Source organism: Variovorax sp. J22R115, assembly GCF_030317005.1.
Classification (GTDB): Bacteria; Pseudomonadota; Gammaproteobacteria; order Burkholderiales; family Burkholderiaceae_C; genus Variovorax.
Map to the genome: position 1 here is coordinate 1 of NZ_JASZYM010000016.1, position 57,671 is coordinate 57,671.

Consider the following 57,671-nt stretch of genomic DNA (forward strand, 5'->3'; position numbering starts at 1 on the left):
CGCCTTCAACCTGATCTCCAGCCCGGGCGTGGACATCAACGGCGTCACCTTCGGCCAGACCACCTTCTCGCCCAACAAGACCCGCTTCATCCTCACTCTGACCAAGACGCTGTAGGTGGCACTGGCCATCTGACTTCGGCGGCCTTCATCAGCATTCGTAACAGCTGAGGCGATTGGCTGCCCCGCCTTGCGCGATGGGCGCGCGGGTGCAATATTCCGTGCCATGAAGAAGCTGATCTCGGCAATCCTCCTCGCGGTCGCAGGGCTGATGTCCGCCGGGTCCGCCTCTGCCCAGTGGCACAACAGCCCCCAATTCGATCGCGACCTCCGGGCTTGCGACCGGCGAGGCGTGAACTTCGAGCGCTGCATGTGGGAAAGGGGTTGGCAGCGTGGCCCCGGTCGCCGGTGGAATCACAACCAGAACTGGCACCGTCCCCCTCATCAACAGCACTGGCACGGCCCTCCACCGCGTCACTGGAATCAGGCACCTCCTCCGCGGCGCAATCAGCCCCGACTGAGCGACATGCAGCAACGCGCCCTCGCCAACTGCCGCCTGCTGCATCCTTCCGAGCAGGCCAGGTGTCGCGCGACCGTGATGTCGACGGTGGGTCGATAGCTAGCAGGTCGGCATCATCGCTTCGTCGGCACCGAATAGGTGAGCTCGGCAAAGCCAGGACCGACTCGCCTTGCATCCTTGAGTTGCAGGGACGGCGACACGATACGGCGGGGAAGCAAGGGCCTGCCCGAGCTCAGAGTCACGGATCCGACCTGAACAATGATCTCGTCAAGCAACCCGACGTCATAGAACTGCCCGACCAGATCGCCGCCGCCGACGATCCATACGTTCTTGCCCCCTGCGGCCAGCGCCATTGCCTCGTGCACGGGCCTGACGTCACCTCGGACGAAGTGAATGACCGCCGAGGGCACGTCTGGAAGTTCGCGATTGCTGAACACCCATGCCGGTTGCTCGTAGGGCCAAGCCTTCTGATCCTTCGTACCTGGCTTCACGACGTGACGCAGCATCCATTCGTAGGTGGATGAACCCATCGCGAGTGCGCCAACGCCCTGGATGAATCTTGGATAGCTGGTGTCGTTGATATCGCCGAGTGGGAATAGCCATTCCAACGAATGATCGTCCGTCGCGATGAAGCCGTCCAGGCTGCAAGCGGTGTAGTACTGGGTCTTCATGGCTCGCGTTCTCCGTGAGTCTGGGTGTCGCCATCAGGCGCACCGCAGAACTGCAAGGCGCGCCTTCCTTGATCGATCTCCCGTCATCCTACTGTCAATTCATTCACCCTCTTCAAGGGACTAAGATGCAGTCCCCGACCCGCATGAAGGCACGCACATGGGAAGAATCGCGCTCCGCTCCGCCGCATGGATCGTCGCGGCCGTTTCGGGCTTTGCTTCGGCTCAAGGTAACGGTGGCAGCCAGACCCCTTGCGAGCTTCGATACAGCACGTGCAAGCAGACGGCCAAGGCCGACTACCAGTTCTGCAAGAACGCCAAAGAGAAGAGTTGCCGCCCTCGCCTCAATGACGCCATGAAAGGCTGCTCGACCGCCCGGAACAGCTGCCAGCTTGCCGCGGGCGCACGAGGCTGAACAGCGAGCGCACCAGATGAAAAAGCAGTTCCTTGCTTCGATCCTCCTTGCCGCCACATCGACCGGCCTGTTGGCGAACGATGACTTCGAAGGGACCTACGCGAACGGCAGCACCAAGATCGAGTGGCGCGTCGGCGGCCGCCTGGGCAACGAGTTCGTGTCCAGCCTTTGTCCCGACAAGAAGTTCCGCCCTCGCACGCGCGCGAGCCATTCGCATGCGGGCAAGGACTACGCGATCAAATCCGACTTCCAGTTCACCGAGCTCAAGGTCACCGGCTCCAGCAAGTGCCTGCCCAAGGGCACGTACAAGCGCATGCCGTGATTCCGGCCATCGCCGAGGCGACGCGCCTCCGGAGCCCCAAGTGCATCACGTTTTCGTCTTCGGCACCCTCAAGGAGGGATTCCCCAACAGCGCGGTCAACACTGGCGTTCGTGTCCCCGGCCGCTTTGTCACCGAGAACCGCTATCCCTTCTATCTCGTCGGCGAGCGCCGTTCGCCGTGGGTGCTGAACAGTCCGGGACATGGACTCCACGTCGAGGGGCAACTGTTTGAAGTGACTGACGCGGGACTCGAACAGATGGATTCGCTGGAGCGCATTGGCGAGCCCGACGGCTACGAACGCGTCCGCGTCCCGGTGCGAGAGGCCGATGCGCCGTCGGCCGACACCGTTGAGACATTCATCTATCTGAAGAATCCAGCTTTGCTTCGACCAGAAGATGTTCGCGCCGGGCCCCTTGGCAGCTACACGGAAGAACACGCCTCGCTGTACCGACGGAGGGAATGAGTGCAGCGGCGATCACGGCTGGCCAAGGAAGCGCCGCCACGCAGGCTACTTCAGCCAGATGTTCAGCGGCATCGCCTGTCGATCCGGGCAGGTCATCGACCCCGAATACCGATCCGACAGGCGACCACTGAACGTGCACTCGACACCATCGATCCATATCGTCGCCTTCATCTCAGACGGCAGCTTCGACAGTTGAAACCGGATCTGGCCCGTCTTTGTCTCGGGGCCCTCCTGAGTGCAGACGCCGACGTGTTGCAGCGTCAAAGGTCCGGAGAATTCTTTCGTTCGGCCGGTGATCTTTTCCGTCACGCTCGCGCTCCATTCCCACTCGCCGAGGCTGCCGGAGTATCCGACCACCTGCAACGGGCCAGCCCATGCCTGAGCAGCCGTTGCGGCCGTGAAGATCAGGAGCAGGCGGACACGCATTGCTCTCATGGTTTCTTCGCGAGGTACACGCGGGCGTCGTTCACGTCGATGCGGCTCTTGTCGGCGCCATCGGCAATGGCGACGACCTGACTGAAGTATTTGCGGGCCGCCACTGAATCACCGCTCTTTTCAGCGGCCTTCGCCGCGCCTGCGGTGGCGCCCAATCTGTTGGGCTCCTTCTTCAGCGTCGCCTCGAAGGCAACGAGCGCTTCGCTGGAGTTGCCTTGCTCCAGCAGCATGACACCGTAGAGTTCGCGCGCAGGCTTCAGCACGCCCGGCGTGACGGGGTGCTTCTCCGTCGCGTCCTCGGCGTCGGCCGCGGCGGCCATGGCTTTTAGTGCATCGTCGTACTTGCCGTTGGCGTAGAGCACCCAGGCGGATGCCACCTGGCGCTGGATTTCGACTTGTTGCGACCAGTAGACATCCTTGGCCTCGCGCAACTTGTCTCTCATTTCGGTGATCTTCGCGATGTCGACTTCGGCGGCCGCCGTGTCGCCCGAGCGTGCGGCGCCCAGGGCACGCGCAAAGTACGTGATCGCCTGCACGTGGGGCAAGGGGCTGGGCCGAACCGCAAGCGTGGCCGCGGCCTTCCAGTCGCCGCGCTCCACCGCGTAGCGCGCCGGCGAGGCGGCCAGCGCGTAGGGTCCGGGAATGAAGGTCTCCGTGAAGCCGGTGACCTTGCCCATCTCATCGATGATCGCGCTGGCGCTGCCATCCCGTCCCAGCTGCAAGTTCGCATAGACGAGGTAGTCCATGGCGTGCAGCTGGTCGTTGCTTTCCTTGCCCAGCGCCGCCACGCGTGACGATTCCGTGTTGGAGGCGATCGACTCCTTCCAATACCCGACGCGGGTGAAGACATGCGAGGGCATGTGCTGCGCATGGGCCGCAGCGGGGGCGATGCTCGAATACCGCCGGGCGGCTGCCAGGCCCTTGTCCGCGAGGGCCGGCGAGTCGTAGAGATGAATCAGGTAATGGGCGACGCCTGGATGCTGCGGCTGGCGCTTGGCGATCTGCTCCAGGATGTCCGCACCCTTGAGTTGGCTCGCGTAGGTCTTGTCCGTGGGAGGGGCCGAGATGTTCAGCGCGAGTGCGTAGTAGATCTGCGCCTCGTCGTCATCGGGGTAGCGCAGCGCGAGTTGCTCCATCGCCTTGGCATAGGCCTGAACGCGCGTGCGATGGTCGACCTTGTCGTAGTCGGCGTACATGACACCGAGCGCATCGAGGTAGTCGCGTTCGCGTTGGGTCTTGGCGCCGACGATCTTTCCCTTGGCCAGCGCGACGGTGCCCTCTGCGAGATTCTTCTCGGGCGGCGGGGTATGGGGATTCCAGAGCAGGCTCAGCGCGATGCCCCAGTAAGCCATGCCGCACGCAGAGTCGGCCTTCGCGACGTCCTCGAAGGCGGTCTTCGAGGCGCGGTACCAGAACGAATGCTGATAGAGCATCGCGCGATCGAAAAGCGCTTGGGCCGACGGCGTGCAGGACACATCGAAATGCACCTTGCCGAGCTTTTCGTCGGCGGCCTGTCCCCAGGCCTGCCCGACAAACGAAGCGCCGCCCGCAAACACCGTAGCGGCAAGCAGCACTCCGCCGAGGCGGGTCCCTGGGCTGCGCAGTATCTCGAGTTGGGTCATTTGGCGACTCCGTGACTGGATGACCGCCACGGTCATCCCCAGCACAACAGATGAGAGCGGGCCAATGCGCCACGCGAAATCAGGTGCCCGCACGAGCCTGAAGGTTGCGAGCATGCGCGCCGATCGCACCCCTGTCCACCACTCTCTTGAGGACGGCGACGACGGGGCGCCGGTTAGTCGATGCGCGCCCGCGGATCTCTCTTGTAAAGTGACCGCTTCAAGCGCCGCAAGCCGGCCGTCAACTGGCCGGCGACCTATGAGCAAGTCCGATCTTTCGTCCCCCATCCCGGAGCCGGGCCGAATTGCACGGCGGGCGAAAGCCGCCGACCTGACGGGCTGGGCCCGGTGGCTTCCGGGCCTCCACACGCTGCGCGCGTACCAGATGGCCTGGCTGCGGCACGACATCGTGGCCGGACTGGTGCTGACGACGATGCTGGTGCCCGTCGGGATCGCCTACGCGGTGGCATCGGGCGTGCCCGGCATCTACGGGCTCTACGCGACCATCGTTCCGCTGATCGCCTATGCGCTGTTCGGCCCCAGCCGGATCCTGGTGCTGGGCCCCGACTCCTCACTGGCCGCCGTCATCCTCGCCGTCGTGCTGCCGCTGTCCGGCGGCGACCCGCAGCGCGCGATCGCCCTGGCGGCCATGATGGCGATCGTGTCGGGCGCGGTGTGCGTCCTCGCGGGCATCGCGCGCCTGGGCTTCGTCACCGAGCTTCTCTCCAAGCCGATCCGCTACGGCTACATGAACGGCATCGCGTTGACGGTGTTGATCAGCCAGCTGCCAAAGCTCTTCGGCTTCTCGATCGAAGGCGACGGGCCGTTGCGGAACCTGCAGGCCATCGGCATGGCCGTGATGGATGGAAAGATCAACTGGGTCGCCTTCGCGGTCGGTGCGGGCACCCTCACGCTCATCCTGCTGCTCAAGGGCCACAAGCGCTTGCCGGGCATCCTGATTGCCGTGGTGGCGGCAACCATCGCCGTGGGCGTGCTGGACCTTGCCGCGAGCGCCGATGTGTCGGTCCTCGGTGCCCTGCCCCAGGGCCTGCCGTCGTTCACCATCCCGTGGATCACCCGCGCCGACATCGCCCCTGTGCTGATCGGCGGGTGCGCCGTCGCCCTCGTCTCTTTTGCAGACACCAGCGTGCTCTCGCGCGTCTATGCCGCGCGGACCCAAACCTACGTGGACCCGAATCAGGAGATGGTGGCGCTCGGCGCCGCCAACCTGGCCGCGGGCTTCTTCCAGGGTTTTCCGGTCAGCAGCAGTTCGTCGCGGACGCCCGTGGCCGAGGCCGCGGGCGCGAAGACCCAACTGACCGGCGTCGTCGGTGCGCTGGCCGTTGCCCTGCTGCTGGTCGTGGCGCCGGACCTGCTGAAGAACTTGCCCTCCAGCGCACTCGCCGCGGTGGTGATCGCATCGGCCATCGGCCTCATCGAGATCACCGATCTGCGACGGATCTATCGCATCCAGCGCTGGGAGTTCTGGCTATCGATCGTCTGCACGGTCGGAGTGGCCGTGCTGGGCGCTATCGAGGGCATCGGCCTGGCCATCGTGATGGCGATCATCGAATTCCTGTGGGATGCATGGCGCCCGTACTCAGCGGTCCTGGGGCGCGCAGACCGGGTCAAGGGTTATCACGACATCACGCGCTATCCCGATGCGCGCCTCATTCCGGGGCTGGTTCTGTTTCGCTGGGATGCTCCCTTGTTCTTCGCCAACGCCGAACTGTTCCAGGACCGGGTGCTCAACGCGGTGGCCGCATCGCCGACGCCGGTGCGCTGGCTCGTGGTTGCGGCGGAACCGGTCACGAGCGTGGACGTCACTTCCGCCGACATGCTGGCCGAGCTGGACGAGACCTTGCACGCGGCTGGCATCCAGCTGTGCATCGCCGAGATGAAGGACCCCGTCAAGGACAAGCTGAAGCGCTTCGGGCTGTTCGCGAGGATGGGAGAAGCGGTGTTCTTCCCGACCATCGGTGCCGCCGTGGGCAGCTATCTCGATACCCATCCGGTGAATTGGGTGGACTGGGAGGACCAGCCGCGCGTCGGGTAGCGGGAGCGCGACGATGAACTATGAGCTGATGAGGGCGCTCGACATCCGATCTACGCGAATGCCAGCCGATCCCGCAACTCGCAGGGCTCCATCGCGTCTGCGAGCGTGGCACGCAGATCCCAAGGGTCCAGACTGAGCAGCTCGCGAACGCACTCGGCTTGGGCGCGCGTGAACAGCGAGGGGGTGCATTCCCGCAGGCGACGCCCGGCCCGGGACTGATCTCGTGCAGCGATCACTTCGAGATCGAGCACCGCATCCGCCTGCTCTTCCGAAAAGGTCGCCGGAATATCGCGGAGCAACCTAGCGGAAATCGGCTCGGCGGGTGTCACGGAGAACCAGCCAATCAACTTCGACAGGGTGGGAGGAAGTGCGCCAGTGTTCATGGGGTGAAGGTTCGCTCAATTGCGTGCGGAAGTCTGCAACCATTCGAACAGCCAAGTTCTCTTATGCAACAAATGTATAGCGCCGCATGACATTGGACTATCTGGATTTCGACTACAGCGAAGACACCGAGGGCATCGGTGTGTTCGACGCCATGGCCACCACCGGGCCTCAGCACGTCGCGGCAGTGCATGCCGAGATCGCGCAGGTGCTGGAATGGGCAAACGCCGCCTTTCCCGGACGCAGGGGCCCGGTGGGCGAAGGCGGCGACTGGGACTACGACCTGCAGGGCATGCAGGAAATCACCGTGCCCGAGACGATCGAGTTCGACGAGGACACGCTTCGGGTCTGCGTGCACGCAGGGCCGCCGACAACGCCCCGGCACACGGTGACGATGTCGATCAGCGGCACGCCGGAGTTCTGCGTGGCCTTTACCGCCCAGTTCGATCTGGCCTGACGCGGCCTCGCGCCGCAACGCCATGACCAGCCGGTTAGGCTCGGGCGGCTGCCCGACGACCATCCGGACCTCTCGGGCTTCTCGGGCCTCTCGGGCCTCGGGTTAGGCTCGCACATAATGCGGCGACCGGCGCATGGTAGCGCCGACATTCTGAAGCCGTGACCCAAGATTCTCCTCCCCGTCCGACGCGCCGCAGCAGCGGCGGCATCACCCTCGACGACGTGTCCAAGCTCGCGGGCGTGTCGGCCATCACCGTGTCACGGGCGCTCAATTCGCCGGAGCTCGTGTCGCCGAAGACTCGCGAGAAAGTGAGGCTGGCCGTCGAGCGCACGGGCTATGTGCCCAATCTGCTCGCCGGCGGGCTGGCTTCCAACCGCAGCCGGTTGGTGGCCGCGCTGGTGCCGACCATCGCGGGGCCGGTGTTCCTGGAGACCATCCAGGCGCTCACCGAGGCGCTGGCCGAGTCCGGGTATCAGCTGATGCTCGGCCAGGCCGGCTATCACAACTCGCGGGAGGACGCGCTGATCGACGCCATCGTCGGACGGCGCCCAGACGGGATCGTGCTGACGGGGATCATGCGGTCGGCCGAGGGGCGGCGGCGGCTGCTGGCGTCGGGCATTCCGGTGGTCGAAACCTGGGACCTGACGCCGACACCGGTGGACATGCTCGTGGGCTTCTCTCACGAGAAAGTGGGCACTGACATTGCGAAATTCCTTCATGGCAAGGGCTACCGCCGGCCTGTGGTGATCACCGGGGATGACCAGCGTGCGAACCTGCGCCGCGACGGCTTCGAGCAGGCCTGGCAGGCGCTCGGCGGCCGGCAGCCCGAAATTTGCAGCGTCGCGGCGCCGACGACGCTGGGCAGCGGCAGAACGGCATTCGCCAGCTTGCTCGACGAGGCTCCGGATATCGACGTCGTGGTCTGCAGTTCGGACGCGCTCGCGCACGGCGTCATCACCGAGGCTCAGGCGCGCGGAATGCGGGTTCCGCAGGACATCGCGGCGATGGGCTTCGGCGACCTCGGCTTCGCGCGCCACGCGCACCCCGCCATCTCCACCGTGCGCATCGATGGCACCGCCATCGGCCGGCAGGCTGCGCGTTTCATCATCGACCGCGCCGAAGGGCGGCCCGTCGAACAGAAGGTCATCGACCTCGGCTTCTCGCTGATCGAACGCGCCAGCGCCTGACGGCCGCGCGCCGGGCCAGCCGCAAATACCCTGTTGACCGCATGCCGGCTCCGGTCTTATGATGAAATGACAGCGCTAACATTTCATACGGCATCCCGGCCGGACGGCGCGGAGAGACAAACCATGACCGACCCGCTTTCGCCGACATCGCCCCCTGCCTCGCCCTCGCCCGCTGCCCAGCGCAAGAAGTCCGAAGATCTCCGCTCCCACCGCTGGTACGGCGCGAAGGATCTGCGCAGCTTCGGCCACCGGTCGCGCACGGCGCAGATGGGGCTCTCGCGCGACGATTACCTGGGCAAACCGGTCATCGCCATCCTCAACACCTGGAGCGACATGAACTCCTGCCACACGCACTTTCGCCAGCGTGCGGAGGAAGTGAAGCGCGGTGTGTGGCAGGCGGGCGGCTTTCCGGTGGAGATCCCGGCGATGAGCCTGGGCGAGGCTTTTCAGAAGCCGACCACGATGCTCTACCGCAACCTGCTCGCGATGGAGGCCGAGGAGCTGCTGCGCTCCTACCCCGCCGACGGCTGCGTGCTGATGGGCGGCTGCGACAAGACCACGCCGGGCCTCGTGATGGGCGCGCTGGCGATGAACCTGCCGACCATCTTCGTGCCCGCCGGGCCGATGCTGCGCGGCGATTACAAGGGCCAGTTCCTGGGCTCCGGCTCCGACACCTGGAAGTACTGGGCCGAGCTTCGCGCCGGCAATATCACCGAGCGGGACTGGCAGGACGTCGAGGACGGCATCGCCCGCTCGCCAGGCACCTGCATGACCATGGGCACGGCCAGCACCATGACCAGCGCGGCCGAAGTGCTGGGCCTGACGTTGCCTGGCGCGTCGTCGATCCCCGCCGCGGATTCGCGCCACGCGATGATGGCCACGCACACCGGCCGCCGCATCGTCGACATGGTGTGGGAAGACCTGAAGCCGCTCGACTTCCTGACGCCGGCGTCCTTCGACAACGCGGTCACCGCCGTGCTGGGCCTGGGCGGCTCGACCAACGCCATCGTTCACCTGATCGCGATGGCGCGACGTGCCGGCGTGGCGCTCGACCTGGCGCGCTTCGACGAACTCGCGCGCAGCACCCCGGTCATCGCCAACCTGCGCCCCGGCGGCAAATACCTGATGGAGGATTTCTTCTACGCCGGCGGCCTCCGCGCCTTCCTGCGCGAGATGGGCGACCTGATCGACGGCAGCCAGCGCACCTGCAACGGCCGGACGCTGGCCGAGAACATCGAGGACGCCCGCACCTACAACGCCGACGTGATCCGCCCGCGCGCCGAAGCGCTGCTCGAAAGCGGTGGACTCGCCGTGCTGCACGGCAACCTCGCGCCCGACGGCGCGGTGATCAAGCCCGCCGCGATGGAAGCGCACCTGCGCCGCCACACCGGCCCAGCCGTCGTCTTCAGGAACTACGACGACCTCGCCGCACGCATCGACGATCCCGCGCTGCCCGTGACGAAGGACAGCGTGATCGTGCTGCAGAGCGCCGGCCCGCAGGGCGCGCCCGGCATGCCCGAATGGGGCCAGTTGCCGATCCCGCAGAAGCTGCTGAAGGAAGGCGTGCGCGACATGGTCCGCATCAGCGACGCCCGCATGAGCGGCACCAGCTACGGCGCCTGCGTGCTGCACGTCACGCCCGAATCGCACGTCGGTGGTCCGCTGGCGCTGGTGCGTGACGGAGATCTCGTCACGCTCGACGTCGACGCGCGACGCATCGACATGCAGGTGAGCGACGAAGAGATCGCGTGCCGCCGGGCTGAATGGCAGAAGCCGATCCCGAAGTTCAGCCGGGGCTACGGCGTGATGTTCCTCAAGCACGTGCAGCAGGCCGACACGGGTTGCGACTTCGACTTCCTGGCACCGGACTACCGCGAGAACGCAGGAGAAGCCCCGACAGAGGGCGAGCCCGAAATCCACTGACGGCGCAGCGCCGCATCTCTCAACACTGGAGCGAGACAAACATGAGCCATACCCTGCGACGCGTTGGCGTCCTCTCTCTGCTGCTGGCATGCGCCGCGGCGACCCACGCGCAAACGCCGCCTTCACCACCAGCAACTGACGCGTTTCCGAACCGCACGGTCACCATCGTCGTGCCTTTCCCCGCAGGCGGCGGCACCGATCTCGGCGCACGCCTGCTGGCGCAGAAGCTCGCGCAGAAATGGGGCCAGGGCGTGGTCGTCGACAACCGCGCCGGCGCGGCGGGACTGGTCGGTGCCGAGATGGTCGCCAAGGCCAAGCCCGACGGCTACACGCTGCTGATCGGCAATGTCGGCACGCAGTCCATCAATCCCTCGCTCTACAAGAAGATGCCCTACGACACGGACCGCGCGTTCGCGCCCGTGTCGCTGGTGGCCGAGTTGCCTTTCGTGATGATGGTCGGCCCCAGCGTGCAGGCGAAGAGCGTGAAGGAGTTCGTCGCGCTCGCCAAGGCCTCGCCGGACAAGCTGATGTTCGCCAGCTCCGGCAGCGGCGGCTCGCCTCACCTGACGGGCGAGATCTTCGCGGCGGCGGCCGCGGTGCGCATGACGCACGTGCCCTACAAGGGCGGCACGCCCGCGATGACCGACCTCATGGGCGGCCACGTCGATGTGCTCTTCGCATCCATCCTCGAATCCGCGAGCTACATCAAGGCGGGCAAGCTGCGCGGCCTGGCGGTGACGGGCAGCGCCCGCTCGCCTACCCTGCCTGACTTGCCGACGCTCGCCGAAGCCGGCGTGCCCAACGCCGAATCGGGTTCGTGGATCGGGCTGCTCGCGCCCGCAGGCACGCCGCAGCCGATCGTGGACAAGCTGGCCGCCGATGTGAAAAGCGTGCTCTCGGTGCCCGAGACACGACAGACCCTGGTCGAACAGGGCGCGGTCCCGCGCGGCACCGGCCCGGCGGAACTCAAGGCACTGATAGACACCGACCGCGCGCGCTACGGCCGCGTGATTCGCGACAAGAACATCGGCGTCGATTGAGTGCCGCATCCCACCGGAGAGACAAGCCCATGACCCAGCCCTTCAGCAGCCGCCGCGCGGCACTCAAGACCCTCGGCGGCCTCGGCGTCGCCGCAGCGATTCCCGGCATCGCCATGGCCCAGGCCGACGCGTGGCCGAGCCGGCCGATCACCTACGTCGTTCCCTTCACGCCCGGCGGCTCGACCGACGTGATCGGCCGCGTGATCGCGCAGAAGCTCGGCGAAGTCCTCGGCCAGCCAGTGGTGGTCGACAACAAGCCGGGTGCAGCCGGTGCGGTCGGCGCGAGCTATGTCGCGAAGGCGAAGCCCGATGGCTACACGCTCTTCGGCGGCACGATCAGCACGCACGCCATCAACGCGAGCCTCTACAAGAACCTGCCCTACGACCCGGTGAAGGACTTCGAGCCGATCTCGCTCGTGGCCTTTCTGCCCAACGTGCTGATCGTCGATCCGAACCTTGGCGTGAACTCGGTGCCGGAACTGATCGCGCTGCTGAAGAAGGATTCTTCGAAGCGCACCTTCGCCTCCTCGGGCGCGGGTACCTCCACGCATCTCGCGGGGGAGATGCTGGGCGACATGATCGGGGTGAAGCTCACGCACATCCCCTACAAGGGCACGCCCCCCGCGATGCTCGATGTGTCGTCCGGCCAGGTCACTTTCATGTTCGACCAGATCACTGCCGCGCTGCCGCTGGTGCAGGCCGGCAAGCTGAAGCTGCTGGCCGTCACCACCGCCAAGCGAATGGCGCTGGCGCCGCAGTTGCCGACGATGGCCGAGGCCGGCGTTCCCGGATTCGAGATGGCTTCGTGGCAAGCGGTCTATGCACCGAAGGACCTGCCCAAGCCGATCGCACAGCGGCTCTCGACCGAGATCGCCAAGATCCTGCAGATGCCCGACGTCAAGGACAAGCTCACGAACCAGCTGGGCATGGAGGTCGTGGCCGGCTCTCCCGCGCAGCTCGCAGCGCTCATGCAGAAGGAAATCCCTCGCTGGGGTGAACTCGTTCGCAAGTCCGGAGCGACGGCCAACTGAGTTCCAACATCTCTCATCACCTCGAACAACCATGACCGAAGCCACCACATCCACTCCCCTCTCCGATGCATCCCGCGAACTGCTGCGCCACGTGAGCGTCGCCACGCTGTGCACGCAGCTCTTCAAGCGCGGGTTCCGCAACGTTTACCTGCAAGGCGTCGGCCGCCTGACGAAGCCCTCGGGCGGCAATCTCGTCGGCCCGGCCTTCACGATGCGCAACATCCCGGCGCGCGAGGATCTCGACCAGATCAGCGCCTTCGACGATCCGAACCATCCGCAACGCAAGGGCATCGAGAGCGTGCCGCCCGGCCACGTGCTGGTCATCGATTGCCGCGGCGAGACACGCGTGGCCTCCGGTGGCCAGATCCTCACCACGCGGCTCAAGGTGCGCGGCGCGGCAGGGCTGGTGTCCGACGGGCCGGTGCGCGACAGCGGTCCGATCTCGCAGATGGACTTCCCTGTGTTCTGCGCCGGCGGGAGCGCACCGCTGAACCTGATCCACCACCACGCGATCGACCTCGACGTGCCGATCGGCTGCGGTGGCGTGGCCGTGTATCCGGGCGACGTGGTCGTCGGCGATGAAGAAGGCGTGGTCGTGATCCCGCAGCATCTCGCCGAAGAAGTGGCGCGCGACGCGACGGAGCAGGAAAAGATGGAGGCCTTCATCCTCGCGCGCATCGAAGGCGGCGCGAAGCTCGCGGGCACCTATCCGCCCAACGCGGAGACGCGTGCCGCCTACGAGGCCACGCGCAAGGGCAACGCGGACTAAGCCGGCGAGTCGAACACGGAGTCATTGATGCAACGCAGAACACTCGCCGCCGCAACGCTTCTTTCCATCGCGTGCGCCCTGCCCGCGATGGCACAGACCTTCCCGAGCAAGCCCATCACCATCGTCGTGCCCGCCTCGCCGGGCGGCGCCATCGACCTGACGGCGCGCCTCATCGGACAGAAGCTCACCGAGGCGTGGGGCCAGTCGGTGGTGATCGACAACCGCGCCGGCGCCACCGGCATCATCGGCACCGATCTCGTGGCCAAGAGCCCGCCGGACGGCCACATGCTGGCCCTGGTGGCGAGCAGCCATGCGATCAATCCCAGCATGGTGAAGAAGCTGCCCTTCGACACGGTCAAGGGTTTCGAGCCGGTGGTGCTGACGCACGTCGTGCCGCTCGTGCTGGTGGTGTCGCCGACGCTGCCGGTGAATTCTCTCAAGGAGTTGATCGCCTACGGCAAGTCCAACCCGGGCAAGCTGAGCTTCGCCTCCAGCGGCAGCGGCGGCGCGCCGCACTTTTCGGGCGAGCTGTTCAAGAGCATGACCGGGATCGACATGACGCACATCCCCTACAAGGGCAGCACGCTGGCGCACCCCGACCTCATCAGCGGGCGCACCTCGCTCATGTTCGACACCGTCGCGGCGGTCAATGTGCAGGTCAAGGCCAACCGGCTGAAGCCGCTGGCCGTGACGACGCTCAAGCGCTCGTCGATCCTGCCGGATGTGCTCACGATGCAGGAGGCGGGACTGGCCGGCTACGAGACCAGCACCTGGGGCGGTCTGCTTGCGCCGGCCGGCACGCCGAAGGCCACGGTCGCCAGGCTCAACGCCGAGGTCAACAAGATCCTCGCGATGCCGGACGTGCGCAAGACCCTGCTGGACAACGGCATCGAACCCGGCGGCGGCTCACCGCAGCAGTTCACCGACTTCATCGGCACCGAGACGGTCAAGTGGGCCAAGGTCGCCAAGGACGCCGGCATCCAGCCCGAATGACCTCGATGGAACGCGCGTGCCTCAGCGTGCGCCACCCGGCCGCACGTGCAGGCGGCGACCGGCGCCCCAGCCGCTCCAGGCCATGCCGGCGGCGATGACGACCATCAGCACGGCGGAGGACTGGAAGCCCCCGGTCCAGCCGCGCAGCAATCCCGCGATGAGCGGGCCGGTCGCCGCCAGCACATAGCCCCAGCCCTGCGCCATGGCCGACAGCTGCGCGGTCACGGTCGCGTCGGGCGAGCGCATCACGATCAGGCTCAGGGCGAGCGCGAACGATCCGCCTTGCCCGCAGCCCAGCAGCACGGACCAGAACCACACGCCGCTCAGCGGCGCGAAGAGAAAGGCCAGCATCGACAGCAGGATGATGACCGTGAGGCCCAGCGCCAGCCCACGCTGGTTGCGGCAGCGCGCGGCGATCGAAGGCGTCACGAGGCAGGTCGCGAGCTGCACGAGGATCGACACGCCCAGCACGAAGCCGGCGGTCGCGCTGTCCAGGCCGCGCTCGCGCAGCATCGGCGCGAGCCATCCCATGACGATGTAGGCCAGCGCGGATTGCAGCCCCATGAAACAGGTCACCTGCCACGCGAGCGGGTCACGCCACAGGGTCCCCGTGTGGGCGCTGGCGTGGGCCTGCCGCGGGCGTGCGGCCAGCGCCTGCGGCGCCCACAGCAGCACGACGATGCCGGCCGGCAGCGCCCAGAAGGCCAATGCGGCCGTCCAGGAGCCTCCGAAGGAATGCTCCAGCGGAACGGTGAACGCCGCGGAGCTCGACGCGCCCGCGCACACGGCCAGCGTGTAGAAGCCCGTCATCATCGCGGCGTGGCTGCTGAAGTCGCGCTTGACCAGCCCCGGCAGCAGGACGTTGGAGACCGCGATGCCCGCTCCGGCCAGCGCCGACGAGAAGAACAGCATCGGCAGGCTGCCCGTTCCGCGCAGCAGCGTGCCGATGCAGATCAGAAGCAGCGCGCCCAGCAGCGTGCGCTCGGGGCCGAAGCGCCGGGCCAGCGCTGGTGCGGGCGCCGCGAACAGGCCGAGGCAAAGCAGCGGCAGCGTCGTGAGCAGGCTCGCGCCCGATGGCGAGAGGCCGGTGTCCTTCATGACCTCGGGCAGCAGGACGGAGAGGCTGCCGAACACCGGCCGCAGATTGAACGCAATCAGGATCAGGCTGAGGCCCAGCAACACCTGGCGTGCGCGCGTCGGGGTCGAGGTGGTGGCGGATGTGAGGGCGAGCGTGGGAGCCGCGAGTGAGCCGGGGGCTCGGGCTGAAGAAGGCATGGACTTGTCTTTGTTCTCGGGGATTCGGAAGCGGGCGCGAGCCGCCGGGGACTGTAGCCGCATCCTTTCGCCCGTGCCGGCCACCACGGAGTAGCCGCGCGAACATCGCGGGGAAACACCCCGCTGTTCGGCCAATTCAACTCAGGCAGTGCGCTCGAAAATCGAGCGCCATAGCGGTACGGGCGCCTGCGCGCGGTGCCGATGACTCAAACGGATGAGGGAAGCGCGGGCAACACATGAGCATCACAGCACTGCGGTTCACAGGGCCCGATTCGGCCCCCTGCGGGCTGGGCGCGCCCATCTTCGCCTACTACGGCGAGATCCACGTCGGCACGCTGGACCCGGTGCCCGTGAGCCGCGGCGGTACGGAAGTTCGCATCCAGCACTACACGCCATCGTCCGAAGCGTGTAGCCACGCCCTGCAGAAACTGCGCATCGGCCGGGTGCTGCTCCTGGAGCTGGTGGCCTTCATGGCGACACACTTTTCCAGCGTGTCGGTGATCAGCTTCGTCCTGAACCGGGACATCGAGGGCTACGGCAACGGCATCCGCCTGGCCGGTTCTCGATCGGCGTTGCTGCAGAGCATCGGCGCGGAGCACATCGTGATCACGCCCAAGCCCAAGGGCGAACGCGCGGGGCATTTCGCGGTGGCCGCGTTCTGGCAATACAACGTCGCAAATCTGTCGGCACTCAACGCAGCCACTCAGGCCGAATGGGCAGCCTTCAGGGAGCGCGAAACTGCCGCGTTGCCCGGCAAGGCACCGCGTGCCAACGCCTGGCTGCGCCGGTTCCTCTCGCATCGGGCGCGCAACGGCAGCGCACGCAGGCCGGGGCACTGAAGCTCAGGCAGTTTCCAGCTCGCGGAAGCAATTCAGCATGGCCGTCACGCCCTGGGCCTTGATCGGGCCGTGCCGCCAATCGGGCGCCTCGTGGTCCATCTGCTCGCAGAGATCGTCCCAGGCTTCGGCGATGGCCGCCCACTCCGCAATGCCGGGCTCCGCCACGCGCTGCGCCAGCACCGGCAAGGCGCGCCGCAGCGCCGGCACCTGTTCGATCAGCAGGCGGCAACGACGGAAGGCGTTCGCCTCGCGCGGGACGTCTTCCGTCGTCCTCCCCCTACCGGGGTCTCACACCTGTCAACAGCACGAACAGGGCCAGGCTGGCGGGGCCCTGCTCGCCAGCCGCGAGCCAGCGCAGCGAATACAGATCGAGAAGCAGCGCGGCGCGGCCCAGTTGCACGCGCACGCGCTCGACGGCAGCAGGAGTTTCCTGCCGCCGAATCCGCGCCAGCGCCTCGAGCGGCCCGACGACCGCCGTCGCACCCAGCATGCGTGCCAGGCCGGGATGCAGCACCTCGCTGTCATGCGCCCGACTCAGGAGATTCAGGAACTCCGCCAGCGGCATGGGCCCATAGACGAGCCTGCACCCTTCGCGCATCAGGATTCGGTAGCCGGGCTCGCCGTGTCGGGTCGGGGTCACTTCGTTCTATCGGCAGGAGGACGGCCGCTGAACAGGGGTGGTGCAAGTTATTTCTGCATGCCGGCGCAGAATCCCGACCCATGACCGCGTCCTCCACACCCCACCGCCCGCTCGTCCTCCAACATGCCGACGTGCTGGTCACCATGGACGCGGCGCGGCGCGAGATAGCGGACGGGGCGGTCGTCACGGAAGGCCCCGCCGTCGCATGGGTGGGCCCCACTGCCGAGCTGCCGGCCGTCTACGCCGATGCGCTTCTGGCCGGACGCGCCGAGTCGATCGACATGCGCGGCCACGTGATGATGCCGGGGCTGGTCAACACGCACCATCACATGTACCAGAGCCTCACGCGCGCGGTGCCCGAGGCGCAGGACGCCGAGCTCTTCGGCTGGCTCACCCATCTGTACCTGCTGTGGGCGCGCATCACGCCCGAGATGATCCGCGTGTCGACGCAAACCGCGATGGCCGAACTGATGCTCTCAGGCTGCACCACCACCAGCGATCACCTCTATCTTTTTCCGAACGGCGCGCGGCTCGACGACTCGATCGAGGCGGCCGACACCATGGGCATGCGCTTCCATGCCTCGCGCGGCAGCATGAGCGTGGGCCGGAGCCTGGGCGGCCTGCCGCCCGACGAAGTTGTCGAGACCGAGGATGCGATCCTGCGAGACAGCGAGCGGCTCATCGGCCACTGGCACGATGCCTCGCGCCACGCGATGCGCCGCATCGTGCTCGCGCCCTGCTCGCCCTTCTCGGTCTCGCGCGACTTGATGCGGCTGTCTGCGGAACTGGCGCGCGAGCGCGGCGTTTCGCTGCACACGCACCTGGCGGAGAACGACAACGACATCGCCTATTCGCGCGAGAAGTTCGGCATGACGCCGGCCGAATATGCGGAGGATCTCGGCTGGGTCGGCCGTGACGTATGGCACGCGCACTGCGTCAAGCTCGACGAGGCCGGCATCGCCCTCTTCGGCCGCACCGGCACCGGCGTGGCGCACTGCCCGTGCTCCAACATGCGGCTGGCCTCGGGCATCGCGCCCATCGGTGCAATGCGCCGAGCGGGCGTACCGGTGGGGCTCGGAGTGGACGGCAGCGCGTCGAACGATGGCGCCCACATGCTCGGCGAAGCACGCCAGGCCATGCTGTTGCAGCGCGTGGGCTTCGGCCCCGCGGCGATGACGGCGCGCGAGGCGCTGGAGATCGCGACGCTCGGCGGCGCCCAGGTCCTCGGCCGCGACGACATCGGTTCGCTCGCGCCGGGCATGTCGGCCGACATCGTGGCTTTCGACCTGCGCGGCGTGGCGCATGCCGGCGCGGGGCACGACCCGGTGGCCGCGCTGGTGTTCTGCCAGCCGGGCGCAGTGGCCCTGAACGTGATCAACGGCCGCGTGCGGATTCGCGACGGGCGCTTCACCGATCTGGAGCTCGACCCCCTCCTCGCCCGCCACCGCGACCTCGCGCGCACGCTGTATGAAAAGGCCCGCCACCCTCATGTGAATTGAGGGGTATCCCGTCAGCCCGCGGCGGTATGCTGTCAGGTTGCCATGGACCACCCAGACGCCAGCCTCGAAATCTCCCTGAACCTGCCGGAAGGCTGGACCTTCGACCTCCAACTCACACGGGGCGAAGACCAGATGCACGGCGGCGTGGCCGAACTGCGCGAAGCCGGCGTCCTGCGTTGCCGCATGCTTGTGTCGAACCTGGACCGCGACAGGAAGCTCGCCCTGGACCGGGTCGCCACGCGCGTCGAGTTCTGGCTGGCCGAGTGGCAATCGAGGGACCACTCCGGCAGCACGGGCTTCGCCGATCTCTAGGTGCCACTCACGGTTTTCCGTGATGGCCGCCCCGTTTCAGGCCACGCCTTCATTTGTTGGGTTGCGGCGTCAGTCGCAAGTAGGGACGGATGGCCCTGTAGCCCTTGGGGAAGCGCTCGGCGATTTCGGCCGGATCCTGCAGGCTGGGGATGATGACAACGTCATCGCCGTCCCGCCAGTTCACAGGCGTCGCGACCTTGTGGCTGTCCGTGAGCTGCAGTGAATCGATCACGCGCAGGATCTCGTCGAAGTTGCGCCCGGTGCTCGCCGGGTAGGTGATGATCGTGCGGATCACCTTCTTCGGATCGATGATGAAGACGCTGCGCACTGTCGCCGTGGTGGAGGCGTTCGGATGGATCAGGTCATAGAGATTGGCCACCTTGCGATCGGCGTCCGCCAGGATGGGGAAATCCACCGTCGTGTTCTGCGTGTCGTTGATGTCGCCGATCCATTCCCTGTGCTTGTCGACCGGATCGACGCTGATCGCGATCGGCTTGACGCCACGCCGGGCGAACTCACCCGACAGTGCCGCCGTCTTGCCCAGCTCGGTGGTGCAGACCGGCGTGAAATCGGCGGGATGCGAAAAGAGCACCACCCACGAATCGCCGGCCCACGCGTGAAAGTCGATCGGGCCATCGCTGGACTCCTGAGAAAAGTTGGGGGCGGTGTCGCCGAGTCGCAGGGTCGTCATGAAGACTCCAGAAGATCGGAAGGAAGGGAGCGCGATTGTCGAAAATCCCGTGGTCCGTCCCAACGAATGTCTTGTACTTTCTACATCGCAATTTCGCATATGCCTCGGCCGGACCCGAGGGCCCGGCCTCGAAGGAGAATCCAATGAAAAAGACGCAGGTACTGGTCATCGGCCTGGAGCCGAACCTGGTCGACTTCAGCACGATGCCGGACATGAACGCCGACAAGGTCCGGGCCGGACTGGCCGCGGACCAGGCCAAGCTCGCCGCTCTGGGGTACGAAGCAGAACTCTGCCTGACGGATCTCGGGGAAACGGCTGCCGACATGACTGCTCGGAAGCTCGCTGAGAAACCGTTCGACTGCGTGGTCATCGGTGCCGGCATCCGGACCATCCCCGCTTACTTTCTTCTCTTCGAGCGGCTGATCAACGTGGTGCATCGGGCGGCCCCTGGCGCCAGGATCTGCTTCAACACCAAGCCGAGCGACACCGCCGAAGCCGTCCAGCGGTGGGCGCACGCGAGCTTGTGACGTTGGCCCTTGTCTGCCGACTCGCGGCCCGGCTCAGTCGATCTCGCGCTGCCAGGCCGCGAACACGCCGCAGACCAGCGCGATCACTGCCATCACCTGAAAACCGTCGAGCGAGGCCATGAAAGTCGCCTGCTGCTCGAGCATCCGCGAGAGCGAAGCCAGCGCCATCGAATGCGCTTCGCCGATCGCATGGCCGCCGGCGGTGAATCCGCGCGTCAGCATGTCGAACGACTGCATGAAGGTGGCGTTGGACGGGCTGGCCGATTCGGCGAGCCGCGTCTGGTGCAGCGCCACGCGGTGCTGCTGGAGCGCGATGACGCTCGCGGTGGCGAATGAAATGGCGAGCTGCCGCACCAGATTCTTGAGCCGGTAGCCGTGGGCGAAGTCATCCGCGGCCAAGCCTCGGAAAGTGACGTTCGCGACCGGCAGCATGACGAACAGCATCATCAGCCCGCGCAGCAGCAGCGGCCCCGCGAGTTGCAATCGGCCGACCTCGGGCGACATGCGCGCAAAGAGCCATGCGGCCAGCGCCGCGATGCCGAAGCCCGTGACGACCAGCCACTTCTTGTGGGTGACGCGCGCGGAAAACTTGAGATACACGAAGAGCAGCAGGCCCGACGCCAGCGAGGTCGTGCCCGTGAAGTAGCCGGTGTCGCCGACCGAGAAGCCGAGGCCGCCTTCCATCAGCCGCGGCAGCAGGTAGCTGAAGCCGGTCGACAGGTAGTAATAGATCACGTAGAGCGCCAACCCGATCTGGAAGGTCGACTGCCGCAGGGCATCGAGCCGCACCAGCGGCGCCGGATGCCGCCACTGGTGGTATGCGAACCAGCCGAGGCCCGCGATGCCGGCGATGGCAAGGCCGATCAGCGTGGGCGAACCGGAAAAGAGCTCGAAGTGCGCGCGCGTCAGCACCACCTGCAGCGCGGCCTGCGCCAGCGCGAACACGACGTACGCCGCGTAGTGCGGCTCGGTACGCTCGTGCGGCGCCACGTCGCCGATGTCCGGCAGCGTCCACCAGGCCATCACGCCCGTGAGCGCCGCGACCGGCGCCGTGCAGAGGAATAGCGAGCGCCACTCGAAATGCGTGACGAGCCAGGCGCCCATGATGGGCGCCAATGCGCCGCTGAACACGATCAGGACCATGAAGGACTTGAGCGCCTTGGCGCGCCGCTGTGGCGGGATGCCGATCTGGATCAGGATGCGGCAGGCGCCCAGCATGGGCCCGACGAAGTAGCCCTGGAAGCCCCGCGCCAGCATGAGCTGCACCGAGTTCTCACCCAGCGCGGCACACACGCCACCTATGGCGAAGGCGAACATGCAGGTCGCGAGGTAGCGTCGATAGCCCAATCGCTCGACCCAGGCGTGCTGATTCAGGATGCCGAGGACGGCGCCGAGCGCATAGGCACTCGATGCCCAGACGAGTTCATCGGCCGATGCGTTCACGCCCCCGGCGATATAGCTCGCGAAGAAGGCGAACAGCGCGTTGTCGAAGTAATCGATGCCGGTCACCAGGCCAATGACCCACGGCGCCAGCGCGGCGACGTCGATGCCGCGGCCGGCAGGCGCCGAGGCGGAGGTGTTCATTCTTCAGGCCTCTTGCGTCCGGCGGCCCGGGCGGGCTCGGCGCGCCGACGCTCTCGAAGCACCGACTCGATCGGCTCGCCGGTGAGCCGGCGCTCCACGTAGTCGATGTCGCGCCGCAGCTGCGCCTGCAGCGTGGCCGCCTCCTTCAGTTCGCGTCGGACCTGCGCGACGCGGGTATCGAGCGCGTCGAGTTGGTTGACCAGCGTTTCCTTCAGTTCCTTCAGCGATGCGTTGGACAGCCGCGGCCTTCCGCCGTCGGCGGCAGGCTCGAAGGGCTTCTGGACCATCGCGGTGATGGTGGTGAGGGAAAAGCCGAGCGATCGCATGCGCAGCACCCGCGAAAGCTTTTCGAGGTCGGCCGCTTGATAGAGGCGATAGCGCCCTTCGCTGCGCACCGGCACCACGATGCCGAGTTCCTCGTAGTACTTGAGGGTGCGCGGCGTCACGCCGAGCCGCTCTGCGGCTTCTCGGACGGTGATGGTGTCGGGGATCTGGGCCATGATTCGATTCTACATCAACGTGTACGTTCACGTCCAGGTTTGCTGCCACGGACCCATGAAGGATTCGCGTCGCTCGCCGATATGATGCGCCGGTCATACCAACGCGAGAGCGACCGACATGCTGAATTCCCTGGCTCCCTTCCTGATCACCTGGGCCATCACCGCCTTTTCGCTGTGGGTGGCCAGTCACATCTTCAAGGGGATCACCTTCGAAAGCGTCTCGGCGCTCGTGGTCTCGGCGCTGCTGCTCGGCTTTGCCAATGCCATCGTCCGGCCGCTGCTCATCATCCTGACCCTGCCACTGACGTTGCTGACATTCGGGCTCTTCATCCTGGTCATCAACGCGCTGATGATCCTGCTGGTGTCGGCGCTGGTGAAGGGCTTCAAGGTGTCCGGCTTCTGGACGGCACTGTTCGCGAGCATCTTCATCTCGCTGCTCAGCATCTGCGTTGGCGCGCTGATCGACGGCGGCACGCCGGAAACGCGCATCCAGATGCCATCGGAAGGGAAGTGGCTGTAGCCCTGCCTGGTACCAGGGCCCGCTCGATCAGCGAGCGACGCGCACCAGCATGAGATCCGCCGTGGTGCCACGCCCCTGTGTCAGCACAGGATAGGCGGTGTCGCTGATGAAGAGCAGCTTGTCGCCCTGAAGAATCCGCGCCGAGACGTTGTAGCGCATGCGCGGATCGATGCGTGCCGGGTCCACGCTCAGCGCGAAGTTGAAAGGCACCTGCCTGCCGTCCGCACGGATGCGCTGCTCGGCCAGCACGACGGCGGCCACGTCCATGCGCGAGACGTCGAGGAGATGCACCACGATCTCGGCGGAAGGGTCGAGCGCGATGCGTTCGCGGAACGTGACGGAGCCCGTCACGCGCAGCGCCGGCGCCTTGTCAGTCGAGGTGGTGGTGTTCATCGAGGATGCGCAAGCCCCCAGCAGCGGAAGACTGGTGACCGCAGCGAGCGCAAATAATGCGGTGCGTTTCCTCATGCGGCCGCATTGTGCGCTTGCGCATGGCGTTCGGCGAAGGCCACGTACCACTCCAGGCTGCCGGGATTCGCCATCGCCTCGCGGTTCACGACTTTGTCGATCGGCTGGCCGAGCAGCAGCTTCTTGATCGGCAGCTCCTGCTTCTTGCCAGAGAGCGTGCGCGGAATCTCAGCGACCTGGAAGATGTCGTTGGGCACGAAGCGCGGGGACAGCGAGGTTTTGATCGCGTTGTTGATCTTCGCGCGCATGGCATCGTCGAGCGCCACGCCCGGCCGCAGCACCACGAACAGCGGCATGTAGCTTTCACGGCCCAGGTATTCCAGGTCGACCACCATGGAGTCGAGCACTTCGGGCAGCGCTTCGACCGCGCTGTAGATCTCGCTGGTGCCCATGCGCAGGCCCTGGCGGTTGATGGTGGCGTCACTGCGGCCATAGATGATGCAGCCGCCGTCGTCGCCGATCCTGATCCAGTCGCCATGGCGCCAGATGCCGGGATAGGTGTCGAAATAGCTCGAGAGATAGCGCGCATTGCCTTCGTCGCCCCAGAGGTAGAGCGGCATGGAAGGGATGGGCTGCGTGCAGACCAGTTCGCCGACTTCGCCGATCACCGGCTGGCCGGACTCATTCCATGCCTCGACCGATGCGCCGAGATAGCGGCACTGCATCTGCCCCGGCACTTCGGGCAGTTCGCGGTTGCCGCCGACGAAGCCGCCGCAGAAGTCGGTGCCGCCCGAAATGTTGTACCACCACACGGCGGGCGAACCGGCCGCGAGCACCTGCGCCGTGCCCCAGCGCTGCACCTCTTCGGGCAATGGAGAGCCGGTGCTGCCGAGTGCGCGGACGCGCGAGAGGTCGCCACAGTCATTCGCTTCCAGCCCGGCTTTCATGCAGTTGGTGAAATAGGCCGCACCAGCGCCGAAGAAGGTCACCTCGTGCCGCGCCACGAAGCGCCAGAGCACGCCCCAGTCGGGCTTCTCCTTGCTGCCGGCCGGGTTGCCGTCGTAGATGCAGATGGTCGACCCGAAAGCCAGCCCCGAGAGCTGCGAGTTCCACATGACCCAGCCGGTCGAGCTGTACCAGTGGTAGCGCTCGCCGAAGTTGTTGGCGCTGTAGCTCGGCCCCAGGTCATGGTGCAGGCCGCAGGCGTACATGTTGACGATGATGCCGCCCTGCCCGTGCACGATGGGCTTGGGCAGCCCGGTGGTGCCGCTGGAATAGACGATCCAGATCGGGTGGTCGAAGGGCAGCCACTCGGGCTCGAAAATGGCGGTCGCTTCGTCGTTTCGCGCTACGGCGTTCGTCCATTCCGCTTCGGCGGGGATCTGCTGCGCAGCGAAGGGTGTTCTCACCAGCACGAGTTTCTTCACGCTGGGCAGCGCGGCGCGCAGCTCCTGCACGACGGCGCTGCGGTCCAGCGGCTTGCCGCCGTAATGCACGCCATCGGCTGCGATCAGCACCTTGGGCTCGATCTGGCGAAACCGGTCGACCACCGCGGCCGTGCCCATATCGGGCGCGCACACGCTCCACACCGCGCCGATGCTCGAACACGCGAGGAAGGCGATCAGCGTCTCGGGCACGTTGGGCAGGTAGGCCGCAACGCGGTCGCCGCGCACCACGCCGAGCTCACGCAAGGTCAGCGCAAAAGCCGCAATCTGCCGGCGCAGCTCGGGCCAGGACATCTCGCGCACTTCGCCGAGTTCGTTGTCGCTGATGATGGCCGGCATGCCGGCCGCGTGCGCCGCATCGGCATGGCGCAGCACTTCGCGCACGTAGTTGACCTGCGCGCCGGGAAACCAGCGCGTGCCGGGCATGTGCGCGTCGACCAGCACGGTGCTCGCCGGCGTCGGGGACTGCATGTCGAAGAAATCCCAGATGCTCTGCCAGAAGGCGGGCAGATCGGTGACCGACCAGCGCCACAGCGCATCGTAGGAATCGAAGGAAAGTCCGCGCTTCTCGCGCAGCCAATCCTGGTAGAGACGAATCTGGGGGATCTGGGGAACGATGGGTGGAGAGATGTGATTCACCTGTGCAGCCTAACGCGCAGCGCCGGCCCGGCTCAATCGGGGAAAGCACAGGTTCTGTACTTGTACGCTTGTACCTGCCATCGGATCGTGGTGTACTTTCTGCTGACCCTGCGGCGACCGAAGAGGCCCGGCGATCCATCATCCCGTTGCCCCGGCCGCAGGCCATGCCACCACACACTTCCAAAGGAGCGGACATGTCACTGCGCATCAACGACGTCACCCCGGATTTCACGGCCAACACCACCAAGGGGCCGATCAAGTTCCACGACTGGATTGGCGACAAGTGGGCCATCCTGTTCTCGCATCCCAAGGACTTCACGCCGGTGTGCACGACCGAGCTGGGCTACATGGCGAAGATCGAGCCCGAGTTCACCCAACGCAACGCCAAGCTGATCGGCCTGAGCATCGACCCGGTCGATGCTCACGATCGCTGGGCCAAGGACATCGAGGAAACGCAAGGCTACCTGCCCAAGTACCCGATGATCGGCGACACCGACCTGGCCGTGGCCAAGCTCTACAACATGCTGCCCGCCGAGGAACCCGGCACCTCCGAAGGCCGCACCGCCGCCACGAATGCCACGGTTCGCTCGGTCTTCGTCATCGGCCCGGACAAGCGCATCAAGCTGATGCTCACCTACCCGATGACCACCGGCCGCAACTTCGACGAGATCCTGCGCGTGCTCGACTCGATGCAGCTCACCGCGGCGCACAAGGTCGCCACGCCTGTCAACTGGAAGAACGGCGAGGACGTGATCATTGCCGGCTCGGTCTCGGACGACGACGCGAAGAAGCTCTTCCCCGATGGCTGGAAGGCACCGAAGCCCTATCTGCGGGTGGTCAAGCAACCGGGCTGATCCGGCGCGCACCATGGTCTTCGAGCAGATCGCAACGGGCGGTTGCCAGTCCTACCTCATCGGTTGCGACCAGACCTGCGTGGCCGCCCTCATCGATCCGGAACTGAGCCAGATCGACCACTACCTCGCGCTGGCCGCGCGCGACGGTGTGCGCATCCGCTACCTCATCGATACGCACACGCACGCCGATCATTTCTCCGCCACCAAGGAGCTGGCGCGGCAACTCGACGTGCCCGTGGTCATGCACCGCGCGAGCCCGGCACCCTTCGTCGACATGCGGATCGGCGACGGCGAGATGGTCGTGCTCGGCAAGCTGCGGCTGCAGGCCCTGCACACGCCGGGCCACACGGCCGACTCGATGTGCCTGCAGGTCGAGGACCGCGTCTTTACCGGCGACACACTGCTCATCGGCGGCACCGGCCGCACCGACCTGCCCAGCGGCGACCCCGAGGCGCTGTACGACAGCCTGTTCAATCGCCTGCTGCACCTCGACCCTGCGCTGCAGGTGTACCCGGCGCACGACTACAAGGGGCGCAGCCACTCGACCATCGCGGACGAGATCGCGACGAATCCGCGCCTGCAGAAGCGCGATCGCGGCGAGTTCGTCGAGATGATGCGCAGCCTGAACCTCACGATGCCCACGCACATCACCGAGGCCCTGCGCACGAACATGAGCGGCGGCAAGACCGTGGCAAGCCTGCTGGCCGAGGCGACAGCGGCCGTTCCGTTCATGTCGCTGGCCGAGCTCAAGTCCAGGGTCGAAGCAGCCGAGGACGATCTCATCGTGCTCGACGTGCGGGAGCGCGATGCCTACGAAGGCGGTCACATCCCGCGCGCCCGGCTGTTGCCGCGCGGCCAGCTCGAACTGCGCGTGAACCAGGACCTGCCCGACCCCACGCGGCGCATCCTCGCGTGCTGCGAACTGGGATACATCTCGACGCTCGCCGCCGCGACCCTGCGATCCATGGGCTTCATGCGCGCCGTGGCGCTGGACGGCGGCATGAAGGCATGGAGGGAGGTGGGTTACCCGCTGAAGACCGGCAAGGAGCCCTGAGGCCCCGGCTGTCGAAGGAGATGGACATGAACTACCGCAAGCTCTCATTTCTTTGCGTCTGCGCGGCCCTGGTCGCGCTCGCGGGCTGCGAACCCAAGCCGCAGCCGCCCAAGGCGGCGGCCGCCGTCCCGCAGGCCGTGGCGGGCTGATCGCGCTTCTGCTTCAGAGAGGCAACAAGGTCTTGATCGTTTCGACGATCTGCGCAAACGGCACCTGAGTCGCCGCCACGCAAACCACCGGCACCAGCGAGGCCAGCACGATCGGCGCGATGCTCTCCAGGGTGACCGGCGCGGGAAGCATGCGCTTGATCAGGTCGTAGCCTGCCGCCAGGTCCGCCAGCGAAGACGGATCGGGCGAACCCAGCATTTCCTCGGACGGTTCCGCTTCCGGGGCGGAGACCCATTTCGTGTCGAAGGCGATGTTGTGGCGGCTGGCGAGCGAACCGTAGTGCGCGAGCCCCTCGTGCTTGAGCGACACGAGGCGCGGCATGAAGACCAGCAGGGGCAGGACGAACGCAATGGCAAAGAAGGCGATCATCCCCAACAGCGCGAACTTGAAGCCCATCAGGCTGGCATCTCCATGCACGACCAGCTTGAGCACCGTCGCGGAAACCACCGTGCTTTCCGCGAAGACGAAGAGCACATAGGTCTGCGGGTACTGTCCCATGAAGGCCAGGCCGCCGCAGCGGTCGGGATGCGTGGCAACCAGGCGCAAATCGCAACGCGCGATGTCGTACAGCATGAGCCCCCAGGTCACGAAGCGCCACAGCCAGCGGCCGAGAAGAAACCAGTAGAGCGGCAGCGCCACGAGCATCGACCACCAGCCGGCCAGCGTCGGCCGGAGCGAACCGTCGACCAGGCGTCCATACCACGTGCCCCCATCGGCACCCATCGGTGCCCGCATGAGCCAGAAGTACGAGAGGGCGTAGGCAACCACGAGAATGACAGCTTCCGCCAGCCACGATCCAGTGCGCCGCTCCATGTTCGCCCGCGCCGCCACCATGCCGCCGCGCGACGCCTGCGGCACGATATCGCGGTCCTCGAACTGCGCGACGAGCTTCACCATGCGCCGGTCCGAGATCTCCTCCATGAGCACGAAGGCCACAACGGCGATGGAAAAGGCGTAGGCGCTGAAATCGAGAAGCATGGCCCGCTCGTGATTCGGATCCAGCGCAACGCCTTCGAGTGCTGCGAGCGCCACGCCAGGGATCCACGACAGCGCGACGAACAGCGCGGCGCGGCGACCTACGGCGAGATTGGTATCGGACAACAGGCCGAGACGGCGCTGCATGCGATAGAACGGACCATGCCTGTTGAACGAGACCTGCATGCGGTACCAATCTTGTGGTCCCCCGGGGCTCCGAGGGCGCGTCAAATGCTAGCGGAATGCTGCCGGATGGCAAACAGCCGCAGGCCGTGTTGGCCCCGGACTGCCCCAAGGGGCAACAGGCGCTGCACCTTCGCCCAATGGGCAACGGCGACGCGCAATTCCATTCTTGGAGCGATGCGCCTTCCCCTGCTGCTGTTCGCGTTCTGCCTTGCGGCCTCGTCGCCTGCGACAGCGACGGAGACGCGGAACGTGCTGGTGCTCTTCTCGAACACCCGACTTCTGCCGGCGAACGTCGAGGTCGATCGCGGATTGCGTGTAGGGATTGCGAACACACCGAAGCGGCATGTCGACCTCTTCGAGGAATTCCTGGACCGGCCGACCTTCACGGGGCCGGCATTCGACCAGACCCTCAGCACCTACCTCCGGGAGAAATACGCCACGCGGCCGCCGGCCGCCATCGTCGTGGCGGGCGAGCCCGCGCTCGAATTCATGCTGCGCCGTCGCGACGGGCTGTTCTCGGAGGTGCCAGTGGTCCACCTGGCTGTCGACAAGCCCTACCTGCAATCCGTCGCGCCGCTGCCCGCCGAAGTGGTCGGCGTCCCCGTCGACTACGACTTCGACGGCACCATCCAGCAAGCCTTGCACTGGCATCCCGGCGCGCGGCGGCTGGTGGTGGTCACGGGTTCAAGCGCTCGGGACCTCATTTGGGAAACCCAGATCCGCGACGACATCGCGCGCCTTGGCGTTCGCCAGTCTGTCGAGTTCCTCTCGGGCCTGCCGACCGATGCACTCAAGGCGAAGCTGAGCGCACTGTCGAAGGAGGATGTCGTGTTCACGCCGGGCTACTTCCGGGACGGAACGGGCCGCGAGTTCTCGCCCCGCGAAGCCGCCGCGCTCATCGCCGCCGCGTCGGCCGACGCGCCGGTCTACGGCCCCTTCAGCACCTTCATCGGCACGGGCGTGGTCGGTGGCCGCATGTCGGGCTACGTGGAGATGGGGCGGCAGGCCGCGCTCGCTGTCAACAAGCTGCTCGACGGCACGCCGCCCGCCGCCTTGGGCCTGCCCGCGAGCATGCCGTCGGTGACGCAGATCGACTGGCGTCAGGCGCAGCGATGGGGCATTGCCGACATTCCGCCCGATGCCATCGTGCACTTCAGGGAGCCCACCTTCTGGGAAGCGCACCGGGGCCAGTTGCTGCTCATCCTCGCGGTGATGCTGATCCAGGCGGCGCTGATCGCCGCGCTGCTCATCGAGCGGCGATTGCGCCGCCGAACCGCCTCGGCACGCAAGGAGGCCGAACTGCAAGCCGGGAAGGACCGCGCCGCACTGACCCACATGACCCGCGTGTCGATGATGGGGCAGCTCTCCGCCGCCATCGCGCACCAGCTGAACCAGCCGCTGGCCGCGATCCTCGGCAATGCGGAGGCGGCGCGCAAGATGCTCGGCCGCGAGCACCCCGATCTCGCGGAATTGAAAGAGATCTGCGACGACATCGTGACCGAGGACCTGCGCGCGGCGGAAGTCATCCGTCGGCTCGGTGCGCTCTTCCGGCGCGGCGAGATGCAATTGGCGCCGCTGGACCTGAACGAGCTGGTGGCGGAGACGCTCGACCTCGCGCGAACCGAGCTGATGACCCGCCACGTCTCGCCCGTCACCGAACTCGCGCCCTTGCCGCTGGTCGACGGCGGCCGGGTGCAGTTGCAGCAGGTGCTGCTCAATCTCATCCTGAATGCGGCGGATGCCATGAACGACGCGGAACCGGCGCGGCGCGCCCTGAAGATCCGCACAGGGCTCGATGGCGACAAGGTGCGGCTCAGCGTGATCGACCAGGGCAGCGGCATCGCGCCCGCGGACCTCAAGAACGTCTTCGGCGCCTTCTGGAGCACCAAGGACGGCGGCACGGGCATCGGGCTGGCCATCTGCCAGTCGATCGTCACGGCCCACGGCGGCACGCTCACGGCGACAAACAATTCCGGCGGCGGCGCGACCTTCAGCGCCACCTGGCCAGTCCACCAGCACAACTGACGGGCCCGTGATGTCCGACATGGAAACCATCTACCTGGTCGACGACGATGCCGCGGTGCGCAAGTCGCTGGCACGGATGCTGCGCGAAGAAGGATGCAGCGTGGAGACCTTCGAGTCCGCCGAGGCGTTCCTCGCCCGCACCGGGCCGGCATCCCCGGGCTGCCTCGTCCTCGACGTGACCATGCCGGGCCTCGACGGGCTGGCCTTGCAGCGTCGGCTCTTCGACCTGGGGCAGACACTGCCGATCGTCTTTCTCACCGGCCATGGCGACATCCCGATGTCCGTGCAGGCGATCAAGGCCGGCGCCGCGGACTTCCTCACCAAGCCGGTCACGGCGGACGCATTGCTGGCCGCCGTGCGCGCGGCCATCGCGGAGGACGCAGCGAAGCGTCGGGTCGACGACGAGATCGTGGCTTCGAAGCAGCGGCTCGCCTCGCTGACCGTGCGCGAGCGCGAAGTGCTCGCCGCCGTGGTCAGCGGGCGCCTCAACAAGCAGATCGCCAGCGACCTCGGCATCGTCGAGCAGACCGTCAAGTTCCATCGCGCACGCATCATGGAGCGCATGCAGGTGCACACCGTCGCAGAGTTGATGCACGTCGCGGCCAGGCTGGGGATCGAATCGACCGGAAACTGAACCAAAGTCCAGTCCCCCGCCCCGCGCCAAAGCGCTACCGTTCGGTCGTGGCCAACGCCGATCCGCTCATTGCCGTGGTGGATGATGAATCGCCCATGCGGACGATGCTCGGCCGCGTACTGCGATTGGCCGACTATCGGGTGGCCGCGTTCGCGTCGGGCGAGGAGTTCCTGGCCTCGCTGTCCTCGCAATCCTCACAGTTGCCCACGTGCGCGATTCTCGACATCCACCTGTCCGGCCTCTCGGGCTTCGAGGTGCAGATGCGCATGAGCGAGGCGAACCTCCACATCCCTGTGGTCTTCATTACGGCCAGCGACGACCTCGCGCTCGGGCGCATGGCGCTCGACGCGGATGCGTCGCGCCTGCTTCGCAAGCCCTTCTCCAGCGACGAACTGCTGGCAGCCATCGGCACTGCGCTGTCAGGCAAGGACGCCAGCCCTTAAACCAAAGACTAGTTCCGGGGGCCAGGGCATGACGGTACAACGCTCACGAGTTCGGCTTGCGCCCTGAAGGGGCAAGCAGCCCGGAGCCCTCATGGAAGAACTGCTTCACAACTCGGCGCACCTCCTGTCTCGTCTGCTCGAGGCCGCGACGCTCCTGCTGCTCGCCCTCGGCGCGGGGATGGCCGTCGGCAAACTGCTTGCCGGCCTGTTCGCGCGCCGTCCGCCCAACGAGGTCGCGCTGGAGGTCTGGCAGGGGCTGTCGCGCTGGATGATGGTGGGCCTGGAGTTCCTGCTGGCCGCCGACCTGGTGTCGACCGTGGTGTCGCCGAGCTGGGACGAACTGGGGCGCCTGGCCACCATCGCGGCCATCCGGACCGTGCTGGGATTCTTCCTCGGACGCGACCTCGAAGCCGCCCGCAGGATCGTGCGCGAGAACGCGGAGCTGGCCGCCGCCCGGCAAGGGGAACGGCCATGACGCTCTTTCACTCCGTTGCCAAGGCCGGCGCCGCGAGCGCCGCCCTCGCGCTGCCGGCGGCCGCGATGGCCGCGCCGGCGCATGCCGGCGGCTACCTCCTCGATGCCGGACAACTCTTCACCCTGTTCTTCATCACGCTCGGACCGCTCAAGCTGCTGGGTCCTTTCGCGCAGGCCACGGGCACGATGGACTCGCGCGAATTGCGCATGCTGGCGCTGAAGGCTGCGGCCATCGGCATCGTCGCGCTGGCCGCCGGCGGCTTCATCGGACGCGCGCTCGCGGTGAAGTGGATGGTGCCCGTCGGCGTGCTGCAGTTCACCGCGGGGTTGATCTTCTTCCTGGTGGCGCTGCGGGGCGTGCTGGCGCAGTACGAGGCGCCGCCGCCTCGCCCGACCGATGCAGCGCAGGTGACGCCGCCGGGTCCGATGAAGATCGCGTTTCCGATGCTGGTGACGCCCTATGGCATCGCCGCGGTGATCCTGCTGCTCACCTTGAGCGGCGACGCGGAACGCACCGAGGTCACCTTTGCCATGCTGGCAATGGTGATGGTGCTGAACCTTCTCGCCATGATTTTCGTGCGCAGCATCATGCGGCCCGCCGTGGTCGCGGTGCTACAGGTCCTGGGGGCGGTGCTGGGGGTGATGCAGGTCGCACTATCCCTTTCCATCATGCTGGCGGCGCTGTATCTGCTGACGATTCTGGTTCGATAGGAGCACTACATTTTTTAACAAGCCTGCCCTTAAGGGCAGTGCCTTTGCAGGCTCATTGCCTTGCACGGATGGCAAACTGGCTCCGCAACATTCAACGAGGTCGGCTTCGTGGATGCGGCCCCTGCGGCTGAACCAACGCGAGGCACCTTCGATGGAGTCCTCATGAATTCGCGTGCAACGTCCGCTTCCGCCTCTTTCGACTGGCTCAGACCCCACACGCATGCGCTGGCCCTGGAGCCGCGCATCCTGTTCGACGGCGCCGCCGCGTCGGCTGTCGAGCAGCAGCACCATGCCGATCCGGCGCACGCCGCCACGGCGGCCCCCATCGACACTGCCGCGGCGCGTCCAGCGTCCGAGGGGCCGCCGCCTTCCGCACCGGCACTCCCCGCGTCGCATCAACTGGTGGTGATCGACAGCCGCGTCGAGAACCGCGAGCAGCTTGCCGCCCAGCTCCCCGCCGACACCAGGCTGCTGGTGGTCGACAGCCGCACCGACGGGCTGGCCGCCATCACTGCTGCGCTGGCCGAGATGGGGCCGGTGGATTCGATCCAGATCTTCTCGCACGGGGCATCGGGGCAGTTCACGCTCGGCAACCGCACGCTGACCAGCGACAACATCGATGAGGCCAGCGGCGTGCTCGGCCACTGGCGCAGCGAACTGGCGCCGGGCGCGGACATCCAGCTCTATGGCTGCAACGTCGGCGCGGGCGCGGCGGGACAGGCCCTGGTTAACGAACTCGCACACTGGACCGGCGCGGACGTGGGCGCATCCAGCGACAACACCGGCAGCACGGCCGCTGGCGGCAACTGGACGCTCGAAGTCCGCAGCGGCGACGTCGACAAGGCCATCGGGCTCAGCGCCAGTTCGCTTGCCAGCTTCCAGGGGCTGCTGGCCGCCGGCCCGACTGTCGGCCTGTCGGGCGGCACCGATGCACTGCTCGGCGGCCAGTTCAGCTTCACGGTCAACATGAGTAATAGCTCAGCGGACGACGGCTATGCCCCGTTCGTCGACCTCTTCATGCCGGCGACCGGGAAGGATGGCAATGACGGCGCCACCTTCATCGCAGCCACCTATCTCGGACAGCCGGTCAAATCCTTCGTACTGACTTTCGATGCGGCCGGCAATGCCACGCATCCCCTCGCAAGGGATTCGAGCGGCAATCCGGTGATCATCAACGCGGCCAGCGTCGGCATGCGGCCGGGCGACCAGATGGTGGTGCTGCAGCTGCCTTACGGCAGCCTGTCGCAGGACCAGCCGACGGTCGCCGTGCAGGTCACGGCCCAGCTCAGCAACCTGGCCGACACCGACCTGTCCAACGGCGCGCCGAATCTCACCATCCGAGCGCGCGGCGGCTTCGAGTTCGGCAACGATGCGCTCGACAACCCGACGGTCGACCCGAGCCTGATCGAGGGCTCGCTCCACGACTTCGTCGTGCACCCGACGCTCGTCACGATCGACCAGTCCATCAACATGCCCGAGGGCGAGACGGTCACCGGCCCGAACTATCCGCACTCGCAGACGGTCACCGTCACGCCTGCGCCCGGCCAGACGCTGACCAACGTGTCGGTCACGCAGCAGTTGCCCGGCGACATCCAGGTCAACTCGATCGTGCCCGGTGCGGGCGGCACGCTGACGTCGATCACGCTGCTCGACGGCACGGTGGTCACCGATCCCGCGGCCATCGCGGTGGCCATCGCCAGCGACAGCGTGTTCCTCAGCGCCTACACGATCACCTACGCCACGCTGAGCGCGCCGACCAACACCGTGGTCAACTTCTACGTGCCCGAAGCGGGCGCGGACGGCTCGGCAGTCGTCGACCCGATCACCGGCGACGACACCACCATCACCTTCGGCTCGCCGACCGTCAGCGGCAGGTGGACGCCGGTGGACCCACGGGACGTCGTCCCTCCGGCCACCGACGTCGGCTTCTCGAACACCGGCAGTGGCGCCGGCGCCAGCTTCGTCGCGAAGTCCCTCAGCCTCATCAAGCAGGCCACCGTGCAGGTGGACTTGGGCACGGCGGGCCTCAGCCCCGGTGACACCCTGCGCTACACGCTGAACGTGGCGATCTCGGACTTCTTCGCCGTCGGCGAGAACTTCCTCGGCGACGGCAGCTTCACGATCACCGACACGCTGGCGGACGGCCAGACCTTCAACGGTCCCGCCACCCTCAGCGTGACGCGCGGCGGCGTCACGCAGGCCATTCCGCTGATCGTCACGAGCACATCGAATGGCGACGGCACGACGACGCTGGTCTTCGATCTCGCCGAATCGCTGCGGACGGCGCCAAGCGGCGGCCTCGTGACGCTCGGCGCACTGATCGGCGACCTGGCCTTCGAGGACTTCCGCGACGGGGCCACCACGGCGGTGATCAGCTATGGCGCCACCATCGCGCAGAGCTACACGACGCCGCATCCGCCGCACAGCGAGATCAACGAAGGTGACGCGCTCGGCAACAACGCCACGGTGGCGGGAACCTTGCTCGTCGATGGTTTCAACCTGACGGGCTTCGACGAGTCCGATGGTTCCGCGACCACGAGCACGATTCCCACGCGCCAGGTCGACATCCAGCTGGTGTCGGTCAACGGCGGCGCGCCGGCGGCCACGCCCGAGCTGCATCCGGGCGACGTGGTCACCTTCCGCATGAGCTACGACCTGGTGACCGGCGACTACGAGGGCTTCCGGCTCACCGCCTACATGCCGCAGCCGCTGCTCAATCTTTTAGGCGTTACCTGGAGCCAGGGCGCCGGCATCGGCCAGTGGGCACTGGGCCCGGGAAACACGAACCCCGACGGCATCGACTCGGTTACCACGGGGCCCGGCAACTCGGTCATCTTCGACTTCGGCAACTACGTCAATCCCACCGTCAACGGCAGCCGGATCGAAGTGCAGTTCACCCTGCGCGTGGGCGACCAGCCCTTCGCCGACCAGCGCGAGCTCGACGTGCTGGCGCAGTCCGACCAGCAGACGACGATCGTGAAGAACCATCTGGTCTCGTCCGACGTGGCGGTGATCACCTCGGTGGCCGAGCCGGTGCTGGGCATCCGCCACGGCGTGGTGTCCACGACCCACGGCACGGTGACGGGCACGACCGGCACATGGAACGCGCCCGGAACTGCGGGCGTGCCGTTCCAGGGCAGCGTGACCGAGCTCGCGGCGGTCAATGGCGACGTCACCGGCATCGACGCGGGCGACATCTTGCGCCTGGCCACCGCCATCGAGAACCGCGGCGGCGGCGGTGCGTTCGATGTGCAGACCACCGTCACCCTGCCCGCCGGCCTGAGCTTCGTCGGCAACAGCCTGGCGGGGGCGAACCTGCGGATCTACCGCGGCGACGGCAGCCTGCTCGTGGCCGGCACCGACTACAGCGTGTCGGGCAACGAGATCACCTTCCTCGATGCCGGCGCCGTCCCGACGCTGGCGCCCGGCCGTCCGGGCACGGCCGCCGATGCGAGCGGCGCCAATATGGTGGTCATCACCTACGACGTGGTGGTCAGCGCCACCATCGACGCGGCCCGCACGCTGCAGAGCACCGCCGCGCTGACCCGCTACGCCAGCGTCAATAACGGCTCAGACTTCGCGCCGGTCGATGTCACCGAGCTGGCGAACCAGCAGGTCGCCGCACCCGCGGTCATCAAGAACTTCGCGGGCGGCAGCCTGGACAACAGCGATTCGAGCGCCACGCACACCACGGGCAGCGACCTCGTGGTCGGCGAAAGCATGCTCTACGACATCGTCGTGACGCTGCCCGAAGGCACCACGCAGTCCTTGCGGCTGGACGACCTGATTCCGGCCGGCCTGCGCCTGGACACCGGCTTCAACGGCGGACTCGGCTACCAGCTCATCACGACGACGGCGGGCAGCGCTGCGCTGGGCGCGGATTTCAATGGCACAGTCACGCCCGGCGCGATCGGCGCCATCTCGGGCACTATCGGCAACGACGGCGCCGGCGCGCGGCTGGCCTTCACCGCCGCGGGCGCCACGGCGGACAACGTCACCGACAACAACAGCTTCGTCGTGCGGGTGCGGCTGGTGGCGAGCAACGTCACCGGCAACCAGGCGAACCGGGCCCTGCAGAACAGCGCGCAGATCATCTACAGCGACCCGGACACCGACACGCCCAACGGCAGCGTGCCCGTCGACCGCAACGTGGCGCTGACGGGCGGCGCGCCCATCGTGACGGTGCGGGAACCGACGCTGCTGATCGCGCAGGCGCTCATCACCAATCCGGGCCTAGGCTTCGACAATGGCGACCCGGTCGAATTCACCATCACGATCAGCAACGGCAACGGCAGCAGCGACTTCGACGCCTTCGACATCAGCCTGCTCGACAACCTGCCGACCGAACTGAACAACCTGACGCTGGCGGAGGTGACCTATCAGGGCGCCGCGACCAACAACGGCGGCGCCGGGTTCGAGATCGTCGGCGGCCAGTTGCGCACGGCCGCCGGCGCGAACATCGACATCGGCAGGGGCGGCAGCATCGTGTTGCGCATCACCGGGGTCGTCAACGCTTCGGCGGCCGCCGAGCCCTTGTTCACCAACACGGCACAGGTGCAGTGGACCAGCCTGAACGGCAGCACCGCCGGCACGGCCGAGCCGGCCGGCGAACGGACCGGTGTCGACGGGTTGCTCAATACGGGCGTGCTCAATGACTATCGGCGCAGTAACGTGCTGACTTTCGAGGTGGCCCAGGGCATCCGGATCTCGCGTGTCGGCGGCCTTCCGGACACGCCGGCCGTGTCGCCCACATCGGCGCCGCTGGAGCAGGTCACCATCGGCGAAGTGATCCGCTACCGGGTGCTGGTGCTGGTGCCCGAGGGCAACAACCCCGACTACCACGTGCAGGTCACGCTGCCCAGTGGGCTCGGCTTCATCGCGCCAGATGCGCTCCAGAACGCGGTGCGCGTCGCACTCATCTCGGAGAACGAGCTGACGACCGACGCCAACCTGGCCCTCAGCGGCACGCTGCTCGTCTTCGGCAACGAGAACAGCCCCGAGGCCCAGGACATCACGCCCACGCTCACCGGCGCGGCACCGACGGGCGTGTTCAATCCGGCGCTCATCCACGTGGTCGTCAACCCCGACGGCAGCCAGACGATCACCTTCGACTTCGGCAACATGGTCAACGGCCTCCCCAACGATCCCGACCTGGAGGGGATCTCGCTGGAGTTCAACGCCCGCGTGCTCAATCAGGCTTCCAACACGGCGGGCGCGGTGCTGAACGTGACGGCCCGCGAACTCGTCGGGGGCGGGCCGCGCGCGACCGGCAACACCGTGGGCGAACGCATCGTCGAACCGGCGTTCAACGGCGTCGACAAGCGCGTGATCGACTTCAACCCGAATCCGGCCGGCGCCACCGGCACGGCCACCGTGGCGGTGAGCTTCACCGAGAACGGGACGCTGCCCGCATTCAACACGCATCTCGCCGACTCGTTCCCGGTCGGCAGCGCCTACACCTTCGTCAGCCTCACGCTGAACGGCACGGTCTACACGGCGGCCAATCTCCCGGCTGGGATTGCCGTCGGCACCACCGGCGGCCTGACAGTCGACTTCGACCGGCTGGACCCCGGCGCGCAGGTCCAGGTGGTCTACCAGGTCACGCTGCCGAACGCGGCCGCCATCGCCAGCAGCAACGCGGTGCTGACATGGTCCAGTCTTCCGGAATCCTTCACCACCTGGGGCGGCACGCCGGTGGGGGTCGATGGCACGGTCGCTGGCGAGCGCACCGGCATCGGCGGCACGCCCAACACCTATGTGCTCGCGGAAGGCGCGGGCCTCGGCATCATCCAGGGCACGCTGTGGGACGACACGGCCAGCGCCACCGCCAACGCGGTGCCTGACGGCCCGCCGCTCGCCGGGCAGCCCGTGAGCCTGACCTGGGGCGGCGTGGACGGCAACCTTGCCACTGCGGCCGACAACCGCGTGTTCACGACGACGACCGATGTCAACGGGCAGTACCGCTTCGGCGTGCTGCCTGCCGGCGTGTTCCGCATCGACACGCCGAGCGGGACCATCAGCTATCCCCAGCCGCTGGGCGACCTGCGCGTGCGCATCGACACCGACGCCGCCAGCCCGCTCGGCCAGATCGTCGTCACCCTCGGCGAATCCGCGACGGCCGCCGCGAACGCCGGCTACGTGGAGCAGAACGACGCACCCGAGAACCACCTGCCCACCGTTGCGCCCAGCGGCCTCGAAGACGTGACGCTGCCCATCGCCGGCCTGTCGGTGACCGACGTCGATGCGGCCGGCGGCACGCTCGACATCACGCTCTCGGTGCTGCACGGCACGCTGTCGCTCTCGAGCGTTCCGCCCGGCGTGACGGTGACCGGCTCCGCGACGGGCACGCTGGGACTCAGCGGCAATCTCGCCGCGCTGAACCTCGCGCTGGCCAACCTGCAGTACCTGGGCAACCTCGACTACAACGGCACCGACACGCTCACCATCCTGACAAACGACCGCGGCAACACCGGCGACGCGAACGGCGACGGCATCCCCACCCAGAACCCCGCCGACGCCCTGAGCGACCAGGACACCCTGCAAATCGTGCTCGCACCCGTGAACGATCAACCCGACGCGATCGACGACGTTGCGGATGCGACGGAAGCCGGCGGCACGGACAACCGGCTCATCGGGGTCGACCCGACCGGCAACCTGCTCGCCAACGACACGGACGTGGACATCGCCACCAACGCCGATCGACTGCGCGTGATCACCTTCGGCCGCGAAGGCGGCCCGCAGTTCGGCTTGCCCTCGATCGGCGCCAACTCGGTCGACGGCCTCTACGGCACGCTGACCGTAGGCGCCAACGGCGGCTACCAGTACGTCGTCAACAACGACGACCCGACGGTCCAGGCCCTGCGGCTTTCAGGCCAGACCCTGGTCGAACGCTTCACCTACACGCTCTCGGACATCGAGGGCCTTCGTGACACGGCGGTGCTCACCGTCACCATCCACGGCGCCAACGACACGCCGGTGGCCGCCTTCGATGTCGGCAACGCCGTCGAGGCCGGCGGCGTGAACAACACCGCCCCGGGCAGCAACGCGACGGGCAATGTGCTCGCGAACGACACCGATGTCGACAGCGCGGCCAATGGCGAGACGCAACAGGTCACGGGGGTCCGCAATGTTGGGCCACTGGCGCAGGGACCCGTGTCCGGGGTGAACCCCGGCACATCCTCCGGCACCGGCACGGCAGTGATCGGCCGCTACGGAACCCTGACCTTGGGCGCGGACGGGACCTACACCTACGTCATCTTCGACAATGACCCCGACGTGCAGCGCATGGTGCCCGGCGACACCTTGAGCGATGTCTTCAGCTACCGGGTCACGGATGCCGCCGGACTCGACGACCTGGCCGAGTTGCGCATCGTCATCTCCGGCGCCAACGACAACCCCGTGGCCAGCGACGACCATGCGGACGCGCAGGCCGCCTCCACCAACGGCAATGCGGCGGAGAGCAATCCGGCCGGCAACGTCATCCTCTTTCCGAGCCGCCCGGGCACCATCGGGCAGCCGGGCGGCAATGGCGTGGACCTCGACGTGGACCGCACCGACAACCCCAATTCGCTGATGGCGGTCACCGGCATTGGCACCGGGCCCGAAGGGCCGGGCGTGGTGCTGTCCGGCGTGGCCGCCGGCACCAGCCTCGCCAACGGCACCTCGATCGCAGGCACCTACGCCCTGCAGGGCGGCGTGCCGGTGGCGGGCGATTTCGGCACGCTCGTCATCGGGGCCGACGGTGCCTTCACCTTCGACGTCAACAGCGACAACCTCACGCTCCAGTCACTGCAGGCGGGTCAGACGATCGACGTCATCTACACCTACCAGCTCACCGACACCAGCGGCCTCACCGACCTGGCGCAGCTCGTGATCACCGTGCGTGGGGTGAACGACCCGCCGGTGGCGCAGAACGTCGTGGCGCTGGCCACCGAACGCGGCGGCGTCGCCAACGCCACGCCGGGCGTCGACCCGACCGGCGATGCCACCAGCGCGTCCTTCGATCCGGACGGCGATCCGTTGACCGTGACCTCCGTCCGTGCCGGCGCCGAGGGCGCGGGCGGCATCGACACGCCGGTCGGGCCGACGGGCGCGGTCGTTGTCGGCCAGTACGGCACGCTCACTTTGCAATCCAGTGGCACCTACACCTACGCGGTCAACAACAACGACGCCGCGGTGCAGGCCCTGCGCCTGATCTCCGATGTCCTGATCGAACGCTTCACCTTCACCGTCGACGACGGCAACGGCGAAATCGACCAAGGCGAAGTCATCGCGCTGATCCGCGGCCAGAACGACAACCCGGTGGCAGCCGACGATGCCGCGACCGCCGTCGAGGCCGGCGGCCAGAACAACAACCAGCCGGGCGTCGACCCGACCGGCAACGTGCTCGCCAACGACATCGACGTCGACGGCGGCGAAGTCCCGACGGACCCGGTGAACTACGGCGAGACGCGGGCCGTGTCCTCCGTGCGCACCGGCACCGAAGCAGGCACCGGCACCGCGGGCGTGCTCGGCAGCGAGTTGCGCGGCGCCTATGGCTGGCTGACCTTGAATGCCGACGGCACATACACCTACCGCGTCGACAACGACAACCCCGCCGTGCAGGCCCTGCGCCGCGACATCGACACCCTCACCGACAGCTTCAGCTACACCGACATCGACGCGGCCGGCGCCCAGGATCGCGCCACCTTGACCGTGACCATCCAGGGCACCAACGACACGCCGGTGGCCGAGCCGACCACCGTCATCGCCATCGAAGCCGGCGGCGTGAGCAACAGCACGCCGGGCGTGGACCCGTCGGGCAACGCCTTCAGCCTGATCGATGACGTGGATGGGTTCGGCGAGACGCTGGTCGCCTCCAGCGTCATCCACGCGACGGGCGCAGGTCCCGTCGCCGGCGTCATCGGCACGCCGTTCGCCACCACCTACGGCACCTTGCTGCTGAACGCCGACGGCACGCTCACCTACACGCTGGACAACAACAACCCGATCGTCCAGGCGCTTCGCACCAGTTCCGACACGCTGGTCGAAACCTTCGCCTACCAGATCCGGGACCTGGCGGGCGCCACGAGTTCGGCACCGCTCACCGTCATCATCCAGGGGCGCAACGACAACCCGGTGGCAGTGGACGATGCAGCCATCGCCGTGGAGGCCGGCGGCACCTTCAACGGCACGCCGGGCTTCAACCCCTCGATCGATCTGGTGGCCAACGACACCGACGTCGATGCCGGCGACGCCAGGACCGTCACGGGCATCCGTGCCGGCCCCGAAGCCGCCGGCGGCGCGTTCACGGCGGTGGCCCCGACCCTGAACATCATCGGACGGTACGGCACCCTCACGACGGCCGCGAACGGCATCGGCTATACCTACCAGCTCGACAACAACGCGCCGGCGGTGCAGGCGCTGCGAGCGGGCGAGACGTTGAACGAGGTGTTCACCTACAGCATGCGCGACCTCGCTGGCGCGACGGACATCGCGCAGCTGAGCATCATCATCCGAGGCGCCTACGACGCGCCGGTGGCGGTCGACGACGTGGCGGTGGCCCTTGCCAACAACGGCGTCGGGCGCGCCTTCAACCCGACTCGCAACGTGCTGAACAACGACACCGATATCGACCAGGCCGACGTGCTGCATGTGTCCGGCGTCCGCGTGGGCACCGAAGCGGCGGGCGGTGCGCTGGTGAACGTCGCGCCGGGCACGAGCAACCTCAACGGCACGGCGATCGAAGGCCTGTACGGCCGGTTGAACATCGGCGCCGACGGCACGGCCACCTATGTCGTAGACGTCAACAATCCTGCCGTGCAGGCACTGGGCCTGCTCCAGTTCGCCGACGAGTACTTCACCTACCAGGCGACGGACCTGGGCGGGCTCAACGACCTGGCCCAGATCCACATCATCGTCGTGGGCCTCAACGATCCGCCGAAGGGCGTCGCGGACGCCACCACCGCCGTCGAGGCAAGCGGCCTGAACAACACGCAAGCGGGCTTGGACCCGATGGGCAACGTCCTGGCCAACGACACCGACGTCGAGGGCGATGCGCTGGTCGTGACCGGCTTTCGCACGGGCACCTCCGCAGGCAGCGGGACGACCGGCACGGTCGGGACCGCGCTGCGCGGCCTCTACGGCGACCTCACCCTCAACGCCGACGGCAGCTACACCTACGTGCTCGACAACAGCCTCCCCGAAGTCGAAGCCCTGCGCACGAGCGGCCAGACGCTGACCGACACCTTCACCTATTCGCTGGTCGACATCTGGGATGCACCCTCCTCGGCCGAGTTGCGCATCACCATCGACGGCCGCAACGACACGCCGATCGCGCGGGACGACAACGCGACCGCCGTCGAGGCGGGCGGCGTCGCCAACCAGACGCCGGGGGTGAATCCCACAGGCAACGTCCTGACCAACGACAGCGACGTCGACAGTGTCGCCAACGGCGAGACCCAGCGGGTGCTCGGCGTCGACAGCGTCGGCGGCATCAATGCCCAGCGCGTGCTCGGCGTGCGCAATGCAGTCGGGCAATCCGTCGCCGCGGGCCAGGTGCTGTCGGGCCTCTACGGCCAGCTCACGCTCAATGCCGACGGCAGCTACACCTACGTGCTCGACAACGCCAACCCCACCGTGCAGGCGCTGCGCACCGCGGGCGAGACGCTGAGCGAGAGCTTCATCTACCGCGTCAGCGACACCGCTGGGGCGACTTCCGAAGCACGCCTCAATGTGCTGATCCAGGGCGCCAACGACGCGCCGGTCGCGCGCGACGACAGCAACGTCGCGCCCGGCGAGCGGCCCGCCCCGCAGGCCGCCGGCAACGTGCTGCCCAACGACTCCGACGTGGATGGCGGCGAAGGCCTGCAGGTGGTCGCGATACGCAGCGGCGCCGAGGCTGGGACGGGCACACCGGGCACGGTCGGCCAGAGCATTGCAGGCCGCTACGGCACGCTGGTGATCCACGCCGACGGCAGCTACACCTACACCGTCGACCAGACCAACCCCGACGTGCTGGCCTCGGCCGGACTGGGCCGCGTGCTGCAGGACGTGTTCACCTACACCGTCGCGGACCGCGGGGGCGCCATCGACGCAGCGCAACTGGTGATCGACCTCGACATCGCGGCGCCGTACCTCGCGCCGCCGGGGCCGAACTACTTCATGTATTTCCTGGACAGGGACTATGCGGGCGCGACGCTGCCCGAAGTGCGGCCCGCGATCTACATCTCCCCAGTGGTGGAGCAGGTCGACACCGCACTGAAGATTTCCGCCTGGGGCAGCGACGGCAGCCAGTTGCTGTGGCAGTTGCCGCCCGAGATGGGCAGTACCTCGATAGGCTCCGGCCTCGGCGAAGTGGCCGACCAGCACGTCGCCCGCGCCGTCGGACAGAGCCGGCGCGACAGCGACTTCGACCTGGCGTGGATCCTCGGCCGCGAAGGGCGCGTCAATCTCAGTGCCGACGGCCTGCTCACCGCGCCGTCGCTTTTCATTGCAGACCCCGAAGACATGGTGCTGGACGATGCGTCACCGGACCCGCAGACCGCCCTCGGCTTCAGGGAGCAATTGCGCGAGGCGGCGCAGCGCCTCCATCCACTCGGGCCGGCAGACGTTCCCGAATCGACGACACGCATCTGAAGGAAGAACATGCGACGGCATCCTTTCAAGATTCTGAGCGCGGCCATGGGAACGGCGCTGCTGCTGAGCGCCTGCGGCTCGATGGAGCCCACCCCCTACACGCAGGACGAGTTGCGCAAGCGCGTCTCCGACGACAAGGTTCGCATGTATGCCGACCAGGAGCCGGTCACGCTGCCGATCACCTTCTACGAAGCCGCAGCGCGGGCCCTGAAGTACAACCTCGACTACCGCCTCAAACTGATGGAAAGCGCGCTGGCGACCGACCTGCGCGACGTGGCGAGCTACGAGATGCTGCCGCGGCTGGTGGCATCGGCCGGCTATGTCGGCCGCAACAACGATTCGGGCGGCACCTCCATCGGCATCGAGGACCGGCAGGTGAGCCTGCGGGCCTCGACTTCCGAGGAGCGCGACCGCAACCTCGCAGGGTTGGGATTGAGCTGGAACTTGCTCGACTTCGGCGTCGCCTACTACCGCACCCAACAAAGGGCCGACCAGATCCTGATGGCGAACGAACGCCGCCGCAAGGTCGCGCAGAACGTGCTGCAGGACGTGCGCAACGCCTACTGGCGAGCGCTCGGCGCCCAGCGCCTGCTGCCCGAGGTCGACGGCCTGCTGGCACGCACGCACAAGGCGCTGGCCGCCGCCCGCGAGGCGGAGACCAAGGGCCTGCTGCCGCGCCAGGACGTCCTCGCCTACCAGCGCGCACTGATCGATTCGGTCTACCTGCTGACCGTGCGGCGCCAGGACCTGGAGTTCGCTCAGGCCGAACTCGCCGCGCTGATATCGCTGCCGCCTGGCTCGAAGATGGTGCTGGCCGACATGGCCGAGCCATCGATGCCGGCCGTGACCAAGGACATCGACCGGCTCGAGCAGCTCTCGCTGGAAAACCGCCCGGAAGTCATGGAAGAGTGGTACCGCATGCGGGTCGACGACTACGACTTGAAAGTCGCCAAGGCTCAGCTGTGGCCGAACGTCGGCATCACCCTGGACAGCCTGTATGACTCGAACAAATTCCTCTACAACAACTCCTGGAACGTCATCGGCGTGCAGGTGTCGTTCAACCTGCTGAAGCTGCTGCAGATGCCTTCGCTCAATTCGGCGCAGGCCAACCAGACCCGGACGGCCGAGGCACGGCGAGTCGCCTTGTCGATGGCCGTGCTCACGCAGGTGCGCGTGGGCTACCTGCGCTACCAGTTGGCGCGGCAGGAAGTCGAGTTCGCGGACGAGAGCCTGCGTGTCGACCGCCGCCTGCTGGAGTACGCGCAGTCGGCCCGCACCGCTTCGGTCGGAACCGAGCTGGAGTTGATTCGCGCCGAAGGCCGCTACCTGCTGTCGCGCTACCAGCGCGAAGCCGCCTACGCCAGCGCGCAGGCGGCGCAGGGCCGGCTCTACAACTCGGTGGGATTCGATGTGCTGCCGGAAGCCATCGACAAGAGCGACATCCCGTCGCTGGCGAAGGACATCGAGAAGAAGGTCCAGGAGCACGAGCAGCGTAGCCTGATCGCGAGTGCCGGAACGCAAGGAAGCGGCGATGTCGTTGCACGGAAGAACTGAACGCGCCCTGCTCGCCCTGTTGTTGGCGGCAGGCATGCCGGCGGCTTGGGCCGCGACGGACGCGCGCAAGCCTCCGAACCTGGCCATGGACGACCCGGGCGCGATCCGCGTGCTGCTGGCTTCGCGGCTGGAGACCACGCTGTCCAGCCAGATGAACGGCACGCTGGGCGACCTGCAAGTTGAGCTGGGCCAGAAGGTGGCGAAGAACGCGCTGCTGGCGCAATTCATCTGCACCGAAACGCAGGCGCGCGTGAAGGTGGCAGCCGCCGAACTCAACATGGCGCGCCAGAACCTCGACGCCAAGCGCAACCTGCAGAAGCTCAACGCCGCGGGCGACCTCGAAGTGCTGATGGCGACCACCGAGGTCGACAAGACCGAAGGCGCTCTCACGCTCGCGCGCACGCAGAGCGGCTACTGCCAGGTGCGCGCGCCCTTCGGCGGCCGCATCGCCAAGGTGCTGGCCAAGCCCCACCAGACCGTGAGCGCCGGCACGCCGCTCTTCGACCTCGTGAGCGACGGCGCGCTCAAGGTGCGGCTCAACGTGCCTTCCACGCTGCTGGCGCGGCTCAAGCCGGGCGCGCCGCTGGTCGTGACCATCCACGAGACGGCCAAGAGCTACCCGGCGCAGGTGAGCGCGATCAATTCCCGTGTCGATGCGGTGGCCCAGACCGTGGAGCTCGAAGCGCGCCTCAACAGCGAGCATCCCGAGCTGATCCCGGGGATGAGCGGCATCGCCCGGTTCCCCTCGGACCGTGACTGAGCGACCGCCGCCCGCTGCGCAGTTGCTGCTCAGCCTCAACGCGCTGCGCGACAGGGCGCTGGCAGCGCCGTCACTGGACGCGCTGGCCTTCTCGATGGCCAACGATCTTTATCCGCTGTTGCACTACCGGCAGGCGCTGGTGATGGCGCAGCACGGCGACCGGCTCGAACTGCTGTGCGTCTCGGGCCTGGCGCGGCCCAGCGAGGACTCGCCCTATCTGGTGTGGCTGCGCCGCGCAAGTCGCTGGCTCGCGACGCAGCTTCGCGATGACAAGCCCCGATGGCTGACCCGCCACGCGGTCGACCCGCCCGCCGACATCGCCGAGGGCTGGGCGGAGTGGTGGCCCGCCGGCCTGTGGTGCATTCCGCTGAACGACCGTGAGGGCAGACGCCTCGGTGTGTTGCTCTACTTGCTCGACCAGCCGCCGTCCGAGCGGCTCCAGCCGATGCTCCAGGGCGTCTGGCAGACATGGGCGCATTGCTGGTCGGCCTTCGACGCGCGCCGTCGGCTGCCGCGCTGGCGGCCGAGCAGACGACACGCGCTCGTCGTGCTTGTCGTGCTCGCGGCACTGATGCTGCTGCCGGTGCGGCAGACGGTGCTCGCGCCCGCCGAGGTGGTGTCGCTGAACGCGCAAGTCATCAGCTCGCCGATCGATGGCGTGATCGAGCGCATGCAGGTGCGGCCCAATCAGGCCGTCGAGATCGGTACGCCGCTCTTCACGCTCGACGAGACCACGCTGCGGAGCCGCTCCGAAGTGCTCGGCAAGGAGGTCGCCGTCGCCGATGCCGAACTCATGGCCGCCAGCCAACGCGCTTTCGACAACCCGCAAAGCAAGAACGAGCTGACCCTGCTCAACGCCCACGCGCGCCAACGGCGCGCGGAACTGGCCGCTGTGGAGGCGCAACTCAAGCGCACGCAGGTGCTCTCGCCGCGCGCGGGCGTGGCGGTGTTCAGCGATCCGAACGACTGGCTGGGCAAGCCGGTGGTCACCGGCGAACGCATCCTGCATGTGGCCGACCCCAAGCAACCGGCCATGCGCGTGCAATTGCCGGTGGCGGATGCCATCGCGCTCGAACCTGGCGGCAAGGTCACGTTGTTTCTCACCGCGTGCCCGCTCGATCCGCTGCAAGGGCAGGTCCTGGAGACCAGCTACCAGGCCAAGCCCAGCGAGGAAGGCGTGTCCTCTTACCGCCTTCTCGCCAGCATCGAGGATGCGCCCGCCCACGCCCGCCTCGGCCTGCATGGCACGGCCAAGCTCTTCGGCGAGCGCGTGATCCTGGGCTACTACCTCCTGCGCCGGCCGCTGGCCGCCGTGCGCGCATGGACCGGCCTGTGACCGACGACCCCGCCGACCAGCCGACCCCGCCGCTGCGCGAGGACCTTCGGCTGAGCGAAGCCGGCCCCGGCCAGCGAGGTGATCCGGCGTGGGTGATCCAGGACACGGTGGTCAATCGTTTCTACCGCATCGGCTGGCTCGAATTCGAATGCCTGTTGCGCTGGGGGCAATCGCCGCGCCGCATCAGCGAACAGATCGCCGAGCAGACCGCGTTGAAACCCGACGTGCGCCAGGTGCTCGACTTCCGCCGCTTCCTAGAGCAGCACCAGTTGCTGCGCCCCGGCCCTGAAGCCGTCGCGCGCCTGCTGGGTCGAAGTCAGGGCAACGCGTGGATGAGCTGGCGCTGGTGGCTGCACCACTACCTCTTCTTCCGCATCCCGCTGTTGCGCCCGCAGGTGCATCTGGCGCGCATCTCGCGTCACCTGGGCTGGCTGTTCAGTCCGGTCACCGGATGGCTCGTCATCGTGCTCGGCCTGACGGGCATCGTGATGGTGCTGCACCAGTGGGACACCTTCGCGACGGACGTCGTCGAGTCCTTCTCGACCGAAGGATTGCTGAGCTTTGCGCTGGCCTTGATCGTCGCCAAGACGTTGCACGAACTCGGCCATGCGCTGGTCGCGACGCGCCTGGGCTTGCGCGTGGCGCACATGGGCATCGCGTTCGTGGTGATGTGGCCGATGCTCTACACCGACACCGGCGAGAGCTGGAAGCTGCGCAGCTCTCGCCAGCGGCTGGCGATCGCGTCCGCCGGCATCCTCACCGAACTGGCGCTGGCCGGCCTCTCGACCCTGGGCTGGGCCTTGAGCGACCCCGGCCCGCTGCGCAACGCATTGCTCTACCTCGCGACCACGAGCTGGGTGCTCTCGCTGGCGCTGAACGCGAGCCCGTTCATGCGCTTCGACGGCTACTTCATCCTTTCGGACTTGCTGGACTTTCCCAACCTGCACGAGCGCTCTGGGGCACTGGCCAGGGTGGCGCTGCGGCGATCGGTGCTCGGCCTCGACGAGCCCTGGCCTGAGCCCTTCAGCCCCGCGCGGCGACGCATGCTGGTGGCCTTCGCGGTCGCGACCTGGCTCTACCGGCTGGTGCTGTTCCTCGGCATCGCGGTGGCCGTGTACCTATTCTTCTTCAAGCTGCTGGGGATCGTGCTCTTTGCGGTCGAGATTGCATGGTTCATCGTGATGCCGGTGTGGCGCGAACTGAAGCATTGGTGGGCGCGGCGCAAGGACGTGGTACGCGGGCGCCGCATCATGCTGGCGATGGTGCTGATCGCGTTGATGCTCGCGCTGGCCGTGCCGTGGCGAACGCAGGTGCACGCGCGCGGCGTGGCACGGGCCGAGCAGCAACTGCGCGTGTATGCGCCCTACCCGTCCCTGCTGCAGCAGATTCACGCAGCCGGTCGGGTGAAGGCCGGCGACACGCTGGCCGTGCTCGACGAGCCCGACATCGCGGCGCGCAGCCAGGGCAATGAAGCCAGCTTCCGCGGCTACCAGGAAAGATTGGCCGGGCTGATGGCCGACCCGTCCGGCCTGGCGCAGGAAGCCGCCACGCGCCAACGGCTCAACGCGCAGTTCGAACAGGTGCGCGCCGCACGTACGGAGATGGCGCGGCTGAACCTGCAGGCCCCCTTCGCGGGCCAGTGGCTGGACGTCAATCCCGACTGGCGCAACGGCCAGTGGATCGGCAGCCGCGAGCTGATCGGCGTGCTGGTCGACCCCTCGCGCTGGCAGGTCGACGCCTACGTTCAGCAGGATGAAGTGCAGCGCCTGAGCATCGGCAGCAGCGTGCGCTTCTATCCCGAAGGCCAGCCCGTGCCGATCCGGGGACACGTGATCGCCATCGGCACCACGCGCGTAAACCAGTTGGAGCATCCGATGCTGTCGTCACGCTTCGGCGGACCGTTGAACACCGTGCCGCACGGCGAGGCACTGGTGCCTGCGCCGGCGTTGTTTCACGTCCTGGTGCAGCTTGACGAAGCCGTGCCGAACCTGAAGGAGACACGCGGCCACCTGCAGATCGAGGCCGCGCGGCGCAGCCTGCTGGCCGATGGTTTGACGCGGGTCTTCGCGGTGCTGCTGCGGGAGAGCGGGTTCTGAGCTTCCGGCACCCACGTCGCTGACGGGCTCAATGCCCTCCGCTGCTGGACGCCTCGGTCATCTTCTCAACGACCTGATCCAGGCTGAAGCTCGCCGACTTCTGCCGTGGCGGGAACTCCTTGAAGGTCGCCAGGAACTCCCCGACGATGGCCTGCGCCGGCACCAGCAGGAAGATGTGCCTGAACATCCAGTCGTAGAAGGTGTTCGATGTGATCTGGGCACGCTCGTACGGGTCCATCCGCAGATTGAAGATGTAGGGCGTGCGCAGCACCACGAAGGGCTCCTGCCAGATCTTGAGCGTCCCCTGGACGCGCTGCTCCATGAACAGCATCTTCCAGTTGTCGTAGCGCAGCGCCGCGACGTCGCCATCGTCCGTGAAGTAGATGAATCCCTTGCGCGGACTCTTGGCTTCCTTGCCCGTCAGATGCGGCAGCAGGTTGTAGCCGTCGAGGTGGACCTTGTAGGTCTTCTTGCCGATCTTGTGGCCCTTCTTGAGCTTCTCGCCGATGTCGGGTTCGCCGGCCAATGCAAGGATGGTGGGAAACCAGTCCTGGTGGCTGACGATCTCGTTCGACTCCGATCCGGCCGCGATCTTGCCGGGAAAGCGAACCATGCAGGGAACGCGATAGGCGCCCTCCCAGCTCGAGTTCTTTTCGTTCCGGAACGGAGTCGTGCCCGCGTCCGGCCAGGTGTTCATGTGCGGCCCGTTGTCGGTGCTGTACTGCACGAAGGTGTTGTCCGCGATGCCGAGCTTGTCGAGGAAGTCGAGCATCTCGCCGATGCACTTGTCGTGGTCGATCATGACGTCGTGGTATTCGGACTGCCAGCGGCCGGATTGGCCGCGGCTCTCCGGCTTCACATGCGTCCACGCGTGCATGTGCGACGTGTTGAACCACACGAAGAAGGGCTCCCCCGCGTCGTGGGCGGCCTGGATGAACTTCTTGGCCGCTTCCATGAACTCGTCGTCGCAGGTCTCCATCCGCTTCTTGGTCAGCGGGCCCGTGTTTTCGATCTTCTGGCCGCCCTTGCCATCGGCCCAGCAGTGCAGCACGCCACGAGGGCCGTACTTCTTCTTGAAATCGGGGTAGTCCTTGACGTTCGGATAGTCCACCTCCTCGGGTTCTTCCTCTGCGTTCAGGTGGTAGAGGTTGCCGAAGAACTCGTCGAAGCCGTGCATGGTCGGCAGATGCTCGTCGCGGTCGCCCAGGTGGTTCTTGCCGAACTGGCCGGTGCGGTAGCCGAGCGGCTTGAGCGCCTCGGCGATGGTGATGTCCTCGGCCTTGAGTCCCAGTTCCGCGCCCGGCAGCCCGACCTTGGTGAGGCCCGTGCGCAAGCCGCATTGGCCGGTGATGAAGGACGCCCGCCCCGCCGTGCAGCTTTGCTCGGCGTAGGAGTCGGTGAAGATCATCCCCTCCTTCGCGATCCGGTCGATGTTGGGCGTGCGATAGCCCATCACGCCCTTGGTGTAGCAACTCAGGTTCGACTGACCGATGTCGTCGCCCCACATGACCAGAATGTTCGGCTGCTTGCTTTTCGCCATCTTCGCGCTCCTTGCGTTGCTCAGTAGGGTTGGTTGATCACGACGTACTGGTTGCCTTGCGGCTGGTACCAGACGTTCCCGCACTGCTGGTAAATCAGGCCGCCATAGTTCACCGGGACGCAACTCGGGGGAATGCTGTTCACCATCGAACCCACGACCGCGGCCGTGACCGCGACACCGGCAGTGACTGCCGCAGCGGCCGCGACCGGGTGGTGGTAGTCGTTGTCCCAACCGCCGCGGTTGTTCACATTGACGTTCACATTCCGGTTCACATTGGCATTGACGTTCCGGCTCGCATTGACGTTGTTCACGCTGGTGCTGCGCACGTTGTTGGCGCGCACGTCCCGGTTGACGTTGTTGACCTGCCTGTTGCCGCCGCCACCGGCACGGGCGCCGCCGCCACCGGCGTGCATGCCGCCACCGCCGTGCCCCCCTCCGCCTCCGCCTGGCCTGGCCAGGGCATCCGGGATCAGAGCGACGCTGCCGACGACGAGCGCGGCAAGGGGCACGAGAAAGTACTTGTTCAGTGACTGGTTCATGGTCATGCCCCCTTACTTGGCCTCGAGCGCACGAAGCTCGACCTGCTTGGCGCCCGCGGGCGGAACAAATCGGAACACGTCGTCCTTGGTGGACGGATTGAGGTTCCAGTCGATGAGAGACACCGACTGCGGTCGCGCGTCATCCGCCCGGTTGATGATCACGAGCTTGCGCGGAAGCGGCTTGCTTCCGGTCGTGATCCAGATCTGCCAGTCGAAATTTCCCTGGCGGAAGGCGAAGTGGTTGCACAGGTCCTTGCCGATGAAATCCTGCCCGGCGTTCATGGCCGACTCGATCTTGTCGAGCGGCGCAGCCGGCGTTCCCCAGAGAAAGAGATCGCTCAATGGAATCTCGACGCCATACCTTTCCTCCAGCTTGCTGACCAGCCCGTCGACATTGCCAGTGAAATCGACGGTCGAGTAGTACTTCTGCTGCGGCAGGAAGAGCGTGGCCTTCTGGCCATCGAAGAAGATCACGCGCTCGGCGCGGGCGCTGAACATGCGGGCGCGCAGCTTGTTCGGGCGCTGTACGTCGACGTCGGCCCTCGCCGTGTGCTGCAGCTTCTGGCCGTCGGCCAGCACGACCTCGCCCGTCAGTCCCGTCGACACGTGAAAGCGCTTGAGGGACTGCAGGAAGGCCCCCATGTCCTTCAGCGCCTGGATCGCCCCGGGGTTGACCGCGCTCTCGGCAGGCTTGGCGGTGGCGGCTGGCTCCGTTTGCGCATGGACGGCGGGTGCGGCGACAAGCGAAAGGCCCAGCAATGCGGCTGCGAGCAATTTGACTTTCAAGGCGATCTCCTGAATGACGTGCAAGGAGCGAGCTCGGGTCGATGCATCGAATCGAACGGCTCGCGGTCCTCGACGAACGACCGCGCAAAAGTAGCAAGTCGGTGCGCGTCGCGCCACTAGACCTTGGTGTAGTGGCGTGGCTGGTCCCCGGCAGGGATCAACCGTTCAATCGCTTGTCTTCGTGGAGGGGATGAACTATCGCAAGTCCCAGGGCGCGCATGGGCCCTGGGTCGAATCGGGGCAACGACCATCCCGCGTCGTCGGGGTCTCGGACGGCGCTACCGCCCGAGTGTGGCGCTGCGGCTGGACCGCGCGCGCCTGAAGCGGCTATCAGGCCGCCGTGTTGACGGCATCCTTCAATGCCTTGCCCGCCGTGAATTTCGGCGCCTTGCTCGCCTTGATGGTCATCTGCTCGCCGGTCGACGGATTGCGGCCGGTGCGCTCGGCACGGCTCGCCACGGTGAAATTGCCGAAGCCGATGAGCTGCACGGCTTCGCCGCGTGCCAACGTGCGGGTCAGGTTTTCAAGCGCCGATTCGAGTGCGCGGCCGGCATCTGCCTTGCTGAGGTCGGTGTCGGCGGCGATCGCGGCGATGAGTTCGGTCTTGTTCAAAACTGGGTTCCTTCTCTGAGAGCAAATGAGCAGGATAGCCGACGCCCGCGCCTCTTCCATCGCGACCCAGGTAAGCAATACAACGAGCGAAGACGGCATCCGCCAGAAGAAGAACCTTCCTGACGGGCATCGAGCCCGGACGTTGCGCAGGAACGACAAACTCCGCTCCGAAATGCATCTGGAATCTGTAGGAACATGAACGTTAGGTTAACAAAGGTAATGAGAGTCGTTATCATTCGCTGATCTCGCGCCTCTCGCGAATCAGCTCACCCAGCCAATCCGCCCCTCGTTCTCCGAGGCATGCCGGACCCGCCAGTCGAGCTCTCAGTTTCTTCTTCACCTGGGATCCTTCATGGCCTACATAAAGAGCCGCAAGCACGCCGTCGCGCGCGTGCTGCCCCCGTTCGGCAGTGCCGCCGCCGCCACGCTTCTCGCGTTGTCGCTACCGGCCGGCGCGCAGACCTCCACGCAAACACTCAAGGAAGTGCGCGTCGAGGACAGCACGGCGAACGACTTCAGAGTCGAGCAATCCGCCAATCCCAAGTTCACTGCGCCGCTGGTCGATATCCCGCAGGTCATTCAGGTGATCCCCGAAGGCCTGATGCGCGAGCAAGGCGCGACCACGCTCACCGAGGCCATGCGCAACGTCCCCGGTGCCGGCGCATTCTTCCTCGGCGAAAACGGCAATACGAGCACCGGCGATGCGATCTTCATGCGCGGCTTCGATGCCTCGGCCAACATCTTCGTCAACGGCGTTCGCGACATCGGCACGATCTCGCGCGACATGTTCAACATCGAGCAGGTCGAGGTGGTCAAAGGTCCGTCCGGCACCGACATCGGCCGCAGCTCGCCGACGGGCTACATCAACCTGATCACCAAGACACCGAAGCTGGAAAACAGCTTCTCGGGCTCGCTGACCTACGGCAGCGCGGACTTCGGCCGCGGCACCATCGACTGGAACAGAGTCATCACCAACGCCGATGGCTCGGGCACCGCGTTCCGCCTGAACGCAGTGGCCGAGGACGGTGGCGTGGCGGGCCGAGACGAGGTGAAGAACAAGCGCTGGGGGATCGCACCCTCCATCGCCTTCGGCATCAACACGCCGACGCGCGTCTTCCTCGACTACGTGCACGTCAAACAGGACAACGTGCCCGACGGCGGCGTGCCCACCATCGGCTTGCCCGGCTACTCCACGCCCGATGCGCTGCTGATCAACTCGCCGATCCTGCGCCGGACCTTCCTGAACTTTGCGCAACGCGTCGATTCGAGCAACTTCTACGGCACCACGTCCGACTTCAACGACGTGACGTCCGACCTGTTCACGGCACGGGTCGAGCACGACATCACGCCGGACATGACGGTGCGCAACATCACCCGCTACGGCAAGACCTCGCAGGACTACATGCTGACTTCGTTCATGCTGGGCGGCCTGACGGCCTCCCGCGTGGGCAATACCAACGTCTACCGCGGCACGGTCCCCGCGGTCACCGCGGGCTTCATCAACACGGTGAACCCGGCCAACCCCACGACCTGGACGGTCACGCGCAACCTGCCGACCAACAAGGACATCGAGAACACCATCTTCCTGAACCAGACGAGCCTCTCGTCCAAGTTCAAGACCGGCAGCTTCAGCCACACGGCGAACTTCGGCGTGGAGCTGATCCGCGAAGAGCAGGACTCCGCCAACTTCTTCGGCCCCGGCTTCGCTTCGGTCAATACGACCTTCGCGCCCGCCGGCTCGTGGCCGGTCGCCAACCTCTACAACCCGAATCCCAACGTGACCGGCTACAACCGGATCAGCAATGGCACGGGTTCGTTCGGCAAGACCGACACGATCAGCGCCTATGCGTTCGACACGATGAAGATCAACGAGCAGTGGCAGCTCACCGGCGGCCTGCGCTACGACCACTACAGCACCGACTACTCGGCGACTGCACGCGGCACCGGCCCCGCCTTCGCGATCACCCCCACCGACTTGTCGACCTCGAACGGCATCTGGACCGGCAAGTTCGGCGTGATCTACAAGCCGGCCGAAAACGGCAGCATCTACGCGGCATGGGGCAACTCCGCGCAGCCTCCGGGCGGCGCCAACTTCCAGCTTGCCGCCGCCGGCAGCGGCAACAGCGCTTCGCGCACCGACTTCGAGCCGCAGGAATCCAAGACCTACGAGGTCGGTACCAAGTGGGACCTGCTGAACAATCGCCTGGCCCTCACTGCCGCGCTCTACCGCACGGAAGTGACCAACGAAGTGGTGCAGGATTCGACCACTCTGTTGTACTACCAGACGGGCAAGAAGCGTGTGCAGGGCATCGAACTGGGCGCCGCCGGCACCATCACCGACCAATGGGGTGTCAGCGCCGGCTTCACCACCATGGACACGTCGGTCGAGAGCGGCCCCGCCGTGACGGCGGACGGCAGCAGGGTCCTGGCCTACACCCCCCGGAACGCGTTCACCCTCTGGACCAGCTATCAGTTGCCCTTCGGCCTGACCCTGGGCGGCGGCATGCGCTACAACGGCAAGCTCCAGCGCGGCACCGACGGTGCGGTCGGCACGCCGGCCTACACCGATTCCTACTGGGTGTTCGACGCGATGGCCTCCTACCGCATCAACAAGAACGTCGAGCTTCAGTTGAACGTCTACAACGTCTTCGACGAGGATTACGTGGCTGCGATCAACAAGAGCGGCTACCGCTACACGCCGGGGATCCCGCGCTCGGCGCGCCTGACGGCCAACTTCGCCTTCTGACCTGACCGGAGGCCGGATCGCCGTCCGAGCGACGGTCTGATGGACAGCGACACCACGGGCACGTGGTGTCGCTGTTCGACGTTTGGGGGCACCATTTTCGACCCGCAGATCGAGGCCAGGCTCTGCGTCCCGCGCAGCGGCCGGATTCGACATGGCGGGAAAAGGCTGGCTGGTGGCGGTCCGCGCGCGATGAGCGCCCCCGCCTTTCTAACCAGCCAGAAGGAGTTGACGGGCGAAGCGTCCAACTCGCGCCGTCAGGCTTGAGCGGCGCCTGAAGTGCGCGCCACAAGGGGACTACGTTAGGGGCCCCTCGTTGCCGGCGCCATCCTCTGGACGGTCTAGTGGGCGTGCACTACTTCACGAAATCTGCGCCGAAGTGCGCCCCAACTCAGGGTCGCGGGCGGTCGCGCGACTGGCCCGGCTGGGGAGTCGCAGCTCCATCGATGCTGTCTCGGAGCATTTTCAACTCTGCGGCAATGCATCGATGGATCGCAGAATGCTTCGCGTGATCTCGACACGCTTTGGGAGATCGCCCAATCTGTTCGGTGTATCAATATTCAGGGCAAAGAATACCGGCCCGGTCGGCCATTCAATCCAACCGACCCACCAGCCGACCTTGCCACTCCATCCTGTTTTCGCACGAAGGATCCAGTCCTTGCCAGCCTCGTTGATCATCACGTCCTTGACCAGCCGCTGATGATCGATACGAAAAGGCAATTCATTGCGATAGAGCGAGCGCAAGAATGAAATCTGCTCGTGGGCCGAGATGGCCAAGTCTCCTTCGACCCAAAAGGGCGATTCGCCTGTAGCGACCGCGTTTCCGTACTTGATTCGTTGCAGATAGGCCGTCTCGCGCTTTGTGCCGATCTGCTTGGCAAATCGCTCGTACACCCAGACAGTGGAGTTGCGCATCGCGGAGCGCAGATCCTGATCTGCATTCCAGGCCTCGGGAGAGCGCTTGATACCGTCCCAGGGAATCTGCTGGAACTCGTCGTGCAGTACGCCGGCATCCAGGGCGAACAGGCTGTGGGGAACCTTGAAGGTGGACGCGGGCGTGTAGCGACGCGCGGCGCGCTCTGCGTCATGCACAAACCTAGCCTCGCGTCCACGGCGGGCATCGACCACAACAATGGTGCCTCGAGAGTTGGCTTCGGAGAAGAATCTGGACCAATCGGCCCGGTCCTGAATGTTCGTGGCAGCGAGCGCCTCGTACGCAAAGAAGACGGGCAAGGCGGAGAGGATGAGATTTCGTCGGTTCATGGTCTGATTTCAGAAGGCACCTTCACCCTCAACCCGAGGCGTTCGAACAGGCGTCGATCTCCGTCTGCTTGCGGGTTGCCAGTCGTCAGCAACCTGTCGCCATAGAAGATCGAATTGGCGCCGGCGGCAAAGCAAAGCGCCTGCAGC

General features: G+C 66.7%; 48 protein-coding genes (1 of these 48 running past the window's edge). 29 read left to right on the forward strand and 19 right to left on the reverse strand.

Annotated features, from left to right (window positions below; genetic code table 11):
• Positions 1-630 precede the first annotated feature (630 nt).
• The gene (locus QTI04_RS25820) at positions 631-1,188 is read right to left on the reverse strand and encodes a dihydrofolate reductase family protein (protein ID WP_286600787.1); all 558 of its coding nucleotides are present in this window, start codon (positions 1,186-1,188) and stop codon (positions 631-633) included.
• 428 nt (positions 1,189-1,616) lie between these two features.
• On the opposite strand from QTI04_RS25820, the gene QTI04_RS25825 reads away from it, so the two are divergent.
• Both QTI04_RS25825 and QTI04_RS25830 read left to right on the forward strand, forming a co-directional pair.
• The gene (locus QTI04_RS25825; protein ID WP_286600786.1) at positions 1,617-1,922 is read left to right on the forward strand and encodes a hypothetical protein; all 306 of its coding nucleotides are present in this window, start codon (positions 1,617-1,619) and stop codon (positions 1,920-1,922) included.
• A gap of 40 nt (positions 1,923-1,962) precedes the next feature.
• Positions 1,963-2,385, forward strand: coding sequence for a gamma-glutamylcyclotransferase (locus QTI04_RS25830; protein WP_286618036.1), 423 nt, complete (start codon positions 1,963-1,965; stop codon positions 2,383-2,385).
• A 45-nt stretch (positions 2,386-2,430) separates the two neighbouring features.
• Here QTI04_RS25830 and QTI04_RS25835 read toward each other — a convergent pair whose 3' ends face one another.
• Positions 2,431-2,811, reverse strand: a complete 381-nt coding sequence (locus QTI04_RS25835; RefSeq protein WP_286618037.1) for a hypothetical protein — start codon at positions 2,809-2,811, stop codon at positions 2,431-2,433.
• Positions 2,812-2,816: 5 nt separating this feature from the next.
• Complete coding sequence (locus QTI04_RS25840; RefSeq protein WP_286600781.1) at positions 2,817-4,442, reverse strand: hypothetical protein; 1,626 nt, start codon at positions 4,440-4,442, stop codon at positions 2,817-2,819.
• 256 nt (positions 4,443-4,698) lie between these two features.
• Here QTI04_RS25840 and QTI04_RS25845 point away from each other — a divergent pair, with 256 nt between their 5' ends.
• Positions 4,699-6,495 carry a SulP family inorganic anion transporter gene (locus tag QTI04_RS25845; RefSeq protein ID WP_286618038.1) on the forward strand — a complete coding sequence of 599 codons (1,797 nt, stop codon included), beginning with the start codon at positions 4,699-4,701 and terminating at the stop codon, positions 6,493-6,495.
• Between the two features lie 50 nt (positions 6,496-6,545).
• Here QTI04_RS25845 and QTI04_RS25850 read toward each other — a convergent pair whose 3' ends face one another.
• Positions 6,546-6,878: a hypothetical protein gene (locus tag QTI04_RS25850; RefSeq protein ID WP_286600779.1), complete on the reverse strand. Its 333-nt coding sequence runs from the start codon at positions 6,876-6,878 to the stop codon at positions 6,546-6,548.
• 86 nt (positions 6,879-6,964) lie between these two features.
• Here QTI04_RS25850 and QTI04_RS25855 point away from each other — a divergent pair, with 86 nt between their 5' ends.
• The 7 genes from QTI04_RS25855 (at position 6,965) to QTI04_RS25885 (ending at position 14,276) form a co-directional block, all read left to right on the forward strand.
• Positions 6,965-7,333, forward strand: coding sequence for a hypothetical protein (locus tag QTI04_RS25855; protein WP_286618039.1), 369 nt, complete (start codon positions 6,965-6,967; stop codon positions 7,331-7,333).
• Between the two features lie 221 nt (positions 7,334-7,554).
• The gene (locus QTI04_RS25860) at positions 7,555-8,520 is read left to right on the forward strand and encodes a LacI family DNA-binding transcriptional regulator (RefSeq protein WP_336621905.1); all 966 of its coding nucleotides are present in this window, start codon (positions 7,555-7,557) and stop codon (positions 8,518-8,520) included.
• Between the two features lie 123 nt (positions 8,521-8,643).
• Positions 8,644-10,443, forward strand: coding sequence for an L-arabinonate dehydratase (araD, locus tag QTI04_RS25865; RefSeq protein ID WP_286618041.1), 1,800 nt, complete (start codon positions 8,644-8,646; stop codon positions 10,441-10,443).
• Positions 10,444-10,484: 41 nt separating this feature from the next.
• Complete coding sequence (locus QTI04_RS25870) at positions 10,485-11,483, forward strand: tripartite tricarboxylate transporter substrate binding protein (protein WP_286600773.1); 999 nt, start codon at positions 10,485-10,487, stop codon at positions 11,481-11,483.
• Positions 11,484-11,596: 113 nt separating this feature from the next.
• On the forward strand, positions 11,597-12,514 hold the full coding sequence (locus QTI04_RS25875; protein ID WP_286600805.1) for a tripartite tricarboxylate transporter substrate binding protein: 918 nt from the start codon (positions 11,597-11,599) through the stop codon (positions 12,512-12,514).
• A gap of 31 nt (positions 12,515-12,545) precedes the next feature.
• Entirely contained in the window at positions 12,546-13,283 is a 738-nt protein-coding gene (locus QTI04_RS25880) for a ribonuclease activity regulator RraA (RefSeq protein ID WP_286600772.1), read from the forward strand.
• A gap of 27 nt (positions 13,284-13,310) precedes the next feature.
• On the forward strand, positions 13,311-14,276 hold the full coding sequence (locus tag QTI04_RS25885) for a tripartite tricarboxylate transporter substrate binding protein (RefSeq protein ID WP_286600771.1): 966 nt from the start codon (positions 13,311-13,313) through the stop codon (positions 14,274-14,276).
• 21 nt (positions 14,277-14,297) lie between these two features.
• On the opposite strand, the gene QTI04_RS25890 is transcribed toward QTI04_RS25885, so the two are convergent.
• Positions 14,298-15,551 carry an MFS transporter gene (locus QTI04_RS25890; protein ID WP_286618042.1) on the reverse strand — a complete coding sequence of 418 codons (1,254 nt, stop codon included), beginning with the start codon at positions 15,549-15,551 and terminating at the stop codon, positions 14,298-14,300.
• Between the two features lie 236 nt (positions 15,552-15,787).
• On the opposite strand from QTI04_RS25890, the gene QTI04_RS25895 reads away from it, so the two are divergent.
• Positions 15,788-16,390 (forward strand): hypothetical protein, encoded by a 603-nt coding sequence (locus QTI04_RS25895; protein WP_286618043.1) that lies wholly within the window; start codon positions 15,788-15,790, stop codon positions 16,388-16,390.
• A gap of 3 nt (positions 16,391-16,393) precedes the next feature.
• Here the strand turns inward: QTI04_RS25895 and QTI04_RS25900 are convergent, their stop codons facing one another.
• Complete coding sequence (locus tag QTI04_RS25900; RefSeq protein WP_286618044.1) at positions 16,394-16,597, reverse strand: hypothetical protein; 204 nt, start codon at positions 16,595-16,597, stop codon at positions 16,394-16,396.
• 70 nt (positions 16,598-16,667) lie between these two features.
• Positions 16,668-17,030, reverse strand: a complete 363-nt coding sequence (locus QTI04_RS25905) for a hypothetical protein (protein ID WP_286618045.1) — start codon at positions 17,028-17,030, stop codon at positions 16,668-16,670.
• 80 nt (positions 17,031-17,110) lie between these two features.
• Between QTI04_RS25905 and QTI04_RS25910 the strand changes: the two genes are divergently transcribed.
• Both QTI04_RS25910 and QTI04_RS25915 read left to right on the forward strand, forming a co-directional pair.
• On the forward strand, positions 17,111-18,529 hold the full coding sequence (locus QTI04_RS25910; RefSeq protein ID WP_286600766.1) for an 8-oxoguanine deaminase: 1,419 nt from the start codon (positions 17,111-17,113) through the stop codon (positions 18,527-18,529).
• 42 nt (positions 18,530-18,571) lie between these two features.
• Positions 18,572-18,841, forward strand: a complete 270-nt coding sequence (locus QTI04_RS25915; protein ID WP_286618046.1) for a hypothetical protein — start codon at positions 18,572-18,574, stop codon at positions 18,839-18,841.
• Positions 18,842-18,890: 49 nt separating this feature from the next.
• Here QTI04_RS25915 and QTI04_RS25920 read toward each other — a convergent pair whose 3' ends face one another.
• Positions 18,891-19,532, reverse strand: coding sequence for a peroxiredoxin (locus tag QTI04_RS25920; RefSeq protein ID WP_286600764.1), 642 nt, complete (start codon positions 19,530-19,532; stop codon positions 18,891-18,893).
• Between the two features lie 143 nt (positions 19,533-19,675).
• Here QTI04_RS25920 and QTI04_RS25925 point away from each other — a divergent pair, with 143 nt between their 5' ends.
• Positions 19,676-20,059, forward strand: coding sequence for a hypothetical protein (locus QTI04_RS25925; protein ID WP_286618047.1), 384 nt, complete (start codon positions 19,676-19,678; stop codon positions 20,057-20,059).
• 33 nt (positions 20,060-20,092) lie between these two features.
• On the opposite strand, the gene QTI04_RS25930 is transcribed toward QTI04_RS25925, so the two are convergent.
• Positions 20,093-21,643 (reverse strand): MFS transporter, encoded by a 1,551-nt coding sequence (locus QTI04_RS25930; RefSeq protein ID WP_286618048.1) that lies wholly within the window; start codon positions 21,641-21,643, stop codon positions 20,093-20,095.
• Positions 21,640-22,143: a MerR family transcriptional regulator gene (locus QTI04_RS25935; protein WP_286600759.1), complete on the reverse strand. Its 504-nt coding sequence runs from the start codon at positions 22,141-22,143 to the stop codon at positions 21,640-21,642. Before QTI04_RS25935 ends, QTI04_RS25930 begins: the two co-directional genes overlap by 4 nt.
• Before the next feature lie 118 nt (positions 22,144-22,261).
• On the opposite strand from QTI04_RS25935, the gene QTI04_RS25940 reads away from it, so the two are divergent.
• Positions 22,262-22,663, forward strand: coding sequence for a phage holin family protein (locus tag QTI04_RS25940; RefSeq protein WP_286600758.1), 402 nt, complete (start codon positions 22,262-22,264; stop codon positions 22,661-22,663).
• Positions 22,664-22,690: 27 nt separating this feature from the next.
• Here the strand turns inward: QTI04_RS25940 and QTI04_RS25945 are convergent, their stop codons facing one another.
• Together QTI04_RS25945 and QTI04_RS25950 are read right to left on the reverse strand one after the other, a co-directional pair.
• Entirely contained in the window at positions 22,691-23,056 is a 366-nt protein-coding gene (locus QTI04_RS25945) for a YbaY family lipoprotein (protein ID WP_286618049.1), read from the reverse strand.
• A gap of 71 nt (positions 23,057-23,127) precedes the next feature.
• Positions 23,128-25,146, reverse strand: a complete 2,019-nt coding sequence (locus tag QTI04_RS25950) for an acetoacetate--CoA ligase (RefSeq protein WP_286618158.1) — start codon at positions 25,144-25,146, stop codon at positions 23,128-23,130.
• A gap of 203 nt (positions 25,147-25,349) precedes the next feature.
• On the opposite strand from QTI04_RS25950, the gene QTI04_RS25955 reads away from it, so the two are divergent.
• Genes QTI04_RS25955 through QTI04_RS25965 form a run of 3 tightly spaced genes read left to right on the forward strand, consistent with a single transcriptional unit; the run spans position 25,350 to position 27,212 of the window.
• Positions 25,350-26,009 (forward strand): peroxiredoxin, encoded by a 660-nt coding sequence (locus QTI04_RS25955; RefSeq protein WP_286600756.1) that lies wholly within the window; start codon positions 25,350-25,352, stop codon positions 26,007-26,009.
• A 13-nt stretch (positions 26,010-26,022) separates the two neighbouring features.
• Positions 26,023-27,063 (forward strand): MBL fold metallo-hydrolase, encoded by a 1,041-nt coding sequence (locus tag QTI04_RS25960; RefSeq protein ID WP_286600755.1) that lies wholly within the window; start codon positions 26,023-26,025, stop codon positions 27,061-27,063.
• A 26-nt stretch (positions 27,064-27,089) separates the two neighbouring features.
• Complete coding sequence (locus tag QTI04_RS25965; protein ID WP_286600754.1) at positions 27,090-27,212, forward strand: hypothetical protein; 123 nt, start codon at positions 27,090-27,092, stop codon at positions 27,210-27,212.
• A 13-nt stretch (positions 27,213-27,225) separates the two neighbouring features.
• Here the strand turns inward: QTI04_RS25965 and QTI04_RS25970 are convergent, their stop codons facing one another.
• The gene (locus QTI04_RS25970) at positions 27,226-28,392 is read right to left on the reverse strand and encodes a hypothetical protein (RefSeq protein ID WP_286618050.1); all 1,167 of its coding nucleotides are present in this window, start codon (positions 28,390-28,392) and stop codon (positions 27,226-27,228) included.
• Between the two features lie 174 nt (positions 28,393-28,566).
• Here QTI04_RS25970 and QTI04_RS25975 point away from each other — a divergent pair, with 174 nt between their 5' ends.
• From QTI04_RS25975 to QTI04_RS26020, 10 genes are all read left to right on the forward strand, one after another.
• Positions 28,567-30,417, forward strand: coding sequence for a HAMP domain-containing sensor histidine kinase (locus QTI04_RS25975; RefSeq protein WP_286618051.1), 1,851 nt, complete (start codon positions 28,567-28,569; stop codon positions 30,415-30,417).
• Positions 30,418-30,436: 19 nt separating this feature from the next.
• Positions 30,437-31,051 (forward strand): response regulator transcription factor, encoded by a 615-nt coding sequence (locus QTI04_RS25980; RefSeq protein ID WP_286618052.1) that lies wholly within the window; start codon positions 30,437-30,439, stop codon positions 31,049-31,051.
• Positions 31,052-31,128: 77 nt separating this feature from the next.
• The gene (locus QTI04_RS25985; RefSeq protein ID WP_286618159.1) at positions 31,129-31,494 is read left to right on the forward strand and encodes a response regulator transcription factor; all 366 of its coding nucleotides are present in this window, start codon (positions 31,129-31,131) and stop codon (positions 31,492-31,494) included.
• 91 nt (positions 31,495-31,585) lie between these two features.
• The gene (locus QTI04_RS25990; protein WP_286618053.1) at positions 31,586-31,969 is read left to right on the forward strand and encodes a DUF1622 domain-containing protein; all 384 of its coding nucleotides are present in this window, start codon (positions 31,586-31,588) and stop codon (positions 31,967-31,969) included.
• Positions 31,966-32,679, forward strand: coding sequence for a MarC family protein (locus QTI04_RS25995; RefSeq protein WP_286618054.1), 714 nt, complete (start codon positions 31,966-31,968; stop codon positions 32,677-32,679). The genes QTI04_RS25990 and QTI04_RS25995 overlap by 4 nt, the downstream gene beginning before the upstream one ends.
• Positions 32,680-32,841: 162 nt before the next feature.
• Positions 32,842-44,295 (forward strand): VCBS domain-containing protein, encoded by an 11,454-nt coding sequence (locus QTI04_RS26000; RefSeq protein WP_286618055.1) that lies wholly within the window; start codon positions 32,842-32,844, stop codon positions 44,293-44,295.
• A 9-nt stretch (positions 44,296-44,304) separates the two neighbouring features.
• Complete coding sequence (locus QTI04_RS26005) at positions 44,305-45,849, forward strand: TolC family protein (RefSeq protein ID WP_286600747.1); 1,545 nt, start codon at positions 44,305-44,307, stop codon at positions 45,847-45,849.
• Positions 45,827-46,609, forward strand: coding sequence for an efflux RND transporter periplasmic adaptor subunit (locus QTI04_RS26010; protein ID WP_286618056.1), 783 nt, complete (start codon positions 45,827-45,829; stop codon positions 46,607-46,609). Before QTI04_RS26005 ends, QTI04_RS26010 begins: the two co-directional genes overlap by 23 nt.
• Positions 46,602-47,945, forward strand: coding sequence for an efflux RND transporter periplasmic adaptor subunit (locus QTI04_RS26015; RefSeq protein ID WP_286618057.1), 1,344 nt, complete (start codon positions 46,602-46,604; stop codon positions 47,943-47,945). The genes QTI04_RS26010 and QTI04_RS26015 overlap by 8 nt, the downstream gene beginning before the upstream one ends.
• Positions 47,942-50,041, forward strand: a complete 2,100-nt coding sequence (locus QTI04_RS26020) for an HlyD family efflux transporter periplasmic adaptor subunit (RefSeq protein ID WP_286618058.1) — start codon at positions 47,942-47,944, stop codon at positions 50,039-50,041. The genes QTI04_RS26015 and QTI04_RS26020 overlap by 4 nt, the downstream gene beginning before the upstream one ends.
• 28 nt (positions 50,042-50,069) lie before the next feature.
• Here QTI04_RS26020 and QTI04_RS26025 read toward each other — a convergent pair whose 3' ends face one another.
• The 4 genes from QTI04_RS26025 to QTI04_RS26040 all read right to left on the reverse strand — a co-directional run bounded on the left by QTI04_RS26025 (position 50,070) and on the right by QTI04_RS26040 (position 53,518).
• A complete protein-coding gene (locus QTI04_RS26025; protein WP_286618059.1) occupies positions 50,070-51,581 on the reverse strand; it encodes an arylsulfatase in 1,512 nt (503 codons plus the stop codon).
• 20 nt (positions 51,582-51,601) lie between these two features.
• Entirely contained in the window at positions 51,602-52,120 is a 519-nt protein-coding gene (locus QTI04_RS26030) for a hypothetical protein (RefSeq protein WP_286618060.1), read from the reverse strand.
• Between the two features lie 12 nt (positions 52,121-52,132).
• Positions 52,133-52,906: a DUF2092 domain-containing protein gene (locus QTI04_RS26035; RefSeq protein WP_286618061.1), complete on the reverse strand. Its 774-nt coding sequence runs from the start codon at positions 52,904-52,906 to the stop codon at positions 52,133-52,135.
• Positions 52,907-53,236: 330 nt separating this feature from the next.
• A complete protein-coding gene (locus QTI04_RS26040; RefSeq protein WP_286600802.1) occupies positions 53,237-53,518 on the reverse strand; it encodes an HU family DNA-binding protein in 282 nt (93 codons plus the stop codon).
• Between the two features lie 352 nt (positions 53,519-53,870).
• Here QTI04_RS26040 and QTI04_RS26045 point away from each other — a divergent pair, with 352 nt between their 5' ends.
• Positions 53,871-56,264: a catecholate siderophore receptor Fiu gene (locus QTI04_RS26045; RefSeq protein ID WP_286618062.1), complete on the forward strand. Its 2,394-nt coding sequence runs from the start codon at positions 53,871-53,873 to the stop codon at positions 56,262-56,264.
• Positions 56,265-56,726: 462 nt separating this feature from the next.
• On the opposite strand, the gene blaOXA is transcribed toward QTI04_RS26045, so the two are convergent.
• Together blaOXA and bioB are read right to left on the reverse strand one after the other, a co-directional pair.
• Complete coding sequence (gene blaOXA, locus QTI04_RS26050) at positions 56,727-57,524, reverse strand: class D beta-lactamase (protein WP_286600731.1); 798 nt, start codon at positions 57,522-57,524, stop codon at positions 56,727-56,729.
• On the reverse strand, positions 57,521-57,671 hold the 3' end of the coding sequence (gene bioB / locus QTI04_RS26055) for a biotin synthase BioB (protein ID WP_286618063.1). 887 nt of this gene lie beyond the right edge of the window; only the last 151 of its 1,038 coding nucleotides appear in the window; its start codon lies beyond the right edge, outside the window; its stop codon occupies positions 57,521-57,523. The genes blaOXA and bioB overlap by 4 nt, the downstream gene beginning before the upstream one ends.

Bases quoted from the DNA above. Each gene is read 5' to 3' on its own strand.
- QTI04_RS25995 (WP_286618054.1), top strand. From the start codon at position 31,966: ATGACGCTCTTTCACTCCGTTGCCAAGGCCGGCGCCGCGAGCGCCGCC.
- QTI04_RS25960 (WP_286600755.1), top strand. From the start codon at position 26,023: ATGGTCTTCGAGCAGATCGCAACGGGCGGTTGCCAGTCCTACCTCATC.
- QTI04_RS25875 (WP_286600805.1), top strand. From the start codon at position 11,597: ATGGCCCAGGCCGACGCGTGGCCGAGCCGGCCGATCACCTACGTCGTT.
- QTI04_RS26010 (WP_286618056.1), top strand. From the start codon at position 45,827: ATGTCGTTGCACGGAAGAACTGAACGCGCCCTGCTCGCCCTGTTGTTG.
- QTI04_RS25870 (WP_286600773.1), top strand. From the start codon at position 10,485: ATGAGCCATACCCTGCGACGCGTTGGCGTCCTCTCTCTGCTGCTGGCA.
- QTI04_RS26025 (WP_286618059.1), bottom strand. From the start codon at position 51,581: ATGGCGAAAAGCAAGCAGCCGAACATTCTGGTCATGTGGGGCGACGAC.
- blaOXA (WP_286600731.1), bottom strand. From the start codon at position 57,524: ATGAACCGACGAAATCTCATCCTCTCCGCCTTGCCCGTCTTCTTTGCG.
- QTI04_RS25880 (WP_286600772.1), top strand. From the start codon at position 12,546: ATGACCGAAGCCACCACATCCACTCCCCTCTCCGATGCATCCCGCGAA.
- QTI04_RS25895 (WP_286618043.1), top strand. From the start codon at position 15,788: ATGAGCATCACAGCACTGCGGTTCACAGGGCCCGATTCGGCCCCCTGC.
- QTI04_RS25930 (WP_286618048.1), bottom strand. From the start codon at position 21,643: ATGAACACCTCCGCCTCGGCGCCTGCCGGCCGCGGCATCGACGTCGCC.
- QTI04_RS25945 (WP_286618049.1), bottom strand. From the start codon at position 23,056: ATGAACACCACCACCTCGACTGACAAGGCGCCGGCGCTGCGCGTGACG.
- QTI04_RS26030 (WP_286618060.1), bottom strand. From the start codon at position 52,120: ATGAACCAGTCACTGAACAAGTACTTTCTCGTGCCCCTTGCCGCGCTC.
- QTI04_RS25850 (WP_286600779.1), bottom strand. From the start codon at position 6,878: ATGAACACTGGCGCACTTCCTCCCACCCTGTCGAAGTTGATTGGCTGG.
- QTI04_RS25885 (WP_286600771.1), top strand. From the start codon at position 13,311: ATGCAACGCAGAACACTCGCCGCCGCAACGCTTCTTTCCATCGCGTGC.
- QTI04_RS25925 (WP_286618047.1), top strand. From the start codon at position 19,676: ATGAAAAAGACGCAGGTACTGGTCATCGGCCTGGAGCCGAACCTGGTC.
- QTI04_RS25980 (WP_286618052.1), top strand. From the start codon at position 30,437: ATGGAAACCATCTACCTGGTCGACGACGATGCCGCGGTGCGCAAGTCG.
- QTI04_RS25920 (WP_286600764.1), bottom strand. From the start codon at position 19,532: ATGACGACCCTGCGACTCGGCGACACCGCCCCCAACTTTTCTCAGGAG.
- araD (WP_286618041.1), top strand. From the start codon at position 8,644: ATGACCGACCCGCTTTCGCCGACATCGCCCCCTGCCTCGCCCTCGCCC.
- QTI04_RS26045 (WP_286618062.1), top strand. From the start codon at position 53,871: ATGGCCTACATAAAGAGCCGCAAGCACGCCGTCGCGCGCGTGCTGCCC.
- QTI04_RS25975 (WP_286618051.1), top strand. From the start codon at position 28,567: ATGCGCCTTCCCCTGCTGCTGTTCGCGTTCTGCCTTGCGGCCTCGTCG.
- QTI04_RS25915 (WP_286618046.1), top strand. From the start codon at position 18,572: ATGGACCACCCAGACGCCAGCCTCGAAATCTCCCTGAACCTGCCGGAA.
- QTI04_RS25955 (WP_286600756.1), top strand. From the start codon at position 25,350: ATGTCACTGCGCATCAACGACGTCACCCCGGATTTCACGGCCAACACC.
- QTI04_RS25890 (WP_286618042.1), bottom strand. From the start codon at position 15,551: ATGCCTTCTTCAGCCCGAGCCCCCGGCTCACTCGCGGCTCCCACGCTC.
- QTI04_RS25845 (WP_286618038.1), top strand. From the start codon at position 4,699: ATGAGCAAGTCCGATCTTTCGTCCCCCATCCCGGAGCCGGGCCGAATT.
- QTI04_RS25970 (WP_286618050.1), bottom strand. From the start codon at position 28,392: ATGCAGGTCTCGTTCAACAGGCATGGTCCGTTCTATCGCATGCAGCGC.
- QTI04_RS25990 (WP_286618053.1), top strand. From the start codon at position 31,586: ATGGAAGAACTGCTTCACAACTCGGCGCACCTCCTGTCTCGTCTGCTC.
- QTI04_RS25910 (WP_286600766.1), top strand. From the start codon at position 17,111: ATGACCGCGTCCTCCACACCCCACCGCCCGCTCGTCCTCCAACATGCC.
- QTI04_RS25840 (WP_286600781.1), bottom strand. From the start codon at position 4,442: ATGACCCAACTCGAGATACTGCGCAGCCCAGGGACCCGCCTCGGCGGA.
- QTI04_RS25835 (WP_286618037.1), bottom strand. From the start codon at position 2,811: ATGCGTGTCCGCCTGCTCCTGATCTTCACGGCCGCAACGGCTGCTCAG.
- QTI04_RS26000 (WP_286618055.1), top strand. From the start codon at position 32,842: ATGAATTCGCGTGCAACGTCCGCTTCCGCCTCTTTCGACTGGCTCAGA.
- QTI04_RS25940 (WP_286600758.1), top strand. From the start codon at position 22,262: ATGCTGAATTCCCTGGCTCCCTTCCTGATCACCTGGGCCATCACCGCC.
- QTI04_RS26005 (WP_286600747.1), top strand. From the start codon at position 44,305: ATGCGACGGCATCCTTTCAAGATTCTGAGCGCGGCCATGGGAACGGCG.
- QTI04_RS25855 (WP_286618039.1), top strand. From the start codon at position 6,965: ATGACATTGGACTATCTGGATTTCGACTACAGCGAAGACACCGAGGGC.
- QTI04_RS25935 (WP_286600759.1), bottom strand. From the start codon at position 22,143: ATGGCCCAGATCCCCGACACCATCACCGTCCGAGAAGCCGCAGAGCGG.
- QTI04_RS25820 (WP_286600787.1), bottom strand. From the start codon at position 1,188: ATGAAGACCCAGTACTACACCGCTTGCAGCCTGGACGGCTTCATCGCG.
- QTI04_RS25825 (WP_286600786.1), top strand. From the start codon at position 1,617: ATGAAAAAGCAGTTCCTTGCTTCGATCCTCCTTGCCGCCACATCGACC.
- QTI04_RS25965 (WP_286600754.1), top strand. From the start codon at position 27,090: ATGAACTACCGCAAGCTCTCATTTCTTTGCGTCTGCGCGGCCCTGGTC.